47 protein-coding genes (1 of these 47 running past the window's edge) are annotated in these 57,671 nt (G+C 46.2%); 37 read left to right on the top strand and 10 right to left on the bottom strand.

Translation table 11 applies throughout. The annotated features are described in order from the left end of the window. From mutL to HGO26_RS21020, 19 genes are all read left to right on the top strand, one after another. Nucleotides 1-975, top strand: partial view of a DNA mismatch repair endonuclease MutL gene (gene mutL, locus HGO26_RS21110; RefSeq protein WP_168827687.1) — the 3' portion only. It extends 939 nt beyond the left edge of the window; the window shows 975 of its 1,914 coding nt (coding positions 940-1,914); its start codon lies off the left edge, out of view; the stop codon is at nucleotides 973-975. After that, entirely contained in the window at nucleotides 968-1,894 is a 927-nt protein-coding gene (miaA, locus tag HGO26_RS21105) for a tRNA (adenosine(37)-N6)-dimethylallyltransferase MiaA (RefSeq protein ID WP_168827685.1), read from the top strand. Before mutL ends, miaA begins: the two co-directional genes overlap by 8 nt. Nucleotides 1,895-1,987: 93 nt before the next feature. Next, the gene (gene hfq, locus HGO26_RS21100; RefSeq protein WP_006084207.1) at nucleotides 1,988-2,260 is read left to right on the top strand and encodes an RNA chaperone Hfq; all 273 of its coding nucleotides are present in this window, start codon (nucleotides 1,988-1,990) and stop codon (nucleotides 2,258-2,260) included. 23 nt (nucleotides 2,261-2,283) lie between these two features. After that, entirely contained in the window at nucleotides 2,284-3,591 is a 1,308-nt protein-coding gene (gene hflX, locus HGO26_RS21095) for a ribosome rescue GTPase HflX (protein WP_028761769.1), read from the top strand. Between the two features lie 36 nt (nucleotides 3,592-3,627). After that, a complete protein-coding gene (gene hflK, locus HGO26_RS21090) occupies nucleotides 3,628-4,767 on the top strand; it encodes an FtsH protease activity modulator HflK (protein ID WP_028761770.1) in 1,140 nt (379 codons plus the stop codon). A 3-nt stretch (nucleotides 4,768-4,770) separates the two neighbouring features. Next, nucleotides 4,771-5,664 (top strand): protease modulator HflC, encoded by an 894-nt coding sequence (gene hflC / locus HGO26_RS21085; RefSeq protein WP_168827683.1) that lies wholly within the window; start codon nucleotides 4,771-4,773, stop codon nucleotides 5,662-5,664. Between the two features lie 370 nt (nucleotides 5,665-6,034). After that, entirely contained in the window at nucleotides 6,035-6,625 is a 591-nt protein-coding gene (petA, locus tag HGO26_RS21080; protein WP_006080059.1) for a ubiquinol-cytochrome c reductase iron-sulfur subunit, read from the top strand. Continuing rightward, nucleotides 6,625-7,839 (top strand): cytochrome b, encoded by a 1,215-nt coding sequence (locus tag HGO26_RS21075; protein ID WP_105250274.1) that lies wholly within the window; start codon nucleotides 6,625-6,627, stop codon nucleotides 7,837-7,839. Before petA ends, HGO26_RS21075 begins: the two co-directional genes overlap by 1 nt. Then, nucleotides 7,839-8,537, top strand: coding sequence for a cytochrome c1 (locus HGO26_RS21070; RefSeq protein WP_105250273.1), 699 nt, complete (start codon nucleotides 7,839-7,841; stop codon nucleotides 8,535-8,537). The genes HGO26_RS21075 and HGO26_RS21070 overlap by 1 nt, the downstream gene beginning before the upstream one ends. Before the next feature lie 96 nt (nucleotides 8,538-8,633). Then, the gene (sspA, locus tag HGO26_RS21065) at nucleotides 8,634-9,263 is read left to right on the top strand and encodes a stringent starvation protein SspA (protein WP_006080065.1); all 630 of its coding nucleotides are present in this window, start codon (nucleotides 8,634-8,636) and stop codon (nucleotides 9,261-9,263) included. After that, entirely contained in the window at nucleotides 9,263-9,700 is a 438-nt protein-coding gene (locus HGO26_RS21060; protein ID WP_105250272.1) for a ClpXP protease specificity-enhancing factor, read from the top strand. The genes sspA and HGO26_RS21060 overlap by 1 nt, the downstream gene beginning before the upstream one ends. 179 nt (nucleotides 9,701-9,879) lie before the next feature. After that, the gene (locus tag HGO26_RS21055) at nucleotides 9,880-10,464 is read left to right on the top strand and encodes an anthranilate synthase component II (RefSeq protein WP_168827680.1); all 585 of its coding nucleotides are present in this window, start codon (nucleotides 9,880-9,882) and stop codon (nucleotides 10,462-10,464) included. Nucleotides 10,465-10,643: 179 nt separating this feature from the next. Continuing rightward, nucleotides 10,644-13,124 carry a S9 family peptidase gene (locus HGO26_RS21050; RefSeq protein WP_168827678.1) on the top strand — a complete coding sequence of 827 codons (2,481 nt, stop codon included), beginning with the start codon at nucleotides 10,644-10,646 and terminating at the stop codon, nucleotides 13,122-13,124. 205 nt (nucleotides 13,125-13,329) lie between these two features. Continuing rightward, nucleotides 13,330-14,475: an HDOD domain-containing protein gene (locus HGO26_RS21045; RefSeq protein ID WP_168827676.1), complete on the top strand. Its 1,146-nt coding sequence runs from the start codon at nucleotides 13,330-13,332 to the stop codon at nucleotides 14,473-14,475. A 54-nt stretch (nucleotides 14,476-14,529) separates the two neighbouring features. Further along, entirely contained in the window at nucleotides 14,530-15,441 is a 912-nt protein-coding gene (locus HGO26_RS21040) for an alpha/beta hydrolase (RefSeq protein WP_168827674.1), read from the top strand. 308 nt (nucleotides 15,442-15,749) lie between these two features. Further along, entirely contained in the window at nucleotides 15,750-16,967 is a 1,218-nt protein-coding gene (locus tag HGO26_RS21035; protein ID WP_168827672.1) for an aspartate aminotransferase family protein, read from the top strand. A 127-nt stretch (nucleotides 16,968-17,094) separates the two neighbouring features. Then, the gene (gene astA / locus HGO26_RS21030) at nucleotides 17,095-18,114 is read left to right on the top strand and encodes an arginine N-succinyltransferase (protein ID WP_113939140.1); all 1,020 of its coding nucleotides are present in this window, start codon (nucleotides 17,095-17,097) and stop codon (nucleotides 18,112-18,114) included. A 9-nt stretch (nucleotides 18,115-18,123) separates the two neighbouring features. Beyond that, nucleotides 18,124-19,584 (top strand): succinylglutamate-semialdehyde dehydrogenase, encoded by a 1,461-nt coding sequence (gene astD / locus HGO26_RS21025; RefSeq protein WP_168827670.1) that lies wholly within the window; start codon nucleotides 18,124-18,126, stop codon nucleotides 19,582-19,584. 209 nt (nucleotides 19,585-19,793) lie between these two features. Further along, complete coding sequence (locus HGO26_RS21020; protein WP_168827668.1) at nucleotides 19,794-20,597, top strand: DUF1338 domain-containing protein; 804 nt, start codon at nucleotides 19,794-19,796, stop codon at nucleotides 20,595-20,597. 102 nt (nucleotides 20,598-20,699) lie between these two features. Here HGO26_RS21020 and HGO26_RS21015 read toward each other — a convergent pair whose 3' ends face one another. The 4 genes from HGO26_RS21015 to crp all read right to left on the bottom strand — a co-directional run bounded on the left by HGO26_RS21015 (nucleotide 20,700) and on the right by crp (nucleotide 23,745). Then, entirely contained in the window at nucleotides 20,700-22,028 is a 1,329-nt protein-coding gene (locus HGO26_RS21015) for an ATP-binding protein (protein ID WP_131523982.1), read from the bottom strand. Beyond that, nucleotides 22,025-22,699 carry a response regulator transcription factor gene (locus HGO26_RS21010; protein WP_131523983.1) on the bottom strand — a complete coding sequence of 225 codons (675 nt, stop codon included), beginning with the start codon at nucleotides 22,697-22,699 and terminating at the stop codon, nucleotides 22,025-22,027. Before HGO26_RS21010 ends, HGO26_RS21015 begins: the two co-directional genes overlap by 4 nt. Then, entirely contained in the window at nucleotides 22,680-23,027 is a 348-nt protein-coding gene (locus HGO26_RS21005) for a PepSY domain-containing protein (RefSeq protein WP_168827666.1), read from the bottom strand. Before HGO26_RS21005 ends, HGO26_RS21010 begins: the two co-directional genes overlap by 20 nt. Before the next feature lie 82 nt (nucleotides 23,028-23,109). Then, nucleotides 23,110-23,745 (bottom strand): cAMP-activated global transcriptional regulator CRP, encoded by a 636-nt coding sequence (gene crp / locus HGO26_RS21000; RefSeq protein ID WP_006080082.1) that lies wholly within the window; start codon nucleotides 23,743-23,745, stop codon nucleotides 23,110-23,112. 431 nt (nucleotides 23,746-24,176) lie between these two features. On the opposite strand from crp, the gene HGO26_RS20995 reads away from it, so the two are divergent. Beyond that, nucleotides 24,177-24,956: a tetratricopeptide repeat protein gene (locus HGO26_RS20995; protein WP_168827664.1), complete on the top strand. Its 780-nt coding sequence runs from the start codon at nucleotides 24,177-24,179 to the stop codon at nucleotides 24,954-24,956. Nucleotides 24,957-25,080: 124 nt separating this feature from the next. Here the strand turns inward: HGO26_RS20995 and thpR are convergent, their stop codons facing one another. Continuing rightward, nucleotides 25,081-25,626 carry an RNA 2',3'-cyclic phosphodiesterase gene (thpR, locus tag HGO26_RS20990; protein WP_168827662.1) on the bottom strand — a complete coding sequence of 182 codons (546 nt, stop codon included), beginning with the start codon at nucleotides 25,624-25,626 and terminating at the stop codon, nucleotides 25,081-25,083. Between the two features lie 200 nt (nucleotides 25,627-25,826). Between thpR and HGO26_RS20985 the strand changes: the two genes are divergently transcribed. From HGO26_RS20985 to HGO26_RS20955, 7 genes are all read left to right on the top strand, one after another. Then, nucleotides 25,827-28,046, top strand: a complete 2,220-nt coding sequence (locus HGO26_RS20985) for a putative bifunctional diguanylate cyclase/phosphodiesterase (protein WP_168827660.1) — start codon at nucleotides 25,827-25,829, stop codon at nucleotides 28,044-28,046. 103 nt (nucleotides 28,047-28,149) lie between these two features. Next, the gene (gene hrpB / locus HGO26_RS20980) at nucleotides 28,150-30,723 is read left to right on the top strand and encodes an ATP-dependent helicase HrpB (protein ID WP_168827658.1); all 2,574 of its coding nucleotides are present in this window, start codon (nucleotides 28,150-28,152) and stop codon (nucleotides 30,721-30,723) included. A 91-nt stretch (nucleotides 30,724-30,814) separates the two neighbouring features. Then, the gene (gene mrcB / locus HGO26_RS20975) at nucleotides 30,815-33,133 is read left to right on the top strand and encodes a penicillin-binding protein 1B (protein WP_168827694.1); all 2,319 of its coding nucleotides are present in this window, start codon (nucleotides 30,815-30,817) and stop codon (nucleotides 33,131-33,133) included. Between the two features lie 159 nt (nucleotides 33,134-33,292). Continuing rightward, nucleotides 33,293-33,571 carry a peptidylprolyl isomerase gene (locus tag HGO26_RS20970; protein ID WP_006084190.1) on the top strand — a complete coding sequence of 93 codons (279 nt, stop codon included), beginning with the start codon at nucleotides 33,293-33,295 and terminating at the stop codon, nucleotides 33,569-33,571. Nucleotides 33,572-33,650: 79 nt separating this feature from the next. Then, on the top strand, nucleotides 33,651-34,046 hold the full coding sequence (locus HGO26_RS20965; RefSeq protein ID WP_105250257.1) for a DUF2391 family protein: 396 nt from the start codon (nucleotides 33,651-33,653) through the stop codon (nucleotides 34,044-34,046). Between the two features lie 159 nt (nucleotides 34,047-34,205). Beyond that, nucleotides 34,206-34,436 (top strand): hypothetical protein, encoded by a 231-nt coding sequence (locus HGO26_RS20960; RefSeq protein ID WP_105250256.1) that lies wholly within the window; start codon nucleotides 34,206-34,208, stop codon nucleotides 34,434-34,436. A 424-nt stretch (nucleotides 34,437-34,860) separates the two neighbouring features. Beyond that, complete coding sequence (locus tag HGO26_RS20955) at nucleotides 34,861-35,562, top strand: DUF3581 domain-containing protein (RefSeq protein ID WP_131525486.1); 702 nt, start codon at nucleotides 34,861-34,863, stop codon at nucleotides 35,560-35,562. A gap of 83 nt (nucleotides 35,563-35,645) precedes the next feature. Here HGO26_RS20955 and HGO26_RS22490 read toward each other — a convergent pair whose 3' ends face one another. The 4 genes from HGO26_RS22490 to dsrO all read right to left on the bottom strand — a co-directional run bounded on the left by HGO26_RS22490 (nucleotide 35,646) and on the right by dsrO (nucleotide 42,251). Then, complete coding sequence (locus tag HGO26_RS22490; RefSeq protein ID WP_168827655.1) at nucleotides 35,646-36,950, bottom strand: methyl-accepting chemotaxis protein; 1,305 nt, start codon at nucleotides 36,948-36,950, stop codon at nucleotides 35,646-35,648. A gap of 303 nt (nucleotides 36,951-37,253) precedes the next feature. Continuing rightward, nucleotides 37,254-40,361 carry a tetrathionate reductase subunit A gene (locus tag HGO26_RS20945; protein WP_168827653.1) on the bottom strand — a complete coding sequence of 1,036 codons (3,108 nt, stop codon included), beginning with the start codon at nucleotides 40,359-40,361 and terminating at the stop codon, nucleotides 37,254-37,256. A gap of 35 nt (nucleotides 40,362-40,396) precedes the next feature. Next, nucleotides 40,397-41,479, bottom strand: a complete 1,083-nt coding sequence (gene nrfD, locus HGO26_RS20940) for an NrfD/PsrC family molybdoenzyme membrane anchor subunit (protein ID WP_168827651.1) — start codon at nucleotides 41,477-41,479, stop codon at nucleotides 40,397-40,399. After that, nucleotides 41,469-42,251 (bottom strand): sulfate reduction electron transfer complex DsrMKJOP subunit DsrO, encoded by a 783-nt coding sequence (gene dsrO, locus HGO26_RS20935; RefSeq protein WP_011790755.1) that lies wholly within the window; start codon nucleotides 42,249-42,251, stop codon nucleotides 41,469-41,471. The genes nrfD and dsrO overlap by 11 nt, the downstream gene beginning before the upstream one ends. A gap of 281 nt (nucleotides 42,252-42,532) precedes the next feature. Between dsrO and HGO26_RS20930 the strand changes: the two genes are divergently transcribed. The 7 genes from HGO26_RS20930 (at nucleotide 42,533) to HGO26_RS20900 (ending at nucleotide 53,634) form a co-directional block, all read left to right on the top strand. Beyond that, nucleotides 42,533-44,551, top strand: coding sequence for a sensor histidine kinase (locus HGO26_RS20930; protein WP_168827649.1), 2,019 nt, complete (start codon nucleotides 42,533-42,535; stop codon nucleotides 44,549-44,551). Continuing rightward, nucleotides 44,551-45,162 (top strand): response regulator transcription factor, encoded by a 612-nt coding sequence (locus HGO26_RS20925; RefSeq protein WP_168827647.1) that lies wholly within the window; start codon nucleotides 44,551-44,553, stop codon nucleotides 45,160-45,162. The genes HGO26_RS20930 and HGO26_RS20925 overlap by 1 nt, the downstream gene beginning before the upstream one ends. Before the next feature lie 369 nt (nucleotides 45,163-45,531). Further along, nucleotides 45,532-49,206 carry an ATP-binding protein gene (locus HGO26_RS20920; protein WP_131525492.1) on the top strand — a complete coding sequence of 1,225 codons (3,675 nt, stop codon included), beginning with the start codon at nucleotides 45,532-45,534 and terminating at the stop codon, nucleotides 49,204-49,206. Then, nucleotides 49,206-49,859, top strand: a complete 654-nt coding sequence (locus HGO26_RS20915; RefSeq protein WP_071939957.1) for a hypothetical protein — start codon at nucleotides 49,206-49,208, stop codon at nucleotides 49,857-49,859. The genes HGO26_RS20920 and HGO26_RS20915 overlap by 1 nt, the downstream gene beginning before the upstream one ends. 48 nt (nucleotides 49,860-49,907) lie before the next feature. Further along, the gene (locus HGO26_RS20910) at nucleotides 49,908-51,128 is read left to right on the top strand and encodes a phosphoenolpyruvate carboxylase (protein ID WP_131525493.1); all 1,221 of its coding nucleotides are present in this window, start codon (nucleotides 49,908-49,910) and stop codon (nucleotides 51,126-51,128) included. After that, nucleotides 51,116-51,988, top strand: a complete 873-nt coding sequence (locus HGO26_RS20905) for a DUF7281 domain-containing protein (protein ID WP_168827645.1) — start codon at nucleotides 51,116-51,118, stop codon at nucleotides 51,986-51,988. Before HGO26_RS20910 ends, HGO26_RS20905 begins: the two co-directional genes overlap by 13 nt. 401 nt (nucleotides 51,989-52,389) lie before the next feature. Beyond that, complete coding sequence (locus HGO26_RS20900) at nucleotides 52,390-53,634, top strand: dicarboxylate/amino acid:cation symporter (RefSeq protein ID WP_168827643.1); 1,245 nt, start codon at nucleotides 52,390-52,392, stop codon at nucleotides 53,632-53,634. Nucleotides 53,635-53,751: 117 nt separating this feature from the next. Here the strand turns inward: HGO26_RS20900 and HGO26_RS20895 are convergent, their stop codons facing one another. Next, nucleotides 53,752-54,243, bottom strand: coding sequence for a TIGR00645 family protein (locus HGO26_RS20895; RefSeq protein ID WP_105250244.1), 492 nt, complete (start codon nucleotides 54,241-54,243; stop codon nucleotides 53,752-53,754). 397 nt (nucleotides 54,244-54,640) lie between these two features. On the opposite strand from HGO26_RS20895, the gene HGO26_RS20890 reads away from it, so the two are divergent. The 3 genes from HGO26_RS20890 to HGO26_RS20880 all read left to right on the top strand — a co-directional run bounded on the left by HGO26_RS20890 (nucleotide 54,641) and on the right by HGO26_RS20880 (nucleotide 57,599). After that, nucleotides 54,641-55,210 (top strand): DUF7010 family protein, encoded by a 570-nt coding sequence (locus HGO26_RS20890; protein ID WP_168827641.1) that lies wholly within the window; start codon nucleotides 54,641-54,643, stop codon nucleotides 55,208-55,210. A gap of 337 nt (nucleotides 55,211-55,547) precedes the next feature. After that, nucleotides 55,548-56,375, top strand: coding sequence for a DUF3313 domain-containing protein (locus HGO26_RS20885; protein ID WP_345719264.1), 828 nt, complete (start codon nucleotides 55,548-55,550; stop codon nucleotides 56,373-56,375). 834 nt (nucleotides 56,376-57,209) lie between these two features. Further along, nucleotides 57,210-57,599, top strand: coding sequence for a hypothetical protein (locus tag HGO26_RS20880; RefSeq protein ID WP_168827639.1), 390 nt, complete (start codon nucleotides 57,210-57,212; stop codon nucleotides 57,597-57,599). Nucleotides 57,600-57,671 lie beyond the last annotated feature (72 nt).

Below are 57,671 nucleotides of genomic sequence, written 5' to 3'. Positions count from 1 at the left end.
TATGTGCATGATTATATTCTGCAAGCATTGCAATCGGCGCTGGAAGAAGCAGGAGAGCTCAACTTCGTTGACTCTAGCTCTTTGGGTGAGGTTGAAGATGTGTTTGTGGATGCTCCAACAAGCGCAGCTGGAATAGCTGCCCCTTTTGCACTTGGCGCTGACTCAGCTCTAGTTAATGCGCAAACTGATACACTTGAGTCTGCTCAAGATTCAGTAGCCCCAGCAGTTCAAGTAAAGTCTGTAGGCGCAGGACGAGAAGGCGCCAGTTTTGGCACTCAAACCAATGCTTTTGGCAGCATGACAATGCCAAGAGACAGCAGCCGTGGCAGTTATTCTGTAGGTGAATCTCGACAACGTACTGAATTACCATCAAAGGCGGCAATAGCAAGTTATGGTGCTTTACTGCAAACCCCTTCTTACAGTGTAAAAGATCAAGATTATCAGTCTGTGTTACCTATGCCATCGATATTAGATGGGCAATATTGGGTGATGACGTCGGAAGATAAACTCAGTCTATTATCAATAAAATCAGTAGCATTGGCGACGCGATGCCAAGAGATTGAAGCTAAACTAGCGACTGGGTTAATTGGTCAGCCTTTATTGATGCCAGTGTCTGTCGCGGCTGATGCGGATTGGCAGGCTGTGCTCGATGAACACGACACGCTGATCCGCCAATTAGGTTTAGAACTAACAATTCATTACCAGCAGTTGATTATTAAAAAAGTGCCCCCATATATCAGAGAGAGCCAGTTAGCTAAAGTGATCCCTGAGTGGCTACAATCGCTACGTTTTGAAACACCTGCGCCGAGCGCATTGGCGTTTTGGTTGGCAAAACACAGTTTAACGGGATTCGTTTCGGCACCAGAAGTCTGGGCAGCATTTTCGCAGTTAGCTGAAGAGAAAAAACAGCTTATTGCCAACAAAGCGATATTCTTACCTTGGCAATCGTGGCTAGAAGAGCAAGCAAGTGAATAAAGAATTACAGCCTAAAGTGTTATTTTTGATGGGGCCAACGGCCTCAGGTAAGACAGCTTTAGCATTAGAATTGGCCGAAAAGCATAACTGTGAAATTATTTCGGTCGATTCGGCATTAATTTATCGTGGTATGGACATTGGCAGTGCCAAACCTTCAACAGACGAACTTGCTCGCGGGCCGCACAGATTAATTGATATTCGAGATCCCAGTGAAAGCTATTCGGCAGCAGACTTTAGAGCCGATGCAATAGCCCAGATAGAAGAGATTGTCAGTATGGGGAAAACGCCAGTATTAGTTGGCGGAACCATGATGTATTTCAAAGCGTTACTCGACGGTTTGTCACCTTTGCCGAGTGCGGACGAGGCCATTAGGGCCGAGATCCAAGCGGAGGCGGATGAAAAGGGATGGGAAGCACTGCATGACCAATTAAGGGGGATAGATCCCGTGTCGGCAGAAAGAATTCATCCTAATGATCCACAAAGACTTTCAAGAGCGCTGGAAGTCTATAGAATAAGCGGCAAGAGCATGACTGAGTTGACTCAGACCAAGTCAGCTCCCTTGCCTTATGACGTAGTGCAGTTTGCTATTGCACCGCGCGAGCGCAAAGTGTTACATGACTTAATAGCGCAACGTTTTGCGATTATGCTCAAACAGGGCTTTATTGAGGAAGTCACAGAGCTAAAAGCCCGCGGAGACTTGCATTTAGACTTGCCTTCAATGCGTTGTGTCGGTTATCGACAGTGCTGGCAATACCTAGATGGTGAGTTTGACTATGATACTATGGTCGAAAAAGCGGTTGCTGCTACTAGGCAATTGGCTAAGCGTCAATTAACATGGTTGCGGAGTTGGCCAGAGTTGAATTGGCTTGAAAGTGGTGCTGAGGGGAATTTAGTTATACTTATGCGTCAATGCCGCTAGCTTATTAGCCCTTGCTGTATAATACTAAAACTAAACAAAAAACTATCACTGATATCGATTTATTTTATATAAATTAAAAAAGGAAATAATAAAATGGCTAAGGGGCAATCTTTACAAGACCCATTTTTGAACGCATTGCGTCGCGAGCGCGTTCCTGTATCAATTTACTTGGTTAACGGCATTAAACTCCAAGGACAGGTAGAGTCGTTTGATCAATTTGTCATTCTGTTGAAAAATACAGTGAGCCAAATGGTTTATAAACACGCTATTTCTACTGTCGTGCCAGCACGCCCATTCAACGTTACTGGTCACCAAAATGCCCAAGGCGGATATGGTGCTCAAGATGATGCGCCTAGTGGCGAATAAGTATTATCTGAGGAGTTTGCTTCTTGTTTGATCGTTATGAGGCGGGAGAAACTGCGGTTCTTGTCCATATCGACTTTTCCGATGAGGAACGCCGAGAAGATTTAGTCGAGCTGCAGCTATTAGTAGAATCAGCTGGGGCAAGATCAGTCGGGGTGATTACTGGAAGTCGACGTTCACCGGATCGCAAATTTTTTGTGGGTTCTGGTAAAGCCGAAGAGTTAGCTGCATTAGTGGCGGCGACTGAAGCCAATGTAGTGATTTTTAATCATGCATTGAGTCCAGCCCAAGAGCGTAATCTTGAGCAAGTGTGTCAGTGTCGAGTGCTCGACCGTACGACACTTATTCTCGATATTTTTGCCCAAAGAGCGCGAACTCACGAAGGTAAGTTACAGGTGGAGCTAGCGCAATTGCGCCATATGTCGACTCGCCTGATCCGTGGTTGGACGCATCTTGAAAGGCAAAAGGGCGGTATTGGTTTACGTGGTCCAGGGGAAACCCAGCTCGAAACCGATAGACGTTTGCTCAGAGGACGGATTAAAAATATCAACAAACGCTTAGAGCGAGTTGATAAGCAACGTGAACAGAGTCGACGTGCACGTAAGCGTAGTGATTTATCGACAGTTTCATTAGTCGGCTACACAAACGCGGGTAAATCAACGCTGTTTAATGCCCTAACATCATCTGATGTTTATGCTGCAGATCAGCTATTTGCCACACTCGATCCTACGCTAAGAAAGTTAGATTTACCTGATGGTGCCGTGATATTAGCGGATACTGTAGGGTTTATTCGTCATTTGCCCCATGATCTCGTTGCTGCATTTAAGGCAACCTTACAAGAGACAAGGCAAGCTGAGTTATTACTACACATAGTTGATTGTGCAGATGAAAACATGGCGGATAATTTTGATCAGGTTCAATCTGTACTGAAAGACATCCAAGCTGATGAAGTCATGCAACTCGTGGTCTGTAACAAAATCGATTTACTCGAAGATGTGACGCCAAGAATTGAATATAACGACATAGGTAAACCCGTTCGAGTTTGGGTTTCAGCACAGAAGCGTTTAGGATTTGATTTGCTATTGAAAGCCATCACTGAGCTTATTGGTGAGGTGATTAAAGAGCTAACACTTAGAATTCCGGCAACTGCTGGACATTATCTTGGCCAGTTTTATCGACTGGATGCGATACAGCAGAAAGAGTACGACGATCTGGGGAACTGTATTTTGTCTGTTCGTTTATCGGACGCCGATTGGCGCCGATTAACAAAACAGAGTCAGGGTGAGTTAGAAACCTTCATCTTCGAAGATTCGATAGATGAAGCTGTTTGTTAATAATCTAATTTATTTCATCCACTTATGGAGTGCTAAATGGCTTGGAACGAGCCCGGTAACAAGGGTAATGATCCTTGGGGAAATAAAGGTGGTAACGACAAAGGACCACCGGACCTTGACGAGGTTTTTCGTAATCTTTCAAAGCGCTTTGGCGGCAAAGGAAATGGCTCAGGCCAGTCTTTTAGTTCGTTTAGCCTAATCATCATTCTTGCTGTTGCTGTAGTTGTTTGGGGACTTTCGGGTTTTTATACAATTAAAGAAGCTGAGCGTGGTGTGGCACTGCGATTTGGTAAACACGCTGGCGAAATTGGCCCTGGACTTCATTGGAAAGCCACATTTATCGACCAAATTTATCCCGTCGACATTCAATCGGTTCGCTCTATTCCTGCGTCTGGTAGCATGCTGACATCCGATGAAAACGTCGTGAAAGTTGAGCTTGATGTTCAGTATCGTATTTTAGATGCTTACTCATATCTATTTAGTGCCGTCGATGCGAACGCCAGTTTGCGTGAAGCGACTGACAGTGCACTGCGTTATGTCATTGGACATAACAAGATGGATGATATTCTGACTACGGGCCGTGATGCTATTCGTCGCGATACGTGGAAAGAGTTAGAGCGCATTCTTGAACCGTACAAATTGGGTCTTGCTGTTGTTGACGTTAACTTCTTACCGGCACGTCCGCCAGAAGAAGTGAAAGACGCCTTCGATGATGCTATTTCTGCCCAAGAAGATGAACAACGTTTTATTCGTGAAGCTGAAGCTTATGCCCGTGAAATTGAACCAAAAGCTCGTGGTGAAGTTGAACGTATGGCGCAACAAGCGAATGCTTATAAAGAGCGTGAAGTCTTAGAGGCTCGCGGTAAAGTGGCTCGTTTTGAGTTGTTATTACCAGAGTATCAAGCTGCGCCTGAAGTGACTCGTAAGCGTTTGTATCTTGATACAATGCAGCAAGTGATGACAGATACGAATAAAGTGCTGATTGATGCTAAGAACAACGGCAACTTAATGTACCTACCGCTAGATAAGTTAATTCAGCAGAAGCCTGCGACAAATGAGCTGGAAGCTAAGCCACAGCAAAATGTTAATTCTTCATCTGTATCAACGACTCGCGCGAATGAGCCTTTGAGTGGACGTCCATCCCGCGATGATCGTACTCGCCAAGGGAGGGAGTAATCCATGGGTAGATTAAGCGTTATTCTTATCGCCGTGCTCTTAGGTATTGGTTTGTCATCTTTAATGGTGGTGAATGAAGGCGAGCGCGCTATTGTGGCGCGTTTCGGTGAAATTTTAAAAGACGACGTTGACGGTAAGCAAGTCACCCGCGTCTACGGCCCAGGCCTGCACATGAAAGTGCCTGTGATCGATAAAGTAAAATTACTCGATGCCCGTATTCAAACACTCGATGGTGCAGCTGATCGTTTTGTGACTTCAGAGAAGAAAGACCTTATGGTCGATTCCTATGTGAAGTGGCGCATTATGGATTTCGAAAAATATTACCTGTCTACAAACGGTGGTATTAAGTCGAATGCAGAATCGCTATTACAACGTAAAATCAACAACGATTTACGCACTGAGTTTGGTCGTCGCACTATCAGAGAGATTGTTTCTGGTAAGCGTGATGAACTGCAAAATGATGCGTTATCCAATGCCTCAGAAAGTGCAAAAGATCTAGGTATTGAAGTTGTTGATGTGCGTGTAAAGCAAATCAATCTACCGGCTAACGTCAGTAACAGTATTTACCAGCGTATGCGTGCAGAGCGTCAAGCTGTGGCAAAAGAGCATAGAGCGCAAGGTAAAGAACAGTCTGAAATTATTCGTGCAACGATAGATGCCAATGTGACGGTGAAGATTGCCGAAGCTGAACGTAAAGCCTTAACCATTCGAGGTGAAGGGGATGCGTTAGCAGCGAAGATATATTCTGATGCTTACAACAAAGATGCTGAGTTCTTCGGTTTTGTTCGTAGCTTAGAGGCTTATCGAGCCAGCTTCTCAGGCAAGTCCGATATTATGGTGTTAGAGCCTGATAGCGAGTTCTTCAAGTATATGAAGAGCACTACACCTAAGAAGTAATGCATTAAAAGTATTGATTTAATAGGTCCTGTTACTCAGGGCCTATTTTTTTATCTGGCGATTGTTAACTTAGTTTGAAAAGTCTGGGCTAATTTATATTAGCGATGCATGCTTTATGCCGATATCACAGACAAGAAGCTTAAAATATGATCCAAATGAATTAAAATGGGTTAATAGTTGGGTCTTTTTTAGGCTTTTTTTAAAAAACACGCAATCTCCCTAACTTACTTGCGTGTTTTCACTATGATCTGCTTCTAATTTTTAGCTATAATGAGCCCCGCTTCAAACTTCGATTTTTGACCCTAGTGATGACTAAGGGCTGAAAGTCTTTGAAATATAAAAATTCCAACACCCTCTGGGAGATAAGTGGATGAGCAATGCGCCAGTCGATACCGGACGTCGCAGATTCCTGACAGCCGCAACCGCCGTAGTAGGTGGTGCTGGTGCCGTCGCTGTAGCGGTTCCTTTCATCAAGTCATGGAATCCGAGTGCCAAAGCGAAAGCTGCAGGTGCACCGGTCGAAGTAAATATCAGTAAAGTAGAGCCAGGTCAGCTGATCCGTGTTGAGTGGCGTGGAAAACCTGTATGGGTTGTCCGTCGCACAGATGCTGTGATCAATGAACTGCCAACACATGATGATAAGTTAAGAGATCCTGCTTCTGCTGAGATGCAGCAGCCTGATTATGCAACAAATCCTTTGCGCTCAATCAAGCCAGAGTATTTTATTGCTGTCGGTATTTGTACCCACCTCGGATGTTCACCTACTTATTTGCCAGATTCATTTGGTGAGCAAGTTGAAGGTGTCACTTCTGGTTTCTTCTGTCCATGTCATGGCTCTAAGTTCGATATGGCTGGTCGCGTTTTCCAAGGCGTACCTGCTCCATTGAACTTAGTTATCCCTCCACATCAATACGTTGATGATGGCACCGTGATTATCGGTGTAGATAAAGGAGTGGCGTAATGGTTAAGAATTTAATTAATTGGATTGATGCGCGTATCCCAATGACGGCGACTTATAACCGTCACGTGGGCCAGTACGCTACGCCAACTAACTTTAACTTTTGGTATTTTTTCGGTTCGCTAGCGATGTTGGTATTGGTTAACCAATTACTGACAGGTATCTGGTTGACGATGAACTATGTACCAACAGCAGAAGGCGCATTTGCCTCTGTTGAATACATAATGCGTGATGTTGAATACGGTTGGTTGCTGCGTTATATGCACTCAACGGGTGCATCAGCCTTCTTCGTTGTGATCTATCTGCACATGTTCCGTGGTTTAATTTACGGTTCATATCAGAAGCCTAGAGAACTACTGTGGCTGTTCGGTATGTTAATTTTCCTCGTGTTGATGGCCGAAGCCTTTATGGGTTATTTGCTGCCATGGGGTCAAATGTCATATTGGGGCGCGCAGGTAATTATCTCTCTGTTCGGTGCAATTCCAGTTATTGGTGACGACTTAACCCTGTGGATCCGTGGTGACTACGTGATCTCTGGCGCAACGCTGAACCGTTTCTTTGCGCTGCACGTTATTGCTCTGCCGCTAGTATTAGTCGTACTCGTGTTTTTACACTTAATTGCGCTGCATGAAGTGGGTTCTAACAACCCTGACGGTATCGAAATCAAGAAGAACAAAGACGAAAATGGCTGGCCAGTTGACGGTATTCCATTCCACCCATATTACACTGTAAAAGACATCATGGGCGTCGCGGGCTTCCTGATCGTGTTCTGCTATGTGTTGTTCTTTATTCCTGAAGGCGGTGGTTACTTCCTTGAAAAGCCAAACTTTGAAGCGGCTAACTCGATGAAGACTCCTGAACACATTGCACCCGTTTGGTACTTTACTCCTTTTTACGCCATTTTACGTGCTGTGCCTGATAAATTGGGTGGCGTCATAATGATGGGTCTGTCGATTGCAGTACTGTTCGTATTGCCTTGGTTAGATCGCTGTAAAGTGAAGTCAGTTCGCTACCGTAGTACGCTACATAAGCTGAATATTGCCCAATTTGCTATATCTTTCATAGTATTGGGTTATTTGGGGGTAGTGCCTGCCACGCCGACGCTGACGATAGTTGCACAGGTGTTTACTTTCACTTACTTTGGTTTCTTTGTGGCGCTGTGGGTATACAGCAAGAATGAAAAAACTAAACCTGTTCCAGCGAGGTTGACACACTAATGAAAAAATTATTGATTGCATTAGTTACCTTGTTGCCGACGTTGGCTATGGCCGCGAGTGGACATAAAATTCATTTAGAAGATGCCAATGTTGATCTGCATGATAAAGCTTCTTTAGAGCGTGGTGTGGACCTGTTCCAACATTACTGTTCTGGTTGCCACAGCACTCAGTATCAACGTTATGAACGTGTAGCGACCGATATCGGTATCTCTGCGGATGATATGCGTAATAAGTATATGTTCACCGATGCTAAAATTGGTGAGTTGATGCAAAACGCTATTCCACCTAAAGATGCTGCTAAATGGTTTGGTGCTACACCGCCAGACTTAACTTTAGTTGCTCGCGTGCGTGGTGAAGATTGGGTTTATTCCTATCTGAAAGGCTTCTATAAAGATCCAAGTCGTCCATTTGGTGTGAATAACACAGTATTCCCATCTGTTGGTATGCCACATGTACTCGAAGAGTTACAAGGCACACCAGTTAAACAAGAAGATGGCACTATTGTGGTGACTGGCGGTAAATTGAATGCGGAAGAATACGACCAAGCAGTACGTGATATCACTGGCTTCTTAGTTTATTCGGCTGAACCTGTTAAGCTAGAGCGTCAAGCTATGGGCTGGTGGGTACTCGGATTCCTATTTATATTCTTTATTGTGGCCTACCTCTTGAAGAAAGAGTATTGGAAAGATGTACACTAGGCACCAATAACGGGTAAAATGTAATATCCGCATAGTGTAAACGGGGGGCTTTGCCCCTCGTTTACTTTTGTTTTATTTCGATTCTGGAGGGTATCAATGGCTGTTGCTGCCAACAAACGCTCTATCATGACACTGTTTTCAGGTGCTGATGATCTGTATAGCCATCAAGTACGTATCGTGTTAGCTGAGAAAGGGGTTACTGTTGATGTTTTACAGGTCGACCCTAACGAAATGCCTGAGGATTTGCTCGAAGTAAATCCATATAACTCAGTGCCAACTTTGGTAGACCGTGAACTCGTTTTATACGAATCACGCATTATCATGGAATATTTGGATGAGCGTTTTCCTCATCCGCCTTTGATGCCAGTTTATCCAGTGTCTCGCGGCCAAAGCCGTTTGATGATGCATCGCATCGATACTGACTGGTATTCGCTCGTTGACCGTATCCGTAAAGGTGATCGTGTTGAAGCGGCTCGTAAGGAGTTGACTGAAAGCCTGATCGCAATTGCGCCTATCTTCGGTGAAGTGCCTTACTTCATGAGCGAAGAATTTGGTCTAGCGGATTGCTACCTTGGCCCATTGTTGTGGCGCTTACCTGTATTAGGTATTGAGCTAGATAGCCGTGTAGCTAAAGATATCAAAGCGTATATGACACGTATTTTTGAGCGTGAATCGTTTAAAGCTTCTTTAACTGAAGCCGAACGCGAAATGCGCATGGGTATGTAATGAAACCTTTGACTCCAAATCGTCCTTATTTACTAAGGGCTTACTATGATTGGTTGATGGACAACCAATTGACTCCTCACGTTGTGGTTGATGCCTTTGTTGAAGGCACTCAAGTACCGCAGCAATACGTGAAGGATGGCCAGATAGTGTTGAATATCGCTGCTGGCGCAGTGGGCAATTTGCAAATTAGCAATGAGTGTGTGGAGTTCAATGCGCGTTTTGGTGGTGTTCCTCAGCAGGTGATGTTGCCAATGGCGTCGATTGTCGCTATTTATGCACGTGAAAATGGTGCTGGCACTGTCTTCGATATCGAAGATGCTTACCTGATGGACGATGAAGTCGATTCATCTTTATCTGTTGTTGAAACAACAGATAAAGCGTTTGAACCGACAGATGAGCCTCCTAAGCGTCGCAGTCATTTAACTGTGGTTAAATAACTGTGGTGAAATGCCCAAGTCGTTTAAAAATTAAGCCAGTCTAATGACTGGCTTTTTTGTCGCTGTATCTTAATCCCCACAATTGGTTAAACCTTAAGTACAAGGTGTGATAGCATTTGCGCCCGCATTCATCCGTTAGATATGCGTTACCTTTACCCATTTAGACCAATGGATCTTGTATGTTGCTAATGATCGATAATTACGACTCTTTCACCTTTAACTTAGTGCAGTATTTTCAGCAGCTAGGGCAAGAGATAGTGGTTAAGCGTAATGATGAAATTAGCCTAGCCGACATTGAGGCACTTGCGCCTACTCATCTGGTGATTTCGCCCGGCCCTTGCACTCCCAATGAGGCGGGAATTTCCCTTGCGGCGATTGAGCATTTTGCCACGTGCATGCCGATCTTAGGTGTCTGTTTGGGACATCAGGCGATGGCGCAGGTTTTTGGTGCCAATGTCGTGCGTGCCGAACGGGTGATGCACGGCAAGGTCAGTGCAATTACGCACACTGGACAGCGGTTATTTAAGGGATTAAATCAGCCTTTAACCGTGACACGTTATCACTCGTTACTGGTTGATGCTGTGCCTGAAGGTTTTGTACTCGATGCTTGGTTTGACGATGCAATTCACGGCCGAGAAATCATGGCCATGAGCCATCAAGACTTACCGCTTTATGGGGTGCAATTTCATCCCGAATCAATTCTCACCGAGCAAGGTCTCGAACTGTTAGCCAATTTTTTAGCGCAACCGGCTGTGTCCGTATAATTTCCTCTCCTTAAAAACTCTCCACACTATCAATTTCTGTTACAAGATTTATCCTTCTTTTAAGCAAGTTTAGCGATTAACTATGTTATAACTGCCGCAAAACTACGCGAATAGGCGAAACCAGCAGATAAGTAGACTGGGTCATTTAGCTATTGCGATAACAATAAAAGGAAGGATAAATGAGAAGCGTAATGCGAAATTTGGGTTTTAGTGCGTTAGCGGTTGCCGTATTGGCAGGGTGCGCAGCGACATCGACTGAAACTGCAACTCCCGTAATAGCTCCGCCAGCATTCCAAGTTCCCTTAGCCCAACCGCCACAAGTTTCACAGGCGCTTACGCTTAATCAAATTATGGCAAATCCTGATTGGATGGGGATCTTTGCCAAAGAGGCTTACTGGAGCGACGATAGCCAAAGCGTGCTGTTTGCCCGCCAAGCGAGTGCTTCACCTCTGCGTAGCTATTATCAGCAAGGCATCAATGACAGTCGCGCCGTCGAGCTAGCTCTCGATAAGTTACATGCCGCAGATCAGCAGTTTGGTGTGTTTGATCGCACTAAGTCCCACAAGGCTTACCTATATCAAGGCAACATTTTTGTTAAACAATTAAGCACGGGTAAGATCAGCCAATTGACTCGCCAGCGCACCGCCATCGATGGTGTGCGTTATCTCAATAATGGCGATATTGCCTATTGGCAGGGCGACAATGTTTTCCAAATTCATCAAGATTCAGGCTTAGTCGAGCAACTTGCTGAAATTAAAATGGCGAAAGCACCAGAAGCGGTAAAAGAGCCGACGTCTTATATTGCGAAACAACAGCACAGATTGATTCAGTATGTAGCGCTGCAGCAAGAAAATGCTAAAGCTAAAGCGCAGTACCAAGATGAATTACAAAAAAACGATCCAACGCTCGCCGCCAGCACTTGGTATTTAGGCGATAGCGAAGTGGTGTCAGAGCTGAGTTTATCACCCGATGGCCGCTATATTTTAGTCGCTCTTACAGATAAAAATTACACAGGTAGCAGCGAACACGACATCATGCCTAATTACTTAGGTAGCGAAGGTTATATCGACCCAGTGCCAGTGCGCGCGCGCGTGGCTGAAGATACGCCACCAGGGCAACGTTTTGTGGTGCTTGATTTAAACCAACATAAAAAAGTCGATATCACAATCGAGGGCCTTACTGGTTTTGATGAAGATGTGCTAGCCAAAGTGAAAGCTGAAAATGCTAAAGCGAAAGGCGAAACTTATCAAAGCACTAAATCGCCACGTAAAATTCAGTTGATGCAGGATTGGGGCTGGACTCAGAGTGCGATTCAATGGCATGAGTCGGAAAATAAATTAGCCCTGATGCTAGAAGCAACTGATAACAAAGATCGCTGGATCGCCAGTGTCGATCTTGCTAAGGGTAAATTCATTACCGAACATCGTTTGCATGATGACGCATGGGTGAATTACGACTACAACCAATTCGGTTGGTTACCGGATACGGATACCTTGTATTACTTGTCAGAAGAGTCCGGTTATTCGCAGCTTTATATTAAAGCTCAAGGCGAAAAGCCGCGTGCGTTAACCCAAGGCAAGTTTGTGGTGAGTGATATTACGCTGTCACCGGATGCCAATTACATCTATTACAAAGCGAACCAGAGTCACCCCGGTATTTATAATGTTCACTGCGTGAATCTTGCCACAGGTAAAAATGAACAACTAACTCAGTGGGATGGAAACTTAGATTACAGCTTAAGCCCCGATGGCACTCAGCTATTACTCAATGCCTCACGCCGCACACAGCCTAATGAGCTTTATGTTCAACCCATTGGCGGCGAGTTAAAGCAGCTGACGTCTTATACCAGTGATGCCTTCAAAAATTACCCATGGCAAGCGCCAGAAGTGGTAGCAGTACCTTCAAATCATGGTGCTGGCAATGTGTACGCTCGAGTTTATCTGCCGCAAGGCTATGATAAGTCCCGCGCTGAGAAATACCCTGCGGTGATTTTCAACCACGGCGCAGGTTATCTGCAAAATGCTGACTATGGCTTTAGCGGTTACTTCCGCGAGTTTATGTTCCACAACCTGCTGACTCAACAAGGTTATGTTGTGATGGACATGGATTACCGTGGCTCTAAAGGTTACGGCCGAGATTGGCGCACCGCTATTTATCGCAATATGGGTCATCCAGAAGTGGAAGACTTAAAGGATGGCGTGACGTGGATGGCGACTCATACCCATGTCGATACTAAGCGTGTCGGGACTTATGGTGGCTCTTACGGTGGGTTCTTAACCTTCATGTCTTTGTTTACCGCGCCAGACTTGTTCCAAGCTGGAGCGGCATTGCGTCCTGTGGCGGACTGGGCACATTATAATGCGCCTTATACCTCTAATATCTTAAATACGCCTGATGTCGATCCTATCGCCTATGAGCGCAGCTCTCCTATTGAGCATGCCCAAGGATTAACTAAACCACTGCTTATCATGAGTGGCGTAATGGACGACAACGTTTTCTTCCAAGACAGTGTGCGTATGGTACAGCGCCTCATTGAACTGGAAAAACCAACCTTTGAAATGGCGATTTATCCTGTCGAGCCCCATGGTTTTCGTCAACCTTCTAGCTGGTTAGATGAATACCGCCGCATCTATAAGTTATTTGAACAAGAACTCAAATAATTCAGTTCGATTTCTTTTAAAGGTCTCCTAGTCGAGGCCTTTTTATTGGGTAACTGACTAGGAAATATCCGATATAACTCTTTGTTTGCGTTCTGCGACTTTGCATTATTGCTAAGATTAAGTGTATGTGCTGAAATTGTAATGATTTTGAGAGTTTGATTGTGTTGACGTCACTCGGGCATTAGCGATATAGGAAAGATTTATAGTGGCGATTTCGGTTGCGGGCGGTGTAAGACCCGGCAAAATTATAGAGATAGAACATAGACTCTATCAACAATTGATCCTCGGAAAGCAAAAAGCGAGCCCGACTCTTTTGGATGAACTCGACCTTGAATTAGAGGCCGATGCAAATAAGTTAGATGTTGAACGCGAAGCGATTTTGGTGCGTTTGCTGAAACAAATTAAAGCTAAAGAAGTGTTTGAAGCCGTATCGAGCCAGTTGCATGAAACTGTCATTAACGCCATCGAGCATCAACTCGCGTCCCCTGAATCTGTTCTGGCTAAGTCAGATATCAATGAGTCGCAAATCCTCTTGCTGGAATTATTGCTGGCAAAAAATCTCGATGCAACGCGATTAAGACCACTGATCAGTAACTTAAGTTGGTTGTGCCGCGACTTAACCAACATGGTCAACAGCCCATCTTTTCGCGCTCGCCGGTCTCAGAGCTCAGATGTGCGGGTCACTGATATCAAATTAGTGATGAATTACATCGGTATCGAAAACCTTCGCACTATTATCCCTTACTTCTGTTTGCGAAATTGGCTTCCTAGTGGCAATGCTAAGTTGTTATGGACTACCCGTAAATTATGGCGCTACAGCATAGTCAGTGGTATAGCGGCAAATGCTTTAGCTCAGCTTCATAATACTGACTCAGCCTTGGTTTATAGTAGTGCCTTACTTAATCAGTTAGGCACATCCGTTGTATTGAGTTTAAGTGCCCGTTTATTCGACCAAACATGGGGATCTTGGATAAGAGAAGCCAGTAGCAGCCGTGATAAGGAAGTGTATGATGCGGTGATTGCCACTGAGTTTCCTGCTAAGGCCGTATTTGAACAAGTGCTAAGCCATGGTCTTAAACTTAATTGGCAATTATTAGAGTTACTTAAGTTTGAAGCGAGTCCCTTAACTCGGTTGTTAAAGGAGTTAGACCAAACCTTAAGCTATCGAGAATTGTCGCCTCAGTCGGCATTAGTCGCGCGGGCAAACTGTTATGCTAAGGTGGTATTGCTCGAAGAAATGCGTCAAATCGATCCCCAAGAAAAGCGCTTAATGTTTGATTATTATGAGTTAAATGAGCAAGAAGTACTGCGCTTAAAAGCACAAAACTATAGGAAGTTAGATCTGCTGTAATCCTCGGTCTGCTACGTAGCGCCATGATTGCGGCGTTTAAGTAGAGGAAGGGATATGCCAAGCTGGCAAGCATCTGTACTAAATACCATTTTATCCTATGTCGCTAGGCCATCCATCAGTCGTGGACAGGCCAAAATGCCCTTAGCGCAAGTGCGTGAAAAGTTGCTTGAGCTTGATAGACGTTGGCTCCCTTGGCCGGATAAGTTAGTCAGCGCTACCATCCCCTTACAACACTCAAACTTGTTACATTATGTGCTTCTCAACGAACCTTCTCGCCTTGGAAGTCTGTTTTATATCCGTGGCGGAGGCTTCTGTTTTAAAACGCCCCATGCCCATGCAAGACTGGTCGCAGATATCTGCCAGCGTTGTCAATTAGATGCTTATATTCCTGATTATCGTCTCGCACCTGAGTATCCTTTCCCCGCGCCATTTGATGATGTACTTGAAGCCTATAGACGGTTAATTGAGCTGAAAGGCACGGAGAATTTGATCCTCATGGGTGACTCGGCGGGCGGCAATTTAGCCTTGAGCTTGTTGCTGGAATTAAAGCGTTTAGCCCTGCCTTTACCGACCGCCTGTATCTTGCTATCGCCCGCGTTAGACTTAGCACTTACGGGGGATACTGAGTTGATACTCGCAGCCGACGATCCCTTCTTCACCATAGAGGCATTGCTGCGCTTACGTGGCGCTTATCTTGCGGGGGCCGATCCTATGTCGGCAAAAGTGTCCCCCTTACAGAGGAACTTGGCAGACCTGCCGCCTATCTTAGTGATTGCGGGTACGCGGGAGCTATTATTGCAAGATTCTGAACGTTTAGTCGCCCAAATAAAAGCCTGTGGTGGTGAGATAACGGGCTGCTTTTACCCTAACATGCCCCATGTGTTTCCTCTGTTCAATTTATTACCCGAAGCCCTTGAAGTGAGGTCGAAAATTGGCCATTTTGTACTTTCACACTTGATTCGTTAAAATGGTGTAGTTATTCACATTCAGTGAATAGCTAGCAAAATGAGGGGCAAATAACTTTTTTTCTGACTAATTATGCTGCAAGCCATGGGCTTAACCGCTTGTATAGTTCTTAAACTGCAATCTTTATGCACTTTGGATGGAAGTGCGTGGATTGATGTTTGTGAAAAACTGGTATTTTGATCACATTTTCGCTAATAATGGTTATTAATAGACACAAGCAATCCCAGTATCACTAACTCTAGATAAAGATACCTATGGGACTCTGACGGTGCAAGGCGCCGTTAAACAAACACAAAGGACGAAGAAGAATGAGCGTTGATATGAAGTTGGACCGTGCCCAGTTTGACGCAGTGATGGTGCCTAATTATGCGCCTGCTGCCGTGATCCCTGTTCGTGGCGAAGGAAGCCGAGTTTGGGACCAAGAGGGCAACGAGTTTATCGATTTTGCTGGCGGTATTGCGGTAAATTGCTTAGGTCACTGTCATCCAGCCCTTGTGAATGCCCTTAAGACACAAGGTGAAAAATTATGGCATCTATCAAACGTAATGACGAATGAGCCAGCCTTGGCATTAGCGACTAAATTAGTTAATAGCACGTTTGCCGACAAAGTGTATTTTGCCAACTCTGGCGCCGAAGCCAACGAAGCCGCATTAAAACTTGCCCGTCGTTATGCCTTAGAAAAACATGGCGTTGAGAAAGATGAAATCATAGCGTTCGATAAAGCTTTCCACGGCCGTACATTCTTCACCGTCAGTGTCGGTGGACAAGCTGCCTATTCCGATGGTTTTGGTCCTAAGCCGCAGAGTATTACTCACCTGCCATTTAACGATGTTGCCGCCTTAGAAGCCGCAGTAACGGATAAGACTTGCGCCATCATGCTTGAGCCGCTGCAAGGCGAGGGCGGTATTATCGATGCCGATCCTGCATTCCTAAAAGCCGTGCGTGAATTAGCGGACAAGCACAATGCACTAGTGATTTTTGATGAAGTCCAAACGGGTGTGGGCCGTACTGGTGAACTGTACGCTTACATGGGTACTGAAATCGTGCCTGATATCTTAACCACAGCTAAAGCGCTCGGTGGTGGTTTCCCTATCGCAGCTATGCTGACAACGGCTGAGATTGCCGAGCATTTAAAAGTGGGCACTCACGGTTCTACCTATGGTGGTAACCCATTAGCCTGCGCTATCGGTAATGCAGTGTTAGATGTAGTGAACACACCTGAAGTGTTAGATGGCGTAAAACATCGCGAGCAGTTATTGCGTGATGGTTTGAACAAAATCAATGAAAAATATCATGTTTTTTCAGAAGTACGCGGTAAAGGTTTACTCTTAGGGGCCGTTCTTAATGAACAATACCAAGGTCGTTCACGCGACTTTTTGGTGGCCTCTGTCGCTGAAGGCTTAATGAGCCTGATGGCGGGTGCTAACGTGGTGCGTTTTGCTCCTTCTCTGGTGATCCCTGAGGCAGATATTGCTGAAGGTCTAGCTCGTTTTGAACGTGCTGTGGCGAGCATAGCTGCCGCCTAAATGACCAAAGGAGTGCTGAATTTATTCGCACTCCTTTTTTGTCAGGGAATACTTACCTGCATCACTGCCTGTCTTTTTAAAGAGAGGTGCCTTGATGCACGGTAAGCCAAAGTGAGGAGACACTAAGATGTTAATCATACGTCCTATTCAGGCTGGTGATTTTGAGGCCTTATATCAAATTGCCGAAGAGTCTGGTCATGGTTTTACGTCATTACCTGTGAATGCGGATCTGCTCAGACATAAAATTGCTCGAGCAGAAGCCTCATTCGTCAAAGCCGTAGAGACTCCCTTCGATGAAGGTTATCTGATGGTGCTGGAAGATACCGATACCCGTGAAGTGGTGGGAACGTGCGCCATCGAAGCGGCGGTGGGAATGGAAGATGCGTTCTACCATTATCGACTTGGTACCGAAGTCTATCATTCCGAACAAATTGATGTGCGTAACGAGGTCGAAACACTCACCCTTTGCCATGACTACACGGGTGCTGCTGAGATGTGCACGCTGTTTTTGCGTGAAGCATATCGCAAGGGCAACAATGGCCGCATGTTATCCCGCAGTCGCTTTCTGTTTTTAGCTCAACATGCGAAGCGTTTTGGCGAAACTGTGATTGCCGAAATGCGCGGTGTGAGCGATGCCGATGGTCATTCACCTTTCTATGGCTGGCTACAAAAACACTTTTTAGGCATTGATTTTATTCAGGCAGATTATCTTTCTGGTTTGGGTAAAAAGGCATTTATGGCCGAAATGATGCCTCGAAACCCTGTCTACGTTTGTCTGTTGCCGGAAGAAGCGCAGAAAGTGATTGGCGAAGTGCATACCAATACCCGTCCCGCATTAAGTTTGCTGCAGGCCGAAGGCTTTCGATGCCGCGGTTATGTGGATATTTTTGATGGTGGTCCAACGGTTGAGTGTCGTTTATCGGACATTCGCGGCGTGCGTGAAAGTCGTTTATTGACCGTCGATATTGGTGACATGGTCGAAGCCGACACTCAATTTATTATCTCAAATACCCAATTAGCCAATTACCGAGCGACGTCTGCTGCACTGGCCGTGGACGACAAATCCGAACATATCATCATTAGCCCTGAGCTGGCAGCGGGTTTGCTACTCGCAAAAGGCGATCAAATCCGTATTTTGGCAATGTAGGAATAACCAATGACACATTATATTCAAGGCCAGTGGCATGCTGGCAAAGGTCATGACGTGACCTCAATTAACCCTGCCAATGCACAATCTATTTGGACCGGTAAAACGGCCACTGCAGAACAAGTTAATGCCGCCGTTGATGCCGCGCGCGCTGCACAGTTTGATTGGTTTATGTTAGGTTTCGATGCACGTTTAGCCATAGTTGAAGCGTATCGCAGCCAACTTGAAGCCAATAAAGCGGAACTGGCAGAAACGATTGCCCAAGAAACTGGTAAACCTCAGTGGGAAACCGCGACCGAAGTCGGCGCCATGATAGGCAAAATTGTTTTATCGGCTGCGGCTTACAATAAACGTACGGGCACAGAAGCCAACGATACGCCAGCAGGGCGTGCGGTTATCCGACATAAGCCCCACGGTGTTGTGGCGGTGTTCGGTCCTTACAACTTCCCTGGTCATTTGCCAAACGGACACATAGTCCCTGCGCTGCTGGCGGGGAATACTGTGATTTTCAAACCTTCAGAGCTCACGCCTAAAGTCGCCGAGTTGATGGTCAGCCTATGGGATAAAGCGGGTCTGCCTGCTGGCGTGCTTAACTTAGTCCAAGGTGAGGTTGATACGGGTAAGGCACTGGCTTCTCACCCGCAGCTCGATGGTCTGTTCTTTACCGGTAGCTCACGCACGGGTCATTTTTTACATCAACAATATGCCGGTCATCCGGGCAAAATTTTAGCACTTGAGATGGGTGGGAATAACCCACTGATCATCAAAGGTGTGCAGGATATCAAAGCTGCCGTGCACGATATTTTGCAGTCGGCTTATATCTCATCGGGTCAACGTTGTACTTGTGCGCGCCGTTTATATGTCGAGCAAGGCGAGCAGGGCGATGCCCTGATTGCCATGTTAGTCGATGCGGTTAAACAGATTAAAGTCGGTCCTTGGAATGCGCAGCCACAACCTTTTATGGGCTCAATGATTTCTGAAACTGCCGCTAAGGGTATGGTTGCGGCGCAGGCGAATCTGCTGAGCTTAGGCGGCGTGTCTTTGGTCGAGTTGACCCATCTAGAAGCGGGTACAGGCTTAGTGTCTCCTGGCCTTATCGATGTGACAGCGATCGATGCATTGCCGGATGAAGAATACTTCGGACCTCTGCTGCAGCTGGTGCGTTACAGTGATTTCGATCAAGCGATCAAATTGGCTAACCAAACGCGTTATGGCTTGTCTGCGGGATTACTTGCCGATAGCCGTGAAGATTATGACTATTTCCTCGCGCGTATTCGTGCTGGCATTGTTAACTGGAACAAACAAATCACTGGCGCATCGGGCGCGGCACCTTTTGGTGGTGTTGGGGCTTCGGGTAACCACAGAGCGAGTGCTTTCTATGCCGCCGATTACTGTGCTTATCCGGTCGCTTCGGTCGAGGCTGATGCCGTGAGTTTACCCGCGACATTAAGCCCAGGTTTGAGCTTGTAAGCGGGTAGATATTTGACTTTTATGCGGTAAAGAATATGTGGGAAAGAGGAGGAAGGACTAATTTTCTTCCTTTTTAATAACAAGCAGTAACGTTACTTGAGTTTCTACTGTGGGTATGTGTGACGCTACAACAGTGGCATTTAGGTCGTTACATTTAGTGTTCGCGGCAAAATAACAGCAATAACCGCAGCACAATAAAAGGAGTTTTTATGCATACCGACATCAACGCGTTATTTGCCGCCCTGTGGCAAGACTATATTCAAATGACCCCTTCTGCGGCAAAAGTGCACGCGTTGTTGGGTCATGGTAAGCCGATCATCAACGACCATATTGCCCTGCGTACTTTCAATATCGCTAAGGTGAATTTGGATGTACTCGCTAAGCATTTCACTTCGTTAGGTTATGTACCTTGCGGTGATTATAAGTTTGAACAGAAAAAACTGATCGCTAAGCATTTTGAACATCCAGACTCGACTCAGCCTAAAGTGTTTATCTCTGAGCTGTTGGTTGAAGAGTTTAGCCCTGCGCTGCAAAAAACTATTCAAGGCTTAATTGCTCAAGTGGACGCTGCAGCGACTACCGTTGACAACTTTATTTACTCAGGCCGTCATTGGTCTTTAGATGCTAAAACCTATCAGGACTTATTAACTGAGAGTGAATATGCAGCTTGGGTAGCGGCTTTTGGTTATCGCGCTAACCATTTCACTGTGTCTATCAATCACCTCGACGGTTTTGAGACTTTAGAGTCAGTGAATGAAGCACTGAAGCAAGCGGGCTTTGTGCTCAATAGTTCAGGTGGTGAGATCAAAGGTTCGCCAGAAGTATTATTAGAACAATCGTCGACTATGGCCGATAAGATTGGTGTTGAATTTACTGACACGACAGTGGAAATCCCAAGCTGTTTCTATGAGTTTGCGCTACGTTATCCTATGGCTAATGGCGAGCTCTACACCGGCTTTGTGGCGGCGTCTGCCGACAAGATTTTTGAAAGCACCAATGTGAATAAAGCCTAACGTCCTCAAATTGCTTTCTGCATAAAAAAACGCCATCAATTCGATGGCGGTTTTTATGGATATTTCAAACAAGGTATTTAATACGATTGGCATAACCTGGGGCTAGCTAAAGGTCAGCTCGATCCTCAATCCACCTAAGCGAGTGCTGTGATTAAACTGCAGTTCAATCTCGTATTGCTCGGCAATTTCTTTCACTATTGATAATCCTAAACCGTGACCCATCACAGACTCATCAAGCCTTGTTCCTCTTTGTGTGAGCTTATCTAGCTCATCATCAGCAACCCCTGGACCATCATCATCAATACAAAGGCAGAGACGCTCTTGTTGACGCGATAGCTGAATGCTGACTCGGCTCTGGGCCCATTTAAAGGCGTTGTCTAGCAGGTTGCCTAAGAGCTCCATGCCATCTTCCCTGTGAATAGGCAGTCTGAGAATATTGGGATCGAGTTCGAAATCACATTCAATGGACTTGTTGCGGTGAACCTTATTTAGCGTGTTGGCTAGGCTATGTAAATCCCTAGGGATCACCAATTGCGCTGCGGGGAGCATGTCGCCAGTGATCCTCGCCGCAGCCAGTTTACGCTCGACCATCTTGTGAATCGAATCAAGTTGCTGCTGCAGGGCAATGGCAGTTTCAGGATCTTTGAGGCCAAGAGCTTCAACCTGTTGCTGCATCACGGCAAGTGGCGTTTTGAGCCCATGGCTCAAATTACCTAAGTTATTGCGGCTACGTTCAATTTGCTTGGCAGTATACTCAAGTAGTTCATTATAGGTTTTTGCTAATGGTTGTACTTCGGGGGGAATATTATTGAGCTCCAGCGCGTTAATTTCCCCTTGTCTTAGCCGAGAAAGTGCGTGCTGTATGTGCTTAACTGGCTTAAAGGATTGACGTAGGATCAAGAATATCCCCGCGATCATAGCAACTAACATCGCCAGATTGACACCAAGCTTAGTGCCATAAACCTCGCTAAACACACGTCTACCGATACTCAAATCTTGCGCAACGGTTAAGGTGGCGCTGACATTGGCACTGCTGGAATTTAATCCCAGTGATAACAACTGCATATCGTTATTTTTTGGCCCTTTAGCTTGCCAGACGCGGGTTTGATTCGGTGCCAGTGGCTCGATATCTAACTGCATATCCCACAGGGAGCGTGAGCGAATCACTTCATTTGGCAGGTTAAGCTGAAAATAACGGCCTGAATAGGCGGGCTTGTAGAAACTGGAAAGCTGGCTTTGATCTATGCTGATCTCCCCATCGTGGATATGGGTTGCCAGCATGATATGTTCGAGATCTTCTTCTAAGCGATTGATAATAGAGTCGTGGAAGGCCTGACGTAGCATGGACTCAAACAGTATCAGTCCAATCACAGTACCTAACACGAGTAAGCCAGTTAACCATAAACTGAGCTTAGTGCGGATCGAGATCATTCAATAATGCCGTGGAAGATGTAACCTTGGCCGCGACGGGTTTCGATCGTGGTTTTACCCAGCTTCTTGCGTAGATGGGTGACATAAACCTCGACCACATTACTCTCTTTTTCATCGTCAAACTGATAGAGCTTATCGGTTAGCTGCGTCTTAGATAACAGCTTCTTAGGTGACATGAGGAAGATTTTTAACAGCCTGAATTCCATTGCTGTGAGTTCATATAGTTGCTCGGCCACTTTTACCGTTTGTTCTGCTTCATCTAAAACCACGCCACCATAACTCAATTGTTTACTTGAGGTGTTTAGACGACCATGTGCACGGTGGATTAAAGCTTGGATTCGGGCCAATAATTCCTGTGCGTGGAAAGGTTTACCTAAGTAATCGTCGGCGCCAGCATTAAAACCTTCTACTTTTTCATGCCATTGGCTGCGGGCAGTCAGCATGATAACTGGAGTGCTGATCCCTTGATTTCGCCAGCCTTCGAGCAGTTCGAGGCCGTTGCCATCGGGCAAACCTATGTCTAAGATTACGCAATCGTATTGGGTTTCTTTGATCAGATAATCGGCTTCAAGCGCTTTGTCTGTAATATCGGTTACATAGCCAGCGAGTTTGAGTTGTTTCTCCAGCTCGGTGACTAGCATTGGGTTATCTTCAACGAGTAACAGTTTCATGTTTTCGACATTCGCTCGGTAGTGCTATTGATTGATCGGCTTGACCATTTGTTGCATCAATACTGAGATTAACGATTTGGCCACGCTGAACTTTGATTTGCAAATCATAGCGCCATTTATGATCTTCTTGATAGAGATGAGCATCAATTAGTTCACCTTGGCAAAATTGGTTTACTACGGCGAGTGTACCGTTTAAGGACAATATTTGCCCAGAGTTAACTAACGCCTTGGCTTGATAATGTTCTAATTCAATAGGTTCGGCATGCAAGATTATTGGATGCACCAGCGTGAGTAGGCTGAAAAAACAGATTAAAAACAGCCGTTTCATTTGAGCTCCCCAATAAAAAATGGCCTAGAATTTATTCTAGGCCACTTTAATAAGGCAGGCTTAAATCAAGCTGAAGACTAACTTAACGGGTACCGTATACCACGATTGTCTTACCATGAGCTTGGATCAAATTCTGTTCTTCTAACATCTTCAAGATACGACCCACAGTTTCCCGTGAACAGCCAACGATTTGGCCTATCTCTTGACGAGTGATCTTAATCTGCATGCCATCAGGGTGTGTCATAGCATCAGGTTGTTTAGCCAGATGTAATAGAGTTTGAGCAATACGGCCTGCAACGTCTAAGAATGCAAGGTTACCCACTTTCTGGCTGGTACTTTGTAGGCGATAGGCCATTTGCGCAGACAGCTTCATCAGAATTTCAGGGTTAACTTGAATTAACTGTCTGAATTTCTTATATGAAATCTCAGCGATTTCACAAGCTTGCTTAGCACGAACCCAAGCGGTACGTTCGGCTTGTTCTTCAAACAAACCTAGTTCACCGATAAAGTCACCTTGATTCAGATAAGAAAGGATCATCTCCTTACCTTCTTCATCTTTAATCAATACCGCTACAGAACCTTTTACTATGTAATAAAGGGTATCTGAGTCTTCACCAGCATGGATAAGAGTGCTCTTTGCAGGGTACTTATGAATGTGACAGTGTGATAAAAACCATTCCAAAGTTGGATCAGGTTTTGGCTTACCAATCAGAGCCATGTTGGTGTTCCTCGATTGATTAAAACGAAAGTAAGAGTATTCTAAATAAGCATTTTACGTCAATTAAACTCACAAAAACTTGATGGAAGTCTTAGTTTAGAATAAGTGAATAAATGCAATTAACCATCTAAAATTAGAGCTTATTTTGCTACTTTAGTGATTTAAGTCAACTAAATCGGTATGAAACTCGCTGGATTCACTTAACTCTGTCGAGTTAATCACATCTTACCAGTCTATTTCAGCAGTTTTATTATAGATTATGAATAAAATATGCCACTAAATTACACAATAACATGTTTCACTTTTTAAATTTGACATTCCATTTGGCTTAGCTTCCCCCATTATCCTGAGGTTTGTGTGTATTTAGGCTCGACTTATGGGGTTAATTCTGGCTAACTTTGAGGGCAGTTGTTTTTAAGAGAGGTAAGCAAGTGAAATACAGATTATGGGTTTTAGGTGCAGGTTTAAGCTTAACAATAGGGCTGAGCTCTGCGGCGCACGCATTTTCTATCCCGCAGCCAGCAGCTGAACTTGCGGCCAGTAAGTTTGTGCATATTCAGGTGACGGCAGAGCAAGGTGATGCCGATGCTCAATTTTTGCTGGGATTAATGTATCTCTCTGGACGTTTTGTGTCGCAAGAAGTGCCGACTGGATTGCACTGGATCTCACTTGCCGCCGAACAACAACATGAAAAAGCGCAGCAAACCTTAGCGGATCTGTCATTTGAAGGCCAATTGATCAAGCGTGACTTGTCAGTCGCTGAGCATTGGTATAAAGCGTTGAGTGAGCAGGGCAGTCGTTGGGCTCAATTCCGTTTAGGCTTTATTTATGCGTCTGGCGGTGACGGTGTGCAGCGCAACTGCGGTAAAGCGGTTGAGCAATTTTCCCAAGTGGGTGATGATATTGCTTTGGGCAATGTGGCGTGGATTTTAGCAACTTGTCCCGAAGCAGAATATCGTGATGGCAATAAAGCGGTCGAGTTGTCCTTAAAATTACTCAAAGTGAATGAAAACGATCCTACAAATCTTGATAATTTAGCCGCGGCTTATGCGGAGTTAGGCGATTTTGGTGCTGCTATTTCGACGCAGCAGAAAGCGATCGAAGCGTTGAAAATGAATGCTGAAATGACTAAGACTGATGAGTTTATGCTGCGGTTACAAACCTACGAGCAAAAGCGTGCCTATCGCGAAACCTTACGTTTACTCGAATAGGTATTTCTTCATCATCGCTCTCTAGTTAACTGCTATTTTTATTTTAGTATTGATTAATGCATTGATTCATAAATTGAAAAATAAAGCCTGAGTGGATACTCGGGCTTTTTGTTTTTGATTAAGGTTAACCGAGTGTCCAAGAATTTAGGATGTGATATTCGACACCCGTGCTTGTGCTTTTTGAATGGTATAAATGCAAATTATCGGGCATTAACGTCAGCGTATTCATACCTTTGAGTTGCAATAAAGCCGACTCTTCTAGTGTCCATTGTTTTGCTTTTCTAAATAAACTGATGTGCGGGCAAAAGCTGTGCTCACTCCGATGTAATTGCAGTCGGTCGGCAATTTCTTGCGTCTGTTTAGCTAATTGCACTAACGGCGGCTCAATATCATCGCCTTTCAAGCAACATACTTGCGCATTAGGCCATACATCGAGCTGGTTAAGCCGAACGCTAAATCTTGGCTTCACTAAGCGGTCAACCGCATCAAGGAGGGCGATTTTTTGCTCGCTGTTAGCTTGACCCATAAAGCAGAGCGTTAAATGCAGATTGCTGACACTCACCGCTTTCGCCTTAGGATTAAGATGGCATATCAATTGCTGCTGCAATTCACTTAGATATACCCTTTGACTATCTGTGGGAGCGAAGCCGAGGAATAGCCTTTGTTGCATCGGTTTATCATCCTTTTGGAGGGCTTAATATGGATTATCTCAGCGAACACTTTGACGTTAAGCGCATTTGAGCGTTAATCTAGCTGTTGAATTTATCAGCTAATTTGTGACTCAAGCAGACGTTTAATTCACTGTGAGCCTATACTTAATGCACGTCGATAATACCTTAAATGGATTTTTAGGTAAGGAAGAGACTTTTCATGTCAGTAGGTTTAGCTAATCCACTCCAACAGGCTTTGGTCAGTATTTTTAGTGAATCCCCGCTAGAAACCTTAGAGCAGAATGTTGACAGAGCGCTTGAGACTATTACTTTGCAACTGCATTGTGACGGGGTATTTGTATTAACCGGAAGCCAGTCACTGGATCGTTTACGCACGCGTAATCTGTATTTAAAACCTCAATTTGCCCAAGGCCAACAAACCCGAGTCTGGCCCTTGGCACGAATGCCATTTTTTCGCTCTCTTGTCCGTACTCCGCGTCTATTAAATCTGGCTGATGTGAATACCTTGCCTGCCGATGCTCAGGCTGAGCGAGCTTTATTAAGGGATTGGGACGTCAAGAGTCTATTAGTATTGCCGCCAGTCGTGTTTGGCGAAACCCGTATTGCGCTGGGCGCGGTGAATTGCTCCGAGTGTTGCGAATGGAGCGAAGAGTTTATTCAGGAATTTAATCATGCCGCTGTGATGATTGGCTCGGCGATGGAATTGACGCGTATTGCTTTAAGCATGCTTGCCAGTGAACATAAATACTGTGAAGTATTCAACCAGTTGCCCTTAGCTTGCGCCTTGTTAGATAAGCATGATCAATTGACTATGCTGAATAAAGTCGCTCTGCAAACCCTGCCAATTCAACATGGCTATGATTTATTCGACATGGTGCGTGAGGAAGAACACGCCATGCTAACCGATACCTTACATGTGGTACGAGAAGGTGTGCTCGGCCAAGCTTGGTGTGAATTACCTTTAAAATCAATTCATCAATTAACTTGGTTGAAACTGAGTTTTAGCCAGATTAGCGGTGATAAAGATACTTTAGTCATGATTGCTGAAGATGTCAGTGAAAAGTACCGCTTAGCTGATGAGTTATCCTTCCATGCCAATTATGATGCACTTACGGGTTTACCTAATCGGCTACATTTCGAAGCCCTATTAGAAAACCTACTACACGCCCACGACGATATGCCTATTTGCGTGGCGTTTCTCGATTTAGACCAATTCCAAGTCATTAACAATATCAGTGGCCACCAGGCGGGCGATAAACTGCTTTGCCAAGTCGCATTACGTTTGAAACAGCTCGTACGTAAAGGCGATATTGTTGCCCGTTTAGGGGGCGATGAGTTTGGTATCCTGATGCATTACTGTAATGTGGATTCTGCGAAACAGATTGCTAAGCGGATTTGTACCCAGTTAGCAAATCATGAGTTTATTTGGGAAAGTCGTAGTCACAATGTCAGTGTCAGTATGGGGATTGCTAGGCTAGATAAAAAATCTGCCGATATTTATACCGTCATGAGTCAAGCTGACGCTGCTTGTCGATTAGCGAAGGATCAAGGTCGTAATGGCTGGCATTTATACAGTGCGAGCGATCCTAAAATGAACCGTCTCTACACCGAGATGATGGCCTCTGTAGATATCGTCGGCGCACTCGCATTAAACCAATTCGAGCTTTATTTTCAAAGCATAGTGCCGTTAAACCGCGATGAAACTGGCTTACATTTAGAGATCCTACTGCGTATGGTGCAGACTAACGGCACTATAGTGTCTCCTGCTATCTTCTTACCCGCCGCCGAGCGATACAACTTGGCTTCTAAGGTTGATCTTTGGGTGATCGATAATTTGCTCAAGTGGGGTGGTAGTCATTTAGATATTTGGCAGCAATTGGATCTAGTGTCTGTGAATCTGTCGGCAACTTCTTTGGGCGATCATGAGTTTATGAATTGGCTAGAAATGCGTTTGATGGCCGAACCTGAGCTGGTGGATAAGCTTTGCATCGAGATCACTGAAACCGCGGCTGTGAGTCAGCTTGATCAAGCGACAAAGTTACTCGAGATACTTCGTCCACTCAATTGTAAATTAGCCCTCGATGATTTTGGTGCAGGCTTTTCTAGCTTCGCCTACCTTAAGCGCCTCAATGTGGATTTTGTAAAGGTTGATGGCCAATTTGTCGTCAATATTTGCGAAGACTCTGCGGATCAGGCGATCGTAAAATCCATCTGCCAACTTGGTCAAGATATGGGGTTTGATGTGGTTGCTGAATTTGTCGAATCCCAAGAAATAGGGTGGAAATTGCAAGCCTTAGGCGTCGACTATGCTCAAGGTTACGCCATCAATAAACCGATACGCTTAGCTGAATTACAGTCAGGGCTCAGTCAACCTTGGCTCGAAAAGCGTGAGATTTTTGCTCCCTATCCACAGCTGTAATCTTGGGCATGGCAGCCTTGAGCTGTTACTTATGTCAGCACTGACTTGATAATGTTTGCTGCGAAATGGTACTCAAAGCCGATTGTTAGTACACTGACGCCCTGTGTTGGCCGCTGATGTCTTTTTCTTGAACTCTCTACCTATTCATAGCTTATTAGCACCGCTGCGCGCGGCTTTTTCTCGTCACGCCCAAGTGATCCTCGAGGCACCGACAGGTGCGGGTAAATCAACGGCGTTACCTTTGGCTATGTTGGATTGGCCTGAAATCAGCGGACGCATTTTAATGCTCGAACCGCGGCGTGTCGCGGCGCGTAGTGTGGCGCACTATATTGCCAGCTGTCGCCTGCAAAAGGTGGGGCAAGAAGTCGGCTATCGCGTCCGCGGTGAAGCTAAAATCAGCGCCTATACCCGTTTAGAAATTGTCACCGAAGGCATACTGACGCGAATGATCCAACAAGATCCCGAGTTAACTGGGATTGGAATGATCATCTTCGATGAAATTCATGAACGTCACCTGACCACTGATTTAGGTCTTGCCCTAGCGCTCGAAGTGCAAGCTTCACTGCGGGACGATTTAAAGATATTAGCTATGTCAGCGACTCTATCTGGTCTTGCCTTAGCTGAACTCATGCCAGAAGCGGTGACCTTGCACAGCGAAGGCCGGAGTTTTCCTGTCGACATCGAATATCGCCCTGTGCCAACTCAGCAGCATTGGATCGATCACCTCGGCCGCTGCGTGCTCGAACTGGTCTCGGCCAGCAGCAGTGCCAGTGTTGATAAAACGGCTGCCAATAATGCCGTGCTCGTGTTTTTACCCGGTAAAGGGGAGATCTTACGATTACAGCAGTTTTTGCGCGAGCGCTTAGCGGACGATGCCTTTTTGATTTGCCCCCTTTATGGCGAACTTTCGGGTGCCGAGCAAGATAGCGCGATTGCGGTAACCACGGACGGCAGGCGTAAAATCGTGCTAGCGACTAACGTGGCGGAATCGAGCTTAACCATTGAAAGTATAGGGTTTGTTATCGACAGTGGCTATAAACGACAAGCGAGTTTTAACCCTAAAACCGGCGTCACCCGCTTAGGCTTGAAACGTATAAGCCAAGCCTCCGCAACTCAGCGTAGTGGTCGCGCCGGGCGTTTATCAGCGGGTGTGTGTGTTCGCCTGTGGAGCCAAGAAGAACATGGCCGCATGCTCAGGGCCGATGAACCCGAGATCAGCCAAGCGGATCTGGTGGCTATGGCCCACGATTGTGCTTACTGGGGCGCAAAATCTTTTAGCGACTTGATGTTGTTAACGCCGCCACCAAGTGTGCATGAGGCGCTGGCGTGGAAACTGTTACAAGATTTAGGCATGGTCGATACTCAAAATAAACTCACTCCCCACGGTAAAGCGGCCTACGAGCTAGGGTGTCACCCAAGACTTGCTCATATGTTATTGGGCGCAAAAAGTTTGGGCGCAAACAATGGGGGAGTCAATAATGCTAACGAACAAGCAACGCAATTGGGCAGTTTGGCCTGCTTGTTGTCGGGGGTTTTAGAGGCGCGTGGTTTGCCTAAAAAGGGCGCCGATATCATGAATTACCTGCACTTTGCCTGTCATGGACAAGCTGGGCAACAGGCAAAACAGTGGCAGAAAAAGCTAGGATTAGCAGCGGATTTGTCTAAGATAGCGACCCATGCACACCACAGCGATGTGGGGTTATTATTAGCACTTGCTTATCCGGATCGTATCGCTAAAGCCCGCGGTGTTGAGGGCTACCAATTAGCCAATGGTACTGGCGTCGTGCTCGCAGCCGATGATGCATTGGCGCAAACGCCGTGGATGGTGGTGGCGGATTTTCAAGAAACTGAAGGCAGAAACGCTGGGCGGATTTACTTAGCGAGTCAGCTTCAGCCAAGCTTGTTCGACGGCGAGCTAAAAGGTTTGCTGGACATTCATGAGATCTGTGGCTGGGATGAAGCTAAAGGTCGAGTGATTGCGCAGCGCCAATACAAGGTCGGACAAATTTTAGTAAAAGCCGAGACGATTGCTAAGCCTGAGCGCAAGCAAATTGTCGCGGCCTTACTGGGCTATATTCGCCAGCAAGGATTACAAATCCTCAATTGGAACGCTAACTTAGAACAGTTTCAACATAGGCTCAAACTGGCAACTGAGTTCGACGCGAGTAGTGACTGGCCCAAGGTTGATGATGAAGCATTATTAGCGAGCCTAGAAACTTGGCTGGCGCCTTACCTCGAAAATATGAATAATCTGTCGCAATTAGTTAAGCTTGATTGCTTTGGTTTTGTGGCAAACTGTTTGAGCTGGCAGCAGAAACAGCGACTTGACGAGTTATTGCCAACTTCCTGGCCGTTAGTGACTGGTACCTCTGCGCCAATAGTATACGACGAGTCTGGGCGTGCGCTGCTGCGTGTGCGTCTGCAAGAAACCTTTGGCATGGCGCAGAGTCCTATGTTGGCGCAGGGCAAACTAAAGGTGACGATGGAATTACTCTCTCCGGCCCAGCGTCCATTAGCCTTGACGGCAGATTTAGCCAGCTTTTGGCAGGGACCTTATGTGGAAGTTAAGAAGGAAATGCGCGGTCGATATCCAAAACATCTGTGGCCAGACGATCCTGTGAATACACTGCCGACAAAATTTACCAAGAAGAAAACCTTGGGTTTAGCTCAGCCCTAGCACCACGCCGCTGGTTTTATAACATTTTGTTATGAAACACTTTGATTTGCACCACGTTAGCTTTGTGCCTATGGCTGATGTCTTTAAATGCATGAATGATGAAGTAGATATGACAACTAAGACGACAAAAAAATCACCCGCTTCCCGTCGGGCTAATCATGGCCGCGGTTTATTTCGACGAATTTGGTCTATCAGTTGGAAATTAGGCTTGGCTGGATTAGCTGTAGTGACTTTTTACAGTATTTATCTTGATCAAATTATTGCGCAAAAATTTGAAGGCCAAAAATGGCATTTGCCTGCGCAGGTGTTTAGTCGTTCTATGGCGCTGTATCCTGGTGCGGCAGTCAGCCATCCGCAAATGATGGCTGAGCTTAAGTTGCTCGGCTATCGCAAAGTTGCTAACCCGCGCCAAGTGGGAGAGTTTTCGGCATCGAGCACTCGTATTGAATTGTGGCGTCGGCCGTTTTTGCATCCTGAAGGCGATCAAGTCGAACAAAGAGTCATGATCAGTTTCGACAGCAATGGCATCAGTTCGGTCACTCGAGTCTCAGACAAGCGTCAACTCGCCGTATTCCACCTTGAGCCAGTATTGCTCGACCGCATTATTACTGGCGACGGTGAGGATAGGCTGTTTGTGCCGACCGAAGAAATGCCAAAGTCAATCGTGCAGGCGTTACTGCTGGTGGAAGATCGTAGTTTTTATGAACACCATGGTGTGAATCCCTTCGCGATTGCGCGCGCGGCTTTTGTGAACATCAGTGCCGGTCGTACTGTGCAAGGTGGCTCGACGTTAACTCAGCAGTTAGCGAAAAACTTTTTCCTATCGAGTGAGCGTTCCTTGCTGCGTAAGGTGCGCGAAGCCTTAATGGCGGTCATTATTGATTTTCGTTACAGCAAAGACGAAATCCTTGAAGCGTATCTTAACGAAGTGTATATGGGGCAGGATAAATCCCGCGCCGTCCATGGTATGGGGTTGGCCTCACGTTTCTATTTCGGCCGTCCTATCAGTGAGTTGACTATCTCACAGCAGGCATTCTTAGTGGCTGCGATTAAGGGACCGTCTTACTACAATCCATGGAAATATCCGGATCGTATTCAAGAACGCCGTGATCTGGTATTGCGCTTGTTAATGGATGCGGGGGATTTAACCACGGCTGAGTACAAGGTGGCGGTAGAGTCCCCCTTAGGGATCCGTAATCTCAATAAACCAGCACACCAGAAATTGCCGTCCTTCTTCGCTCTGGTAAAACAGGAAGTGAACGAGCGTTATGGCGATGCGCTATTAAAGCAATCTGGGGTGAAAATCTATACCACGCTCGATCCTATGGCCCAAGAAGCCGCCGAAATTGCGGTGACTCAAACCCTCAAGAGCTTAGATAAGAGCAATAAATCATTGCAGATTGGTATGGTCGTGACCGACAAATACACGGGCGGTATCGCGGCTATGGTCGGCGATAAAACCCCAGGATTTGATGGCTTTAACCGCGCGGTTGAAATTCGTCGTCCTATTGGCTCGTTAATTAAGCCTTTTGTGTATGCTACGGCTCTGGCACCTAATAGCCAATTTACCTTAGCGACACCTCTTAAAGATCAACCTATTACCTTAAAAAGCGAGCAAGGTAAGACATGGTCACCACAAAACTTTGATAAGAAGTTCAGTGGTCAGGTGCCTTTGTTAACGGCATTGAAAAAGTCGATGAACGTACCGACGGTAAACCTTGGGATTGCTGTGGGTGTGGATGCGGTCGCAACAACATTGGCTAAATCGGGTTGGCAGGAGCCGTTAAACGAGTATCCCTCCATGTTACTCGGCGCCGTCAATGGCTCGCCATTAATGGTAGCGCAAGTGTACCAAACCTTAGCTGATAGCGGTGTTTATCGTAAGTTAACCACAGTGACCGCTGTGCTAGATTCTGATAAGAACCCATTACCAGTGACGCGATTGCCTAAAGAGCAAGCTATAGCACCTGAGACAGATTTCTTAATTCAATTTGCTATGCAGCAAGTGGTAAATACGGGAACGGCGACGCGTTTAGGTAATGCTTTCCCTGGCGTTGGACTTGCGGGTAAGACTGGCACCAGTAACGACAGCCGTGACTCTTGGTTTGCGGGCTTTGATGAGCGTAACGTCGCCGCCATTTGGGTTGGTCGTGACGATAACGGTAAAACCAGTTTGTATGGTAGCAGTGGCGCCATGGCCGTGTATCTTGCCTTCTTAAAGGAACGTCCACCTATTAGTCTGCGCTCAATCCCAGTGAACGGTGTAGTGAAGGGCTTTTTTGACCGAGATACAGGTGTTGCTAAGGAATCCACTTGCAGCAATGTTGATGCGCTTCCTGCATTAGCTGCGACCTATCGTCCTGTGAATAACTGCGGCGACCCTTTGCAGTGGTGGCAGAAAATTTTCTAGGTTAATAGGGTCGATAATGGGCCAATAACGCACTTATGCGTTGGATATAAAACCTTTTAGTCAGTAGAACCTGTGCCGATGGAAGTGGTGTGATCGAGGGCAAGCTCGGGGCGCCAATCTTCCCTTTGCACGGGACGTTAATCCAAAGTGAGAAATGACATGTTTAAAACCGCTGCCGCCGTGCATATTTTAGTGAAACACAAAGAACAGGCTGAGGATATTGTTAAGCAGCTGAATAATGGTGCTAATTTTGCTGTGCTCGCTAAGCGTTTTTCCTCTTGCCCTTCGGCCAAAAAAGGCGGCGATTTAGGCGAGTTCAAAAAAGGCCAAATGGTGCCACAGTTCGATAAGGTTGCATTTTCAGGTGAATTACTGGTGCCACATATAGTGAAAACTAAGTTTGGCTGGCATGTGGTTAAAGTGCTGTATCGCACTTAATACCCCAGTAATAAGCGCATCTTCACCGAACGTTATTTTCGACTAATCAAATAGATTGGAAGATTAGGGAGCGATCAGCATGAAATTTAGTTTTAACACTGAAGATGCGAGTCAAGTTTGCGTAGGGGCTTTTGCCCTTGCGGTCCCCGTTGCATTTTCTGAGGAAGCGTGGCATCTCGGTGAGACTTTACCTTTATTGAATATCGGTATGCTTTTTAGTTTATCGCTGCTCTTTCTTGGGGTATTCACCTATCACAGCGTGTTCCAACAGAATATTGCTTCCCGCGTTCCTGTGTTTATTTTTCGTATCGTGGTGGCGTATTTGCTCACTGCCCTCGTGGTTTTCCTCGTGCTACTTTGCCTCGATAAAGTGCCCTTTTTTGAGGACCCACTAACCTCTATAAAACGGATCATAGTGATCACTATGCCAGCCTCTATGGGCGCTATTGTTGTGGATAGTTTTGATAAAGAATGACACTGTTTCGCTAAATCTCATGACTTTTGTCACTGGTTGATTGCGGTTGTCTTGCGCATACTTATTTCCATGTTCTGACTTTGACATTGATTAAGCGTCATAAGCAGATCTAAATTTTGAGCTTGATAACGATAACGCCAATAGATAAAGGAAATGACTATGAACACTGGTGCCCTCGCTTTACTTATCCCAATATTTGCAATTGTTGGCGGATATGTGGTCGCTATAATGAAAATTCGCAACAAACAAGGTGTGTCGACTCGTGAGCAAGTGGCAGAAAACCAAGCTTTTCAGACCGAGTTAGCCATCCTTCGTCAGCGTATCGAAGTGCTAGAGCAGTTAGCCACTGACGATGGTTTTCAGTTAAAGCGTGAATTTAAAAAGGTCTAACGATTTATTCCTTGGCTTATCGGTGGCTAGGCAATACTTACGTTTTAGATGTTATTTGTTCTGACAAGGTATTGCTCGCCAAATGAAAAATGATGTTGAGTTATTTTGAATGAGTCACGAGTGATGAAAACGGTCTTATTTAGCTAACATTTCTGCGGCATTATCGGCTGTAATATGTCGCGTCATCTCGCCATAAAGGCTCTATCTTGCATAAAATTCCGCCTAATATCTGCAGAATAAACCTGAAACGTCAACAGATCCTGATACCCCTGTCATTTGTTTGGCTTTACAAATGTGGGCAGGGTGTTACTTTGTACGCCTTACGTGGGTCAAGTCATCGGGTGAGTTAAATACCTAATTTAAGGTAGACTCGTGATAATTTTGTTATCCATCCCTGTATTGAGTTATTACAAATAGAGTTTATATGTTTCTAGCGCCTTATTTTTCTAAGCAAAATCAAGCTATTTCCGTTTCAGCACAACAAGCCAGTGACTTCGCGAAGAAAATTGCGCAGGACTTTAATCCTATCCACGATGTGGGGGCAAAACGCTTTTGCGTACCGGGAGATTTACTGTTTGCCCTAGTATTGACTCAATATGGTTTGAGCCAGAGCATGAAGTTTAGCTTTGCGGGTATGGTGGGGGATAGCGTCGAACTGCAATTCCCTGAACAAGTGAGCGAGAGTTTTTCGATTCGCGATAGTCGTGAAAAAACCTATCTTAATGTCAGCCGTCATGGCGATGTGAGTTGCTGCGATGCGCAGACCGAATCCTTTATTCGTCAATATGTTGCTTTCTCTGGGCATAATTTTATCGATATCCTGATCCCTTTGATGAAACAACATCAAGTGATGATCAACCCAGAACGGCCTTTAGTGATTTACGAAAGTATGTCGTTTGACTTAACCACCCTCGATTTTGTGCAAGTGACCTTATCACTCGTTGGCCAAGATTTAAAAATCGATGGTAAACGTGGCGATGTGACATTGCACTTTGAATTACACAGTGGCGACACTTTAGTTGGCACAGGTATCAAAACCTTAGTGATGAGTGGATTACGTGCTTACGATGAGGTTCTTGTACAGCAAATGCGCGCCACCTATGAAGGTCGTAAAACTGATTATTGATTGACGTAAAAGCAATAGGTTGGCGTTTTGTCTTTTAGATAAAGCGCCATGCAATCCTTGATAGCGCGATTAAATGCTAGCAATTAATTGTTATTGACTGATAGCTGCGACACGATTGCTGAGACGTTTTCCGCGCCGCTACGTATTTCTCCCATCACCAATGTTACCTCCGCTAACTGTTGTTTTCCTTCCAGTGCAATACCTTCAACTTCGTTCATCATGCTAGTTGCACTTGTGGTGAGTTGTGTATTTTTAGTGACGACGGCGGCAATCTCACTGGTTGATTTACTGGTTCTGGAAGCAAGCTGCCTTACTTCATCGGCGACAACGGCAAAACCTCGGCCTTGTTCCCCTGCTCGTGCGGCCTCAATTGCGGCATTTAATGCCAGTAAATTAGTTTGATCGGCAATCGAGCTAATGGTCGCGACTATCGCTTGAATACTTTGAGATTGTTCATTGAGTTGCGTTATCGCCAAGGTCGCTTTATGGGTTTGCTCGGCAATAGCATTAGAGGTATTTACAGTCGCATTGAGTAAATGTACGCCTTGTTCTGCTTGCTCGACGGTACGTTGTGACGTGGTCAGTGCAATATTGGCGGCTTCACGTACAGCGTGGCTTTGCTCGATCCGCTTGCTGATATCGCTCGCAAATTTAATTACTTTAACCACTTTACCTTGCTCATCCATAATAGGATTGTATGCCGCTTCTAACCAAATCGAATCGCCATAAGCATTTTTACGTTCAAAGAGACCGCTGCTATATCGACCTTGCTTTAGATCGTCCCAAAAGTGTGGATTTTGTCGATAAAACTCATCAAAACAGAAAATACGATGGTGTTTACCAATAATCTGCTCTTTGCTAAAGCCCATTGTCTTTAAGAAGTTAGTATTGGCTTTCAAAATCGTGCCATCGGTAGTGAATTCAATAATGGCTTGCGAGCGATTCAAGGCATTAAAAATGGCCGCTTGGTCGTCAAGTTGGTGCTTATCTTGGGTGATATCAGAGGCTGTTTTCATTATTTTAACGACTTTACCTGCCTGTTTTATGGGGAAGTAAGTGGCTCTAAGCCAGATCTCTTGGCCATTTTTATTCACTCGTGCAAAATTGCCTTCCTGTGGATGACCTGCTTTTAGACTGCTCCAAAATTGCTGGTAGGTAGCAGAATTACCATAAGCCGCCGAGCAAAACAGCTTGTGATGTTGGCCTACGACTTCATTAAGTGAATAACCTACCGTTTTTAAAAACAACGCATTAGCATCGAGAATTATTCCATCAGGCGTAAATTCTACTGTGGCAATACTGTGTTTAATCGAGTCGATGATCGACTCTGCCTCTTGGCGTTTGCTTTCGCTCACTTCAAGGCTTTTACGTAATGAAGAGTTGAACACTGAGATACTCCTGATGAGTCTAACTGACTCAAAAACTGCAGTTCTTTATTGAAAGCTCGATATTTCGAGCTAGATATACTGATAAATATAGCTGTGATTTTAATATGTGGTTTATTTCTATGAAACGCGTGATCGGGATCTATATACCTAAATTGAGTAAAAAAGATCACTATTCCTCGGTTTATTCGCGAATAGGCATAGCTAGAAAGCATTAATGAGGCGATTAGGCTTAATCAGATTGAATTGACGCCAAAGAAAAAGCTGCCAAAGGGCAGCTTCTTAAGTGTTATCTATGCTCTGCGGTTAGCTTAGTTTTTCAATCTTAGCTGGTAGCCCTTGTCTGGCCGAAGCGCCACTTGCCCAATCCACCAGCGGGTAGCGGCCGTGGCGACTCGGATCAAACAGATTCAAGTCGTTCATATTGATGCCGACTCGGATCAGCGGATTGGCGGCGATTTTAAGATTGTCGATCACTACGTCCCGCGCGCCGAGTTCCTTATGGCCATAACCGTGTTCGATAGCGATGCAGTCAGGGTGCACTCCGGCAACACATTCCACTAAGGCTATCACGCTGCCGTTGGGCGTGCTGATCTTGACCGTGTCACCTGTGCTGATCCCAAGGCGACTGGCGGTCTTCTCGTTCAGCCGCACCGGATTATTAGGGTGCACTTGGCGCAAACGATCCGAGCCAATACTCATAGAGCTCATGGTGTGGGATTTGTAACTACTGATCAGCAAAGGCCATTGTGATTTATTAAATGCCTTATCGAGCGGTGTGCCATTGGCTAAGGCGGGTTGATATAAGCGTGGGCAGCCACTCATAAATTCCCCTGTGAGACTGTTACGGCGACTGCCCACTTCGGGATTCCACAGCATCATAGGTTTTGGCCAAACCTTGGTTGGATTCCCCACTTCATCCCGTGCGCCGCTCATATTTTCAAAGCGGCCGCCGCGGGCAAATAAGTAGCTAACTTTTTTGACTTCATCTGGCTTGAGTCTGGCGTTAAGCTCACTTTGGATACGACTCACACCGCTAAGATACATGTCCTCAGCGTTGATATCGGCGACGGCTTTACCCAAATAGGCCACGTTAGCGGCGCCGTAAAGTGAGTAATCCGCTGCGCGCGTTAACGGATGTAAGCTGCCATCGGCGGCCTTAACGGCATTTTCGCCAAAGCCGGGTAGTGCGAGTTTTATGGCCACTTGGCTTAAGAAAGACTCCATGCACACCACATCACCACTGGCCATCTTTGTGACCCTTGGTTCGACAATCGGCCAGCGACCTGTCGTTTCTTTCGTCAGAGTCCCATGCCAAGAAGGGCTCCAACCCCATGACTCGTAAGTTAATGTGTCGGGCACGATATAATCCGATAGCGCCGATGTTTCGTTAATAAAGCTGTCGATACTGATAAACAGTGGCAGCACTTTGGGATCTTTCAGTTGTTCACCAATGGCTTCACCTAGGCCCGCTTGACCATAAATCGGATTGCCCATGTGGTTAATCCATGCTTTGAGTCGATAGGGATAACCGTGCACCGCCGCCGTTAAATGTTCGCCAAGCAAGGGCGATGAAATCGGAAACCAAGGCTCCTTTGCAGGATAAGGCGATTCGCCCGCTTCGACTTTACGGCGATACTCTGAGGTTTTCTCGTAGGGGAATTTAGATCGCGATAGGAATACGCCCTTAGGCTCGACCATGCCGTCAAACTCCAGCAGATTATACCTTGGGCCTTTACCAAAGGCGGGAAAGGAACCGCCGGAAGCTAATGCGCCACCTTTTAAATTGATATTACCTATCATGGCGTTGAGCATCATGATTGCCCACGCGCTATAAAAACCATTGGCGCTCATTGTGCCGCCGTGGGAGATCACCGCAGCCTTAGTGCCATGGCTGGTAAATTTATCCGCGAGGGCGATAATTTGCGCCTCGCTGATATCGCACTCCTTGGCATAGTGTGCCATCTCGAAGCTCTGCGCCGCTTCACTTAACAGTTGGAAGCTAGATTTAACCGCAATCATCCCCTTAGGTGTGTCGACGTTTTGGTCAACGTCGAGCTTGGCTTTCAGGCTTTGGCTCGCCAAAACTATCTTGCCACTCGCGGCATCGACAACCAACTGCGAGTCTTGCTCGCCGTAGGCTTTGCCCTCGAAAGGTAAGCTAAGATCGCTGGCAAAGAGATATTGGCCATATCTTGGATGGGTAGGTTCGCTGACGATCAAGAAGCCTGCGTTACTAAAACCACGGTAACCTGATGCTTTTGCTGCATCGACATTGGGCGCACTCAAAAAATCGGCGGCGTAGCGCTGATTATCAATAATCCAGCGCAACATGCCCATGGCGAGTGCCGAGTCGGTGGCGGGGCGGATCGGCAGCCAAGTATTGTTACCCGCGCAAGGTTGATTCGAGGTATTGGGTAGCATGGGCGACACCACCACATAACTGAAATTGGTGTTATTCACCCGCGCGTTAGCCAATTGTCTTGCTTGGCGTTTAAAGGGATTGCCCGATTGCTGCGGTGAAGTGCCGATAAATAGTAAAAATTCACTATGGTCCCAATCGGGTTTTAAGTGGGCGTATTTTTTCAAATCATCCAATAAAGCGCCCGCTCCAGCACGGTAGGTAAATCCACAGTAAGCGCCGTGGTTGGCAAAGTTGCGCGTGCCAAAGCTGTTGAAGGTGAAGCGTTTGATAATGGCATCGCGGCCTTCATCTGATGCGTTTGAGACCAGTAACTGGTTGGCCTTAGGGCCGTATTCTGGATTATTGGTATCGAGCGGCGTGGCGATATCACGAATCGCTCTTAAGCCTTCGACTTGGCCCTCACCAAATAAATCACCACCTTCGACGACTTCATTCAGCAATTGCTCAAAGCTAATGCTCTGCCATTGGCCACTGCCGCGCTTACCCACGCGTTTAAGGCATTGGGTAACGCGGTGTGGGCTATCTAATTGTTCTAGCATGGCATTACCGCGGGCGCAGGCGGTGGAACGTCCTTGCAGCCCTTGTTCTTGAAAGGCGCTAAGCCCAACAAAGGCGGTTTTGATCGGTGTATCGAAATCGATATGTTCCCGCGATGACAACGGATGATAAGGATTACCGCTGATACGGATGATTTTATCGGTTTTTTGATCGATACGAGCGCGCACGCCGCATTTGGTCCAGCAACCTAAGCACATAGTATTGGCGATGCGTTGATCGTCATTGCTGATTAACTGGCCTGACTGTAAATCGACTTTGTATTCAGGTGCTAAGGAATTGCCGTGCAGCGGATCTTGGGTTGGTTTTCCTGAGGTACCATTGACGACACCTTTACCTATTTGCGCTAATGTATGGCTATAACCCGCGGCAAATAATCCCACACCACCCGTTACAGCGGCCCCTTTGATAAAACGACGTTTACTCTTATCCATGATGGACTCCTTAATTCTGTAAACTATTTGGGTGCTCAGCGAGCAAGTTTTGCCGCAGGCGTTTGGCGAATAAGTTCGGAGACCAGCGCCATTAATGCTAACCAGAGGCCGAAGGTACCAGCTATTCCTAATAGCCCTTCAGGTCCCCAAGGCAGTTGATAGAGATAAGTCCCCGCGCCGTATTTAGGATCGGTTTGCGCTTGAATTAGCACTATCCAGCGAAATCCCCACGCAAGGTGAATGGCCGTGAGGCTGACGATTAGCATTGCCACATTGGGTAAGTGACGAATGGCGAGCATCAGTGCCAGCACGGCGAGTGTGATTAGCACCCAAATCGCGGCCAGTTGCCAGCTTGGGCTGGTTTCAAGCAATAATGCGGCTTCGGGGGCCGAGCCCTTATCGAATAACACCCAGCCGATAAGGCATAGGGCGAACAGACCAAAGCTGGCTCTTACCCAGAGTAATAGGCTGTCTTGGGTGCGCTGTTGGTAGCCCTTTAATAGTCGATTCAATACCACCAAAGTGCCGCAGGCGGCGAGCAGGGCGCTCATTGCCATCAAAGGTGGCAGCCAATAGGTATGCCACAGTGGCCGCGCCTTAATGGCCATGGTTTCCATGCCAGTGTAGAGGGCGATACTGCAGGCACTCAGGGCCGTGATCAGTGCGATCGGCTTGATGAGTTTGTCACTGTTCCAATCACCGAATCTCAATAATTGGCCTATTTTATTCACCCAATCTGAGTCTTGATTCGTGGTGTGCTTAGGCAGATATTGACGCAGTAGCAGCCAAGCAAACACTGCGCTGGTGCCCGAGAATACGGGCAGTAAAAAGGCGCCATACCACATCCAAGAATCAGGGCGAACTTGCGCATAAAAATGCCAAGCCCGCAGCGGTTGGTGTAAATCGGCGAGTAAGGCGATAGGGGCGACTATGCCTGCTGTTAACATTAAACAGGCGCAGAGCTTCAGCAATCTGTCATCGGGTTTGGGTTGGCTAAACAAATGTATTGTCGCTACCCATACGCTGGCGTAGGCGAGCCCCATCATAAAAAAGTATTGCACTGCCCAAGGTAGCCAAGTAATAGCGATATCTGGGGTAAAGATTTCTTTAATGACCATGGTGGATCTCCTCGCCAGTATCGGTAAGTAAGGTTCTAACGGGGGCTTGGCCGCTAATCTTGTCCTCAAAAGCGCTGCTCATGCCGATGTAGAACACCCGTGGCGCAGTATTAGCTGTCGGTTTGAGCACCTTGATATCGGTTTTGTTGGCGGCGAGCAGTTGGCTTATCTGGCTGTTGGGATTATTCAGATCGCCAATCACACGGGCTTCTCCTACGCAGGTTTCGACACAGGCAGGCAGTAACCCTGCATCTAACCTGTGGGCGCAGAAGGTACATTTGTCGGCGGTATTGGTGTCGTGGTTGATAAAGCGCGCATCATAGGGGCAGGCTTGTACGCAATAGCCACAGCCAACACACCATTCATTGTTGACGACCACTATGCCGTCCTTGCGCTGGAAGGTCGCGCCCGTAGGACAAACTGGGATGCAGGGCGGGTTTTCGCAGTGATTACAAAGTCTTGGCAGCATTAAAAACGCAGGCGGAGTGGTATCTTCCTGCTGCGAGACTTCATACTGCTGCACTGTGGTGCGAAATTGCCCGAGGGGCGGTTGATTCTCGATAGTGCAAGCGACAGTACAGGCTTGGCAGCCCACACAGCGGCGCAAGTCAATTACCATACCGTAACGTTTACCTACTTGGCCTTCGCTGGCACTGTGCATTTGAGGGCTGCGCTTATCATCCTGTGCATACACTTGCACGACAGGGATGAGTGCGGCGCCAACACTGACGCTGGCCATTTTGCCGAGAAACTGACGTTTACTCTTGTCCATACAGATTTCCTTCACTACTTGCAGATGGCGAATAAACTGGCTCATAGACCTAGAGTTAAGGTTTATGGCGAGGTTTACAGGCATTCTGTAAAAGGGGAGGCGGCATAACTATAGTGGTTTTCCACATATCGGGTGTGGACTTGATCTAGCGCAACAAATATCCGTTAGAATAGCCTTCAAAATGCTAGGGTTTTATTTTTTGTTACTTGAGTTTGGCCTTTTCTTAGCTTGAGTTGGACTTGATTTTAGTGTGAGTGACTGGGGATAAAGGATTGCGCTTCATGTTATTGAGGATGATGAAAACTGTGTTTCGCTTCGCTGTATCGGTCAAGTGGCCGTTATCGATTCTGAGCACTCCACATTCCGTGGCAATACCGAGAAAAAAGCCAAGGAACGCAGTGTTATTCCTATGCTTGCTGGCTTCAGTTAAGGTGTTTGCTGCGGAGCCACTGAATCAAAGCGTACATTCGGGCTTAACTGACTCTGAGGTTGTTGCTCAAGTTGCTATCGAAGAGCCCAGTTATCAAGTGGTCGATGTTGGCGTGTTAGCCATCCGCGGTTATAAGGCGACCATCAACCGCTGGCAACCTTTGATGGGGTGGCTCGAAACCCAAATTCCCAACAGTTACTTTAGGTTACACCCTCTCACCCTCGATGAGCTAGCTAAGGGCGTTGAAACCCAAGGGCTCGATTTTGTGATCACCAACCCAGGGCAATCCGTGTTGCTGGCGCGGCAATATTCCCTTACTTGGTTGGCGACCCTGCGCAGTCCGTTAAATAATGGTGCGGCAATGCAAGTGGGCTCGGCGCTGGTGGTGCGCGCCGATTCACCCTATCACACCTTAAGTGATCTTAAGGGACGTCGACTCGGGATCGTATCGAAAAATGCCTTTGGTGGTTACTTGACCTTAGTGTACGAAGCGCAGCTAAAGGGCATAGATTTGCCTCGCTTTGTGGGTGAGATTATTCCGCTGGGGTTCCCGCTAGATAATTTGTTGTATCAGTTAGATGATCAAAAAAGTGGTGATGATGCGGCGAAAGATAATCGACTGGATGCGGTTGTGGTGCCTGTGTGTCAGCTTGAGCAGATGCAAACGGAAGGTCTTATTAATATCGCCCATTATCGAGTGCTCGATAATCAAGCGCCTGCGGGATTTAATTGCCAAGTCTCGACTCACCTTTATCCCAACTGGTCTATGGCAAAGACCAATCGCGCCTCCCAGTCTCTGGCTAAAAGTGTGACTCAAGCTTTGCTAGCGCTGCCTGAAGATCATCTCGCCGCTAAGTCTGCTGATTCTGCGGGCTGGACCACGGCCGTGAGTCAGCTTGCGATCGATCAACTGCTTAAAGATCTCGATATGCATCCTTTGCAAGCACCATGGTGGCAAAGGGCGTGGCAGTGGATCAAGTTACATCAACAATGGGCTTGGCTTGTGTTAGGGATTTTGGTTTTACTCAATGTGTATCATTTTTGGCTTGAATACCGCTTTAGTCGCCGCGGCCGTGAGTTGATTAACACTCAGCGCCAGCTCAATGAAAACCGCGCGTTACTGGAACATGCCCAGCGTATTGCAATCGCGGGTGAGCTTGGCGCGAGTCTCTCCCATGAACTCAATCAACCTTTGGCGGCGATTGGCCATTATTGTCATGGCGCCGAAGTGCGATTACAGCGGGGGACGAGCCCTGAGGAGTTGCAATCTGTATTGGCGCTGATCCAGCAGGAAGTCACGCGCGCCGACAATATTATCAGTCGCTTACGTAATTTATTGAAGAAGCGACCTGTGTCGAAACAGCCTTTGTATCTGCATGAGTTGGTCAATGATACTGTGCCGCTGCTCGCCTATGAGTTTGAACAACATCAGATAAACCTTGCCGTCAATGTGAATGGTGAACCTTATTTACAGTCCCTCGATGAAGTTGGTATGCAGCAGTTGTTGCTTAACTTGCTGAAAAACGCCTTTGACGCCTGCGTTCAGCGGTTAGAGCTTGAATCCAGTGGCACCGAACAGATCATCACGCAAAAGCCATACACACCCACGATCGATATCGATCTTCGCTATCAAGAATGTACGCTCTTGCTGACAGTCACAGATAATGGCATTGGGTTAACCGAAGAGACCAGTCTGCTGATGCAAGCATTTTATTCCACTAAATCAGAGGGGTTAGGTTTAGGCTTAGTGATTTGCCGTGATATTGCCGAGAGCCATGGTGGTACGTTTAGCCTAGAAAGCGCTATGGGTGGCGGTTGCCAAGCGCAGGTGGCTATACCGCGTAAACCTGAACCCAATGGAGCACAATAATGAGTCTTGCCTTACCAGTGTATTTAATCGATGACGATGACTCAGTGCGTCGTTCTTTGCGTTTTATGCTTGAAAGTTATGGCCTTAAGATCACCGACTTTGATAGTGCCGAAGCCTTTTTCACCATAGTTGACTTAACACTACCGGGTTGTGCGCTGGTCGATGTGCGTATGCCGGGTTTGAGTGGTCAGCAGTTGCATCTTGAATTAGTGGCAAAAAATAGTCCGCTAGCGGTGATTTATCTCACTGGCCATGGCGATGTGCCAATGGCGGTAGATGCGCTTAAATTAGGTGCGGTGGATTTTTTCCAAAAGCCCGCCGATGGCGCTAAGTTAGCCGAGGCGGTCGTCAAAGCGTTGGAACATACCAAGGCGCATCATCAAGACAATCAGTATCTTGAGACTTATCAAGCGCTCACGCCAAGAGAGCGGGAAATACTCAACCTGATTGCCCAAGGCCTGAAGAACCAAGAGATCGCCGATAGTCTCTGTATTGCCATGCGCACGGTTGAGATCCACCGTGCCAATTTGATGAAAGGCATGCAAGTGGGATCGCTGGCGGAAATGATGCTGATCTACAGTCGGATTGCCGAACGCCTGCGTCTCGAATAAATCCGCTGGAATTTACCTTTTATCGCGCTAATTGCCGCTTTGTTAGCCGCCTATTTTGGCTAAGTTGTCGTATCATTGGCCGTTTGATTTGAGCCTAGCTATAGGGTTATGTTTTTGCTGAGCAATGGGCTGAGATGTGAGCCAAGGCATTAGTGCATCGCTGCTTAATTGCCAATACACTGTGATTGCCTTATTTTAGGGGCACTATTTTTAGGCCACGATTTTTAACATCACTTTTTAGTCACTTTTTTAAAGTGTTTATTTACAGTGACGATTTTAACGTCAGTGGCCCTCTTGGATTGTTTTCTCTTATTTGTGTAGAAGCTTCTGCAGCTTAGATAAGACTCTCCTGTTTGCATAAGGAATGAAATGGCAAGCTTGATTCGTATTGTGCTGATTGATACGCACCTTCCGGGCGTGGTGGAACTCGCCCTCAATGGTCATACCAACATTTGTGGTACTAACGCCTCGGGTAAAACGACATTACAACGTCTAGTCCCTGTTTTTTATGGTGAATACCCAAGCCGCGTGGTGCCTTCGACCCGCGACAGTTTCGAGCGTTGGTATTTGCCACACGATTCAAGCTACATCATTTACGAATATCAAAAGGCCGATGGCTTACTGTATCAAGCCGTGTTGGCCTCTGCGGGCGATGGGAAGGGCGTTAACTATCGTTTTATCGCCAAAGGTTTTGAGCTAAGCGATTATATTAAATCGCAAAATGGCGACACTATTCTGTGCCACACCATGGCGGAATTAGGCCGTGATTTAAAACGTGCCGGCATCGCCACCACTAATTTGCTTAATACCCGTGAATATCGCGCCATTATTCAAAACGATCGCACCCTATTAAGCACGGGCAGCAACCGCAGTGAACTACGCGGTTATGCACGCCAATTTGCCCTGTGTGAGGGCGAGCATTCCCTGCGCCACATCGAAAAACTCGCTAAAGCGGTGCACTCCAAAGAAGGCAAGATGGAGACGGTCAAATCCATGATCGCCGCCATTTTAGAGGAAGATGGGGTTAATCCGCCCAGCTCACGTTTGAATCCGCAGCGCGTTGAGGCGTGGATCCGTGAGAGCCAACTTATCCAAGGCTTTGAAGTTATTCGTCCTGAATTTGAAAAACTCGAACAAGAATTTAACCAACTGCTTAGCGCCGAACTGCGTTTATCGAGTTTATCCCGTGGTTATCGCAACGATGAAACCTTAGAAGCCGATCGTCAAGATATTCAGCAAACCTTATCTAAAGAACTGAATTTAAAGCTAAGATTGCTCGATGATGAATGGAAAGAGCAGCGCGATGAGCTCAATCTCGATTTATCGGCAGCTAAGGGCGATGTGGCAAAGTGCGAGTATGAGCTCGATGCCATTGAAGATCAGCATGCTGCCTTTTTAGATGCCAACATAGAGCAAGCCAAGGCCGATCTTGAGATGCTGCCGAACTGGCGCACCGATGTTGAAAACCTAAGTGAACGCCATAAGCTGCAAACCGAGAAGCACCAAGACATTGAGGCGGCGTACAATGCCCGTCGCAGTAAGATTGGCGAGCAGTTAAACCGCGAGCTTGAAGGCCTGCATAGCGACCAAGACAAGCAGCGTGAAGCCCGCGATAAGCAACGTGAAGTGGCGCGCACCGATATTGACGCCCTAGAGCTGCAATGGCGCAACCAAATGGATGCGGGCAAGGCTAGCTTTAGCGAGCAGGAATACCAATTCAAACTCACTGCCGCCGAGCTTAAATTGCGTGTTGATGGCGTGACTTACACCGAAGAAGAAAAGCTGAGTCTCGCGATTTTCGACGAACGTATTCACCGCGCCGACGAAGAACAAGAAAGCTGCAATGCCAAGGTCGAACGCTTAAGCAGCGATGAACGCAAGCTCAGAGCCAAACGTGACCAAGCCAACGAAGCCTTGCGTATCGCCACCTTAAGGGTGAACGAGCGTCAAACTGCGTTGGATGAACTGCACCATATGCTGTTCCCGCAATCCCACACCCTATTGGAGTTTCTGCGTAAAGAATCCCAAGGCTGGGAGCAAAGTTTAGGTAAAGTGATCGCGCCTGAACTACTGCATCGCACTGATTTACATCCAAGCTTAGTGACTGAATCGAGCGAAGCTTTCTTTGGCGTGCATTTAGATCTTAAAGCGATCGATGTGCCTGAATATGCCGCCTCCGAACAAGAGCTGCGTATTCGGTTAAGCAAAGCCGAAGAAGCCCACACTAGTGCCCAAGAAATGCAGGCCGAGGCCGAATCTCAGCTGGTGGCCATTAATGGCGAGTTGGATAATCTCAGCCGTGAACTGACTTTTGCCCGCACGGCTTACAAAAATAGCCGTGACGATCTGCGTCGCCTATTTGATGAAAAGCGCAGCGAGCAAGAGAAAATCAACAAAGCATTGAGCGAGCGCAAAGCCCATGCGGGACAAAGACTGACTCAACTCGATGGTGAGCTAAAACAGCTTAAACATCAGCACGAACTCTGGCTCGAAGATCAAAAAGAGCAAGCGCTTGAAGCGCGCATGGAAAAGAATGCCTATTGGCAGGAAGTTATCGGCGCGCTCGACAATCAACTCGGCCAAATTAAAGCGACCATTGAAGGGCGCCGTGAAAGTGCCAAAATCGAGCAGAAAGCCTGCGAGACTTGGTACAAAAACGAGCTTAAATCCCGTGGTGTGGATGAGGATAATATCCTCAAACTCAAGCAACAAATTCGTGAGTTAGAAACCAAAATCAGCCGCGCCGAACAGCGTCGCAGCGACGTACTGCGCTTTGACGATTGGTATCAACACACTTGGCTTGCGCGCAAACCTAAACTGCAAACTCAGCTTAGCGATGTGAAGCGTGCGGTATCGGAAATCGATCAACAGCTTAAGGCGAAAACTCAGGATGTTAAGGCCCGTCGTCAACAACTTGAAACTGAACGTAAAGCGTCCGATGCGGCGCAGGTTGAAGCTTCTGAAAACTTAACGAAGTTACGTGCCGTAATGCGTAAACTCGCCGAGCTTAAGTTACCGACCAATAACGAAGAAGCCCAAGGCAGCCTAGGCGAGCGTCTGCGCCAAGGTGAAGATTTGCTGCTAAAACGCGATTACCTGATGGGTTCGGTGAAGCAATATGTAGAGCATTTCGACTCAGTGATCGCCAGCAAGTCAGGTTCGGGCCTTGCCGAAACCTGGGAGCGTGCCCGCGAAGAATCGAGCTTTATCAACGATAAAGGTATTCGCCTGCTGGATTACCGTAAGTTAGTGCCACAGCTTGAGCAATTGCTGAACGTGATCGTGCCGCAATCGATTACCGCGCTGCGTGAGCAAGGACGGATTTTCGGCGTCGACTTAACCGCTTTCTACGATGTGTTAGCCGATATCGACCGCCGCATTGCCTCCCAAAGTGCGCGTATTACCCGCGAAGTGGGCGAAGAGTTATTCCTCGATGGCGTGTCTGAATCGGCGGTACGTATTCGTTCGCGCATCAGCGAGTTAGAGTTCTGGCCTGAGCTTGAACAGTTCGTCAAAGCCTTTAAACATTGGAAAGCCGATGGCTTTAATGGCTTGCCCGATGAGGATTACACCAACAGCATGCGCCGCGCTTTAGACATTATCGGTCGCGCCGCATTAACGGGGGGCATATCTAAGTTGCTGGAAATCGAGCTGCGCCTCAAAGAAGGTAACAGCGATTTGATTATCCGCACCGACAGACAGCTTAACGAATCCTCAAGTCACGGTATGGCGTATCTGATTTTGTGTAAGTTCTTGTTGGCATTCACGCGCTTGCTGCGTGGACGCGCCGATGTGACCATTCACTGGCCAATTGATGAGTTGGGCACTTTGCACCATACCAACGTGAAGAAGATTTTTGACGCCTGCGAAAATAACAATATTTGTGTGCTGGGCGCCTTCCCGAACCCTGAGTCTGAGGTGCTGAACTTGTTCGCCAACCGTTACATTATCAACAAACAAACTAAGAAGTTGCAGGTGGTAAAACCTAAGGTCAATCCAATTGCAGACATGTTGAATAAGCGTTTGTCGAAGGAGGCCATCTAATGAGTGATGCAACCCAAACCGTATTAGTTGGCACTGGTGCTTTGATTGAGCTGTTACTCAAGGGCGAGTTTATTTGCCGCACCACCAATGAAGAAGGCTGGCGCGCCCTTAAAAATAGCAGCACCCGCGAGCGGGTCGAAGGCTATTTAAACCAGATCAACCGTACCGTGGCGTCTGCCGCAGAAGGTGATGTGTTCTTCTGCGGTTATTTGCAGCTCGGCGATAGCGAGCGCAAAGTGATTTCATCGCAGTTTAAAGATATCTGTCAGGCATTGATCCCGCTGGTGGAATGGTTGGTGTTAGTGCAGGAAGCCAGTGGCCAAGATGCGCCGCTGAGCGAAGGTGCGCCCGTGCGTTTGACCGAGCTGCAAAGCCGTATCGAAGACACGCCGGCGTTCCGTGAGCAGTTAGCCAAGCTCAGCCAATATCGTTTATTTGGCTCAACCAGCACTAACAGCGATGCGCAAATCAAATTAGTCTTCAAACGCTTAGTCGAACTCGGCTATTTAGTACGACCCAATGCGGAGAAGCAAATCTATATCGCCACGGGTAAGCTGGATTATCTGTATGAAGTCATTCGTTTTATCGATGAAACCGAAGGCCTAAGCCTAGAAGCGCAGGCGGAAACGGCGACTCAGCGGGACTTAATCTAATGTTGGCACTGTTAAACCTAGGTAAAAGCTGTGACCAAGGAGGCCATGATGAGCAGTAACTTACATCAGGCGGGGGTTAAGCTGCTCAAGCAGTTAGGTCGCCATGCTGACATCATTATGGATACCTATTTGGCGGGTTCTCTTAACGAGGATGCGCACGATCCAAGCGTGGTCGAAAAGCTTAAACAGGCAGGGATTTTATGGCGGCCAGAGCCAGATCAGGAGCTGCGGCTTAAGCGTTCTGTGCGTGCCTTACTCGAAGAAGGTTTAAGTGATGAGCGCAATCGCCAAATCGACTCTAATGTCGGTTCGGCCTTAGCCACGATTAAAACCTTGGCCGATCATTATAAAGAGGCGCGTCATAGCTCAGATTACAGCGCCGCTGAGGCCTATTTATCCGATTTAAGCGAACATGTTTATAGTTTCGCCGACAGTCTGCGTTATTCGATCCGTGTGCTCTGGGGCCGCATTAATAACGAGTTCGGTTACGTTGGTACGATCAACGCTAAGATCCGCGAAAACGAATTAGCTCAAAGCCAAGTGTCTGAATTGCTTAATGGCTTAGAGATGTTCCAGTTTAGTGAGCTAGGCGAAATCGCTGGCGATATACGTGAACTGCGCAAACTCTTAGTGACGACTTTGCAGGAAACCATGAGCGACTGCGCCCAGGAACTGAGCGTAGTGCAGGGGCGTTTACTCGAACTCTTAGGCCGCTTCAGACAAATCCGTGGGCGTACCCGTTTGCTCAAGGGCTGGTTGCTCTACACTGATTTGCATCCGGATTATCGGCCTGCGGACCATGTGTCCCACAAGGAAATTCCGAGTCTATTCAATCGCGCTGAAATCTTGCTCGCGCCTGCTGCGGTAGATGTGCATAACGCCAGCCAAGAACTGGAGTTGATGGGCATAGTCGCGCACATTAAAGCTATCAGCCGTCATCCTGTGATTGCGGCGGTGCGTGAGCATGATGTGTCCGTTTCTATCACTCAAAGTGAAGACTTCGATGTACCGGATAATCCACTCAAACAAGCGGTGGATGAGTATTTCGTCGATGTGATTGAGTCTGGCCTGCGCCAATCGGCGCTGGAATATCTGGCGGATAAAGCGCTGCCTTGGGACGCCGAAAGCTGGATTTATCAAGTGATTGGTGGCTACGAAGGTCTGCCCGATGAACACAAGGCTTACTTTGAGCTTGAGCCCTTGGGCGAACCGCATCCCATCTATAGCGGCAACTTTATTATTCGCGATGTTGAGTTATGGCTCGCCTAGGCCAGCAACAATTACAACTGTTGGAGAACGCTTTTATTAAGCGTTCTCCCAAGGTTAAGCTCACGGCTAACTGGCGCGCGATTCATCGCGAGTTAGAAGTGGGTGAGTTAGATGAATCCGAAAAGTATCTGTGTTTTGCGCCCAAAGATTTTGAACTGCTAAGGCAAAGCGTGTTGGCGTTAATGGGGCTTGATTTAAGGCAGCTTGATTTCAATGTCGATCGCATGGCGATGTCTGCCAAAAGTCACGATGAAAAGCTCGCTAAGATACGCCCTGAAGCCGAATACGTTTTGATGAAGTATCTAGGTTTCGGATCTTCACCAACTGGGATTTCAACTCGCACATCACTGCGTATTCCTTTGGATGAAGCACAAAAGCATTGCCATGAACTCAATGTCGCAGCCATCCTAGTGATTGAAAACTTAGATGTATTTGATGTTATCCATCAAGCGCGTTTGCCACAGGATTTAACTCATGTGATGGTTATCTACCGAGGTAGCGGTCATCATTCCCCGATTGGCGTGCGGCATTTTTTGCAAGCGATGGCAGATAAATTACCGATCATTGCCTTTACTGACTTAGATCCCGCAGGACTACAAATCGCCCATACCTTAATGGGCGTGACCCACTGCCTTGTGCCACAACTTGCGCTGACAGCACCTGCTGAGTTATTGGCAATAGCACAAATTAATTCTACTGATGATTTCGACAAGCAAGCGAAACAGGTTAAGTATTTGCAAAATGCCGAGTTAAAGCATTGGCAAAAATTAGTCGTTTGGCTAAATCAACACCGTATTAGTATCAAACAGCAACACCTGCTGGCTCACGGACTTGAACTAGTGTTAGTGCCATATATTTAGCTGTCATCCATTCCATCTCTCTGCTTTACTATAATTAACTGGTTTTAAATCCTGTTATAAATTTAAATTCAGTTATTAAGTCTGAGTTTTATTTGGTTGTTGTTTCTTATATGTTTAATTTGATGTTATTTGGTGTTTATTTTGTTTGTTTATACTGGTTTAAATATGTTTTGTTAGAGCTCAAATATTGTGCTGATAAATTTTTTATGATTTAAAATCAGTTTATTACTGTTTTTCTGTGATGGTGTTAACTTAATTCAAGATGAAAAAATGAAATTTATTCATTGAATTAACGGCTAGCATGTTTCACTATCCCCGCCTGAGCCAAAAATGGATTGGCAATTGTGCTCATCATGGAAGATGAATAACAAATAAATGACCTTTCTGGGGAAATCACAAGCATGATGAAATCACTTTCGACGCGGATCTTTATTGGTCTGTTTGCCGGCCTTATTTTCGGCACAATAGTGCAATACTTCTTAAACGATATCGGTTTTTTCTCGGGTAATTTAGTCGAGCTTGCCGGTGGCGTTGGTACTATGTTCGTTAATATGATCATGATGCTGGTGGTGCCACTCGTGTTTGTGAGCATCGTTTGTGGTGTCTGTGAGCTGCAAGATCTCAAAAGTTTTGGCCGCTTGGGCGGTAAGACCTTCGGTTTTTATATCATCAATACTGTCGTCGCAATCGCGACCGCATTATTAGTGGTGCTGCTACTCGAACCCGGTAAAGGTGTAGATATGAGCAGCACGGATGGCATAGCGATTACAGCAACTGAGCTGCCAAGCCTGATGGCATTAGTTGTCGACATAGTCCCACGTAATCCTGTGACGGCTTTTATGTCAGGCAATATGCTACAAGTGATCTTTATGGCCTTGTTGCTTGGCGGTGTGATTAAGTCCCTTGGGGAGCATGTTGCGGGTGCTGTCCAAGGTTTTCAAACCGCCAATAAAATCATGATGAAATTGATTTCTGTGGTGATGAGTCTTGCGCCCTATGGTGTATTTGCCTTGATGTTTAAACTCGGCGCGACCTTAGATGCAGGTGTGTTTATGAGTGTGGTTGAGTATATGGTGCTGATCCTCGCGCTGCTGCTACTGTGGATTTTTGTGGTTTATCCTATGGCAGTGGGGATATTTACCCCAATTTCAGCCAAAACCTTCCGCGAGAAGACCCAAGAGCAAGTGCTGTTTTCACTCTCGACCGCAAGCTCAAATGCGACTATTCCCGTGACCATGCGTACTTTAACGGACAAGTTAGGCGTGAACCGTGCTGTTGCTGGTTTTGGCGTACCGCTGGGGGCGACCATGAACATGGGCGGTGTGGCGATTTATATCACTATTGCGATTTTCTTTGTCGCCAATGCCTTTGGCATGCCTATTACCACTGAGCAATTGCCTTCGCTGTTATTTAGTGTCTTCCTATTATCTGTCGGTGCGGGTGGTGTGCCCGGTGGCGGCATGGTGATGATAGGTGTGTTAATCCATCAAATGGGATTACCGATAGAAGCCTTTGCCATAGTGGCGGCCTTAGATCGGATTATTGATATGGTGCTGACATCCTGTAACGTGGTTGGTGATACTGCGGTGTTGACTATAGTGGATCAAACCGAGAAAGTGCATCAGCTTGAGTCAGCGAAGAGTTAATGTGCCACTAAGTCGTATTCTATAAAAACAAAAGCCACTGAAAACAGTGGCTTTTGTTTAATATTCTCTATGCTGGTATTGATGCGTTGCTAGGTTCGCATCAACTATGTTAGCCCATTACTTAGTGCGAGTAATTTTATCCAGATAGCCCATGGCAAAGGCTGATAATACAAAGGTGATGTGTATTAACAGATACCACATGATTTTGTCGTTATCGATATTCTTCACATCCATAAAGATTTTCAGTAAGTGAATAGACGAAATTGCCACAATCGACGCCGCCACTTTGTTTTTCAGTGAGCCAGAATCTAATTTACCCAACCAACTTAGCTTCTCACTGTCTTCGCCTACATCCAGCTGCGAGACAAAATTCTCGTAGCCAGAAAACATCACCATCACAATCAGGCCGCCCACGAGGGTGATATCAATCAAGGACAGGGTCACCAGCACTAAATCCACTTCAGTCATCTCAAAAATGATCGGCAGAATATGGAAGATCTCTTGGAAGAATTTAATGCCTAAGCCCAATAAAACAAAGCTGAGTCCCAAATAAATTGGCGCCATAATCCAGCGCGATGCATACATTAATTTTTCAAATATTTGTTCCATAATCCATTAAACCCTTTATCTAAAATGCGGTAAAAAATCGAGTCACTAATGACTAAAACAGTAACATAATGCACTTTATGCGCGCTATTACCCAATCACAATGGCGTGAGTTATATGCTGTTATTGTGTTTTTTTTGTAACCTCTGTGGTTATTTAAATCCTATGTTAGGTGTTAGTAGCGCCACATCGTTTAATTTGCACTGCCTTTGATATGTCTGATCGTCGCTTTTTTCAACCTAATACCAAGCAAATTCAGCCATGGATGATCATTTTTCTTGGCATTTTAGGGCTTTGATGAAGGAAGTGACATTTGTCATCCTAGATTGCTGACAACTCACACTGCTGTAATGGACATTTTACGCAGATACTTAAGTCATCTAAACAAGGAGGCTTAATCATGCAATATAAATCACTGGACCAACAATTAATCGAATACCGTCAACAACGTGCTTTAGCTATGCCCTTATCTGGCATGATTGTGTGGAGCCTACTGTTTGTATTGAGCTTTGTATTACCTCCTTCGCAGTTGGTGATGGCGGTCTTTATCGGTACTGGTTCTATTATCTACCTTGCCATGGGTATTTCGCGGCTGACAGGCGAGAATATCTCGTTTAAGAAAAGCGCTGAGCGTAATTGGTTTGAGACTGTGTTTCTCGCTGCGATGGGCATGAGTTTTTTAACCTTTAGCATCAGTATTCCCTTTTTTATGGAAAATTATCTGGCCTTGCCTTTCGCCCTTGCGGTGCAAACAGGTTTAATGTGGTTAGTCCACGGTGTTTTAGCTGCGCAAAAGGTGGCCATAGTGCATGCGATAGTGCGCACTATGGCCTGTGTTGCAGCTTTCATGCTCTGGCCTGAGCAGAGCTTTCAAATTCAGCCTCTAATCGTGGTGTTTTGTTATGGTTTTTCAATTCCTGTGATGCAGCGCCGTTGGAAGATTCAGCAAAATCTTTGTGTTGCGAGTTAGTTGGGAGTCAGTTTCCACCGACGTGTAGAAGAGCAATACGGCCTAACGGCCGAGGTGAATCAAGGTCATGGGGTTTCACCCCCCGATTTTTAATAAAGAGTCTTCAACGTCCTTCAGCAACTTCGCAGGGGAAGGTGAACTTCTGTGATCTCGGCGTTGGCTGTTAATTCCAAAAGAGTTATGCATGCCCCATCTTTCAACGAATTGAAATACATAAATTGAAAATCTTTGATACCTAAACTGAATCAGGATATTGGTTTTTTAGGTGATTAGAGTCTTTTGAAATGTCTACATTGGCCTGATTAATCCGTTATTACCATTTTAGCAACAAGATAAAGTGCTGAACTCACTTGATAAAGTGGGTTATGTTGTGGCAGTTTGGGGTGACGCAACAAGCCGCTTTGTCGTGTCCTCTATGGAAGGAAGTTGGTTGGAATATTGCTCAGGAGAACTTGCTTATCGCGATGGTCATTCTGAAAACAAATTATTAATCAGTGCAGGAGCAAATATGAAAAAAGTGGTTATGGTAGCCATGGCTGCGGTCTTACTGGGTGGATGCTCAGTAAAAGAAAGGGCTATGAGTGGATTTCAAGTAGTGCCCTTTGATGCGTTCAAAACGAGTGTCAGTAATCCTAATCAGCGTATTTATAAGGAGCAGGACGTTGACCTACGCCAGTACAATCAGGTGATACTCGATCCTTTACAATTTATTCGTCAAGAGAATGGTAAATGGTACCTATTAACCGCTAATGAGCAAAACGAGATTGGTCGTTATTACCATGCTAAATTTCAAAATGAGTTGCTTAAAAATGGCGTCAAGGTTGTTACTGCGCCTGGTCCGGGAGTGATCAGAGTGCAGGCGGCGGTGACGAATTTTGATTTAACTCGACCAGAACTTAAATTAAGGGATCTGTTGCCTGCTAAAATTGCCATTGATGTTACTAAAGAAGTGATAGGTAAGGAGCCTTACTTGCTCAAGGTCGGCAGCATGTCACAATTGTTAGACTCGCAAAGCGGAAAGTTGTTAGTACGAGTGTTAGATGCTCGGGAGAGTGACGATACAACCCAAAAAGATACACCTATTACTTCAAGCGAACTGGAAAAGATGATTGATAAGTGGGCTGCGGGTCGCGCGAAACAGTTAGCTGACAATTTGGGTAAATAAGCACTAACTAGTTTGGTAAGTCATTTCATGGCTCCATTGGAACGCTGCAAAAACTTACCGATTACCGCGAAGATTTAGAAATGTGACGATACTTTTTGTAAGTTATCAGCACTGTCACTATTCGTTTTAAGCTCACCCTGAATCGCATTATGTTATTGTTTTAAATGGAATACCTTATTTGCGCGGTGGCTGGTCTTTCGGTTTTACGGCCGAGAAAGTCGTTGGTCTTCAACTGCCCTGATTTCTAATCAAGAGTCGACCAAGGAGGACTGCTCGTCCCATCTTTCTCTTGATTTGCGGCCTTACGGCCGAGAAAGTCGTGGGTCTTCAACCCACACCCGACCAAGGAGGACTGCTCGTCCTATCCTCCTTGGATGCTCCAAGACGCCCCTAGCGAAGTTACATGCATTAGTTAGTGGCTTCGTGCTTATTCGAAAATCGCTAACGCTTCCGATGGGGCGTCCCTTCCCCCCGAAAGCTACGCAGACGTCCTGTCTGCGTCACGCGATTTTCTTCAACGCCCTTCAGCAACTTCGCAGGGGATGGTGAACTTCTGTGGCCTTGGTGTTATCCGTTAGTCTTAAAGAGTTGCACCTGTCACATCTTTCTATTCTCATCCACCTTCTTAATTTACCGCGCCAAAATGCTTTTCGGTAAATAGGGTCTTGTTTTTTCTGGATGAAAAATGTTGATAGCACACTGGGGGTGATGCTAACTTATTGGCATTATTTAATTATTTGTTCGTATCATACCAATATCCAACTCTATACGGTTAGGATTTTATTAGAAGTGCGGGTATTACACTGTTAGCTTTACCTCTAGTGAGATAGTCAGATGAGATGGAAAGAAATAATAATTGGCGCAATTTTAACTCTTATAATTACAATCATAGGTGGTATTACAGTCTGGAAATTCACGAAAGAACCTCACAAGCCAGATCCAAAAGCAGTCGTAATTATTGAGGCGGACTCGCCATCGCAGTTCAAGTCTGATTCTAAGAGTTTGATATTTAATACGTTCCGAGTCGGCAACCTTGGCGATAAAATCGCTGAAGACGTTATCTTGTCAATTGAGTTCCCAGAAGATACAAAAATCACTGACTTCTCTATTTCCAGCTCGTCGGGTGCAGCAGCCAGAAAAAATCTGAAAGAGATTGAAGGGAAAGTACACGAGAAAATAATTTCTATTAATTCTTTGCTCCCTGAAGAAACAGTAACTGTGTAGTGGCACACTAATTTTGGCCACCTAAATAGAGGTGATATTATTACCTCGTAGATGACTTTAGGTGAAAACATG

The organism is Shewanella oncorhynchi, assembly GCF_012584455.1.
Classification (GTDB): domain Bacteria; phylum Pseudomonadota; class Gammaproteobacteria; order Enterobacterales; family Shewanellaceae; genus Shewanella; species Shewanella oncorhynchi.
Note: the sequence above shows the minus strand (reverse complement) of the source record. Positions and strands in the feature narration are given on the sequence as shown.

Bases quoted from the DNA above. Each gene is read 5' to 3' on its own strand.
- HGO26_RS20930 (WP_168827649.1), top strand. From the start codon at position 42,533: ATGTTATTGAGGATGATGAAAACTGTGTTTCGCTTCGCTGTATCGGTC.
- HGO26_RS20965 (WP_105250257.1), top strand. From the start codon at position 33,651: ATGAAATTTAGTTTTAACACTGAAGATGCGAGTCAAGTTTGCGTAGGG.
- hflC (WP_168827683.1), top strand. From the start codon at position 4,771: ATGGGTAGATTAAGCGTTATTCTTATCGCCGTGCTCTTAGGTATTGGT.
- thpR (WP_168827662.1), bottom strand. From the start codon at position 25,626: ATGCAACAAAGGCTATTCCTCGGCTTCGCTCCCACAGATAGTCAAAGG.
- HGO26_RS20910 (WP_131525493.1), top strand. From the start codon at position 49,908: ATGAGCAGTAACTTACATCAGGCGGGGGTTAAGCTGCTCAAGCAGTTA.
- HGO26_RS20945 (WP_168827653.1), bottom strand. From the start codon at position 40,361: ATGGATAAGAGTAAACGTCGTTTTATCAAAGGGGCCGCTGTAACGGGT.
- HGO26_RS20880 (WP_168827639.1), top strand. From the start codon at position 57,210: ATGAGATGGAAAGAAATAATAATTGGCGCAATTTTAACTCTTATAATT.
- HGO26_RS20895 (WP_105250244.1), bottom strand. From the start codon at position 54,243: ATGGAACAAATATTTGAAAAATTAATGTATGCATCGCGCTGGATTATG.
- hfq (WP_006084207.1), top strand. From the start codon at position 1,988: ATGGCTAAGGGGCAATCTTTACAAGACCCATTTTTGAACGCATTGCGT.
- HGO26_RS20970 (WP_006084190.1), top strand. From the start codon at position 33,293: ATGTTTAAAACCGCTGCCGCCGTGCATATTTTAGTGAAACACAAAGAA.
- dsrO (WP_011790755.1), bottom strand. From the start codon at position 42,251: ATGGACAAGAGTAAACGTCAGTTTCTCGGCAAAATGGCCAGCGTCAGT.
- HGO26_RS20925 (WP_168827647.1), top strand. From the start codon at position 44,551: ATGAGTCTTGCCTTACCAGTGTATTTAATCGATGACGATGACTCAGTG.
- HGO26_RS20915 (WP_071939957.1), top strand. From the start codon at position 49,206: ATGAGTGATGCAACCCAAACCGTATTAGTTGGCACTGGTGCTTTGATT.
- petA (WP_006080059.1), top strand. From the start codon at position 6,035: ATGAGCAATGCGCCAGTCGATACCGGACGTCGCAGATTCCTGACAGCC.
- HGO26_RS20920 (WP_131525492.1), top strand. From the start codon at position 45,532: ATGGCAAGCTTGATTCGTATTGTGCTGATTGATACGCACCTTCCGGGC.
- mrcB (WP_168827694.1), top strand. From the start codon at position 30,815: ATGAATGATGAAGTAGATATGACAACTAAGACGACAAAAAAATCACCC.
- HGO26_RS20905 (WP_168827645.1), top strand. From the start codon at position 51,116: ATGGCTCGCCTAGGCCAGCAACAATTACAACTGTTGGAGAACGCTTTT.
- HGO26_RS21060 (WP_105250272.1), top strand. From the start codon at position 9,263: ATGAAACCTTTGACTCCAAATCGTCCTTATTTACTAAGGGCTTACTAT.
- HGO26_RS20955 (WP_131525486.1), top strand. From the start codon at position 34,861: ATGTTTCTAGCGCCTTATTTTTCTAAGCAAAATCAAGCTATTTCCGTT.
- sspA (WP_006080065.1), top strand. From the start codon at position 8,634: ATGGCTGTTGCTGCCAACAAACGCTCTATCATGACACTGTTTTCAGGT.
- hflK (WP_028761770.1), top strand. From the start codon at position 3,628: ATGGCTTGGAACGAGCCCGGTAACAAGGGTAATGATCCTTGGGGAAAT.
- HGO26_RS21010 (WP_131523983.1), bottom strand. From the start codon at position 22,699: ATGAAACTGTTACTCGTTGAAGATAACCCAATGCTAGTCACCGAGCTG.
- HGO26_RS21050 (WP_168827678.1), top strand. From the start codon at position 10,644: ATGAGAAGCGTAATGCGAAATTTGGGTTTTAGTGCGTTAGCGGTTGCC.
- crp (WP_006080082.1), bottom strand. From the start codon at position 23,745: ATGGCTCTGATTGGTAAGCCAAAACCTGATCCAACTTTGGAATGGTTT.
- nrfD (WP_168827651.1), bottom strand. From the start codon at position 41,479: ATGGTCATTAAAGAAATCTTTACCCCAGATATCGCTATTACTTGGCTA.
- astD (WP_168827670.1), top strand. From the start codon at position 18,124: ATGACACATTATATTCAAGGCCAGTGGCATGCTGGCAAAGGTCATGAC.
- HGO26_RS20985 (WP_168827660.1), top strand. From the start codon at position 25,827: ATGTCAGTAGGTTTAGCTAATCCACTCCAACAGGCTTTGGTCAGTATT.
- HGO26_RS21035 (WP_168827672.1), top strand. From the start codon at position 15,750: ATGAGCGTTGATATGAAGTTGGACCGTGCCCAGTTTGACGCAGTGATG.
- HGO26_RS20890 (WP_168827641.1), top strand. From the start codon at position 54,641: ATGCAATATAAATCACTGGACCAACAATTAATCGAATACCGTCAACAA.
- astA (WP_113939140.1), top strand. From the start codon at position 17,095: ATGTTAATCATACGTCCTATTCAGGCTGGTGATTTTGAGGCCTTATAT.
- HGO26_RS21015 (WP_131523982.1), bottom strand. From the start codon at position 22,028: ATGATCTCGATCCGCACTAAGCTCAGTTTATGGTTAACTGGCTTACTC.
- HGO26_RS21055 (WP_168827680.1), top strand. From the start codon at position 9,880: ATGTTGCTAATGATCGATAATTACGACTCTTTCACCTTTAACTTAGTG.
- HGO26_RS21070 (WP_105250273.1), top strand. From the start codon at position 7,839: ATGAAAAAATTATTGATTGCATTAGTTACCTTGTTGCCGACGTTGGCT.
- HGO26_RS20900 (WP_168827643.1), top strand. From the start codon at position 52,390: ATGATGAAATCACTTTCGACGCGGATCTTTATTGGTCTGTTTGCCGGC.
- HGO26_RS21020 (WP_168827668.1), top strand. From the start codon at position 19,794: ATGCATACCGACATCAACGCGTTATTTGCCGCCCTGTGGCAAGACTAT.
- HGO26_RS20960 (WP_105250256.1), top strand. From the start codon at position 34,206: ATGAACACTGGTGCCCTCGCTTTACTTATCCCAATATTTGCAATTGTT.
- HGO26_RS21075 (WP_105250274.1), top strand. From the start codon at position 6,625: ATGGTTAAGAATTTAATTAATTGGATTGATGCGCGTATCCCAATGACG.
- HGO26_RS21005 (WP_168827666.1), bottom strand. From the start codon at position 23,027: ATGAAACGGCTGTTTTTAATCTGTTTTTTCAGCCTACTCACGCTGGTG.
- HGO26_RS21040 (WP_168827674.1), top strand. From the start codon at position 14,530: ATGCCAAGCTGGCAAGCATCTGTACTAAATACCATTTTATCCTATGTC.